Below are 57,671 nucleotides of genomic sequence, written 5' to 3'. Positions count from 1 at the left end.
GCCATGATTCAAAGTGATGTTTGGGGTATTCCAGTCTGAAAACTCGACCAATTTGACATTCAAACCTTGTTGTTTGGCTTCATCTGCTGCAACTTGCAGTGGATGAGCAAAAGAAGGACTGATCCCAATCACCAGTTCACTGCTATGGTTCTGTCTTTGTTTATTCCAAATCAATAAGGCAATAATCGCAACGACGACGACAAGGCCAATACCGAGCCATTTTTTAGAGGCTGTTTGAGCCATATATTTCTCCAATTCTTTTCTTTAATGTTAAGCACTAATTTCTTCAATTATTTTTAGGGTATCTGTGTTGTTATGCGGTCTACATCGGAACTGATCGGCAGGATGGCTGGCAGCTAAATGATCGCCTTGGGCAAAAAGCTTATTGCGTAATGAACCTGTGGCATATTCAGTTTTATAACGTCCACGTTGTTGTAACTCTGGAATGACCAGTCGAATGAAATCTTGATGCGATTCAGGTGCAACCGTACGCGTCAGGTTAAAACCATCAATACCAGTCTGATCAAGCAGATCAATCAGGTATTCCGCAACCTCAGCACCACTCCCTACAATTAGGGGATAACGTCCACCCAGCACATGTTGGGCTTTTAGATCATTTTTGCTGATGCGCTGTTCTTTAAATTTCTCATTGACTGAAGCAATACTGTTGCTCTTTTGATAAGGAATCGTTTCATCATCTGCAAACTGTGAAAGATCAATCCCGACTGAACTGGCATAATGCGCTAAACCTGCTTCAGGGCTGGCATATTGGCGATATTCAGCCAGTTTTTGCTGTGCAAGTTCATGTGTTTCAGCCACAATCACGGTAATGCCGACAAAGATTTTAATCGCATCTTGATCTCGACCTTGCTGTGTTGTTTGTAGACGTATTTTCTTGACTTGTTGACGAATCTTTTCTGGTTGATCACCACCAATAAAAATACATTCGGCATGACGCGTGGCAAACTGCAGTCCTTTCGGTGAAGCACCTGCTTGGAAGAGTGTTGGGGTACGTTGAATCGAAGGCGCAACTTGAAATACACCTTGGCTTTGATAATATTGACCTTGATGATTGATCGAGTGAACCTTGTTCGGGTCAGTAAAAACGCGCTGTTGTTTATCTTTCTTTAAGGCATTATTTTCCCAAGAACCTTCCCAATATTGATAGCAAAGTTGTAAAAACTCCTCGGCTTGATCATAGCGTGCATCATGATCTTTTAAACCTTTTTGCCCAATTAGCCGTTCGGCACTATCTAGATAGCCTGTGACAATATTCCAGCCCAAACGACCTTGGGTCAAATGATCAAGACTGGCAAAACGCCGTGCAAATTGATAAGGCTGTTCATAGCTAAGATTGACCGTGACGCCGAAACTCAAACTCTGCGTGACCAAAGCCATCGCCGAAATTAGAGTGGAAGGATCATGACTTGGTAACTGAATCGATTCTTTCAGGGTGAGATCAATGCCATTCTGATAGACATCATAAACACCTGTAATATCTGCAAGGAATAAGCCATCAAATAAACCTTGTTCTAAAGTTTGTGCCAATTCAGTCCAATAACTCAGTTCATTAAAGCGATGTGATTGATCACGCGGATGCGTCCATAAGCCATGATTGATATGACCGACACAGTTCATATCAAAGGCATTTAACAAGATTTTTTTAGCAGTCGTTTGGCTCATTACAAAGTCCCCCGACGTGGAGGCAGAATGCCATTCAACACATAATTACCGATAAAGTAATATTTCCAGCGTGCAGCATCATGCAAGGTGTGTACACGTGCATTTCGCCAATGACGATCCAACCCATCTACACGTTGACTGCCACGACTACCAGCTAATTCAATCAGTTTTGATGATGCCTTTAATGCAGTTTCCGTACTATGCGCACGTATTTTTGCCACATCAATTGAGGCTTTGGCTAAAGTTTCCGCATTGAGATCCTGTTTGGCGATATCTACAGATCGAGCTGCTTGTTTGAGGAGTAATTCGCTGGCTTTGACATCGGTTGCCACACGACCCAGCTCAGATAGGGTTAAGGGGTCTTGAGTGGCGGAATCAATATTGGCATCAATCCATGGGCGGGCAACACGTACACGTTCTAGGGTTTCTTCAAAAGCAGCACGAGCAATCCCGACTTCAATCGCGGCATGCATGATTTGAGCAAATGGTCCTACCAAAGATAGCTGCTTAAAGGCGGTATCAAAAGGAATCACATCCTCTTTGGCAACAAAGACCTGATGAAATTTGACTGTACCGCTGCCAGTAGTCCGTTGCCCAAAGCCAGACCAGTCATCAATCAGTTCTAATCCTTGACTGTCTCTTTGTACAAAAGCCAAAAATTCGCGTCCAGATTCATTCACCACTAAGGTTGGAATACGATGGGCGAATAGGCTACCAGTGCAATAGAATTTTTCCCCTTGGATCAGATAACCGTTTTCGCTTGGAATCAATGTGGTTTGCTTATGTGCAGAGGTACGTGTTTTAAATTCAGCCAGTGCATTACCAAAACGCGCACCTTGTAACACTTCTTGATAGAGGCGTTTCTTTTGCGCTTCCGTACCAGTATTGCGCAATACTTCCAATGCATAAAAATGGTTTTGTGGAATCTGACCGATTGAACCATCCGCACCGCTAAACAGGGCAATCACTTTAGCTACGGTTAAGCTTGAAACTTCTGCACCACCATACTGTTTAGGTACGGTAATCGCCCATAAACCTGACTGGCTATAGGCTTCAATTTCTCTAAATGGCAAGTTTCGATTGGTATCACGTTCCACAGCATTTTGTTTAAACTGTAGACTGAGTTGAGTTGCAATTTCTAGGGCTTCTGCATCGTTTTGAATAATACGCGCTGCTTTAATATGGGTTTTGGCAAAACCTTCTAATTCTTGATATGAGGTCATGATGATTTACTCCTTAAATCCAAGCATGGCGGGCAGGGTGAGTACCATTCAGGTAATAGTCACCAATCGCATGGAATTTCCAACGCACAGGATCATGTAAGGTATGCACACGGGCATTACGCCAATGCTGATCAAGATTGTGTTGGCTCAGGCTGGCACGACTGCCACCAAGTTCGAGTAATTTTTCTGAGATATGCAGGGCAGAATCATTGGCATATATCTTTGCTTCTGCCACTAAAATAGAGGCGCGCGCGGCTTGCTCGCTAGAAATCTGAGTGAGTTGATCCAGTTCATCTAGATATTCTGCTGCCTCATCTAGTAATAAAATAGCTGCATCGAGAAGGATATTGAGCTTACCAACTTCTTGTAAGGTGTAATGTTCTTCACTGGCTTTTTCTACACCAGCATCAATAATGGGACGTGCTTTACGAATGCTGGATAAAGTGTCATCAAAAGCTGCTTCGGCGATGCCAACATCAATGGCAACTTGTAGAAGCTGAGAATACGCACCGCGAACATTTGGAGTATCAGCAATAATGCGCTCATCAAAAAATAGTGCAGGATCAACGACAACATTGCGTAGTTTTACCGTTCCACTGGCTGTAGTGCGTTGACCAAAGCCATTCCAGTCATTAATCACTTCAACACCTGCGGCATGTCGATCAACGATCGCCAATACGGTATAACCATCTGGGTGTAAGGCACGAATCGCTATCCAGTCTGCAAAGCTGGTTCCAGTCGAGTAAAACTTTTCTCCATTTAAAAAGTATTGCCCATTTTCCAACGTTAACGTGGTTTGAATGGCTTTGGTATCTTTGGAATTTTTTTCAGGTCCACCATTTGCAATGCGTTTACCTGCAAGAATTTCAGTGTAGATAAACTGTTTTTGTGCATCTGAACCCGTGATATTAATAAAATTTAAAAGACCGAATTGGTTTTGTGGAATTTGCCCAACATTGGCATCGGCTTTACTCAAAATACGAAACACATGGGCTAAGGTTTTATTGGAGACAAAAGCACCACCATATTGTTTTGGAATACGGATACCGCCTAAACCCTTTTGACTAAACTGATTGATTTGTTCCGTTGGCAAAATACGATTTTGGTCTCGTTTATTTCGTTCTTCTAATGCAAAGTCAGCAACTTGATAGGCAGCATTAATGGCCTGCTGATCATTTAAAATCAGTTGTACTGGAGCTTGGATCACTGATTGATTACTGGACATGTAGACACCTCTAATAGATAAGAGGAACTTTACAAAAATTTTACTTTTCCACTAAACCATCAGTTTTGGCTTGTATATCACAATAATTGTTAAGCATTTTTTATGAGAAAAATGAAATAAAAAGTGATATTTAAATTTTAGTGAAAACAATTGTTTATCACTTTTGATGCAAAACGGAAGCTACAAAAACAGTTTTTTTATGACTAAATAGAATAACTTCATCTAAAAAATGTATAGCATGCTTTAGCCAAAATTAAAAAAGATAGAGCAAAAACGACATTGTAATCATTCACTTTTACTTCTAAAGTAGGGAAAACTTTATGTTTGATCGAATAGAAAAATAAATTTGGAGTGTCTATGCGGGTTTTATACCAATTTCCTTTATCTCACTATTGTGAAAAAGCTCGCTGGTTGTTAGATCATAAGGAATTGGACTATGTTGCACATAATTTAATTCCAGGTTTTCATCGCGCGTTTACCTATCTCAAATCTGGGCAATACTTTTTGCCAATGTTGAAAGATGATAAACGCTGGGTTGCAGACTCAACCAAGATCGCCCTGTATCTTGATGCGACTTATCCCGAACATGCATTACTTAGACGTGACGAAAGCTTACGCAAACAAGCTCTTGATATTGATGAGCTTGCGGGTGAATTAGGGATTCATGTTCGCCGTTGGACATTAGCACAGGCACTTTCTATTGGTGATCATCCACTTGAAATTATGATGGGTGAACAGGGTTACTTACGCCAATTTGAGAAAATCTCAAAACCTATTTTGAAGAGTTTAGTTTCAACGAATTACAAACTGAATCCAGAAAAAGTTGAAAAATCGAAAATACGAATGACAGAATTAATTGCAGATTTAAATCAGCGTTTGATCGATAATCAAGGACGTTATTTGGTTGGAGATCGTTTGGGATTAGCCGATATTGCGGTCTGTTCTATGCTGGCACCGCTGCTTGTGATCAAGGGTACTCCTTGGGAACTTGAAAATGATGATCTTGAGCAATTTTCAGGTGAATTGAAACAATATCATGACGATTTACTTGATCTACCATTAGGACAATATGTACAGCGTATTTATGCGACTGAACGTAACGCGCGAGTGGATTGGCGTGGAATGTGATCGCTAATCCACATCAATATTAGCCTTGATACAAAATATCAGGGCTTTTTTATGAGAAATTAAATGGGGTAACTATCAAAATCTAAGAAATTATTAATGAATAACATGATTTATTAAAAGAAAATTCGTTTTTAGATAAAAATATTAGAAATATTTTCCAAATTTACTTTAAAAAAAGTTAAAAGAGGGAAATAATTGTAAGAAGGCTTTGTTATCTTATGTTTCAGGGTGTGATGGGGATCGAAACGAGTTGTTTGACTATTGGGAGATGAGTCGAACATTTACTCAAAAGGTCTTGTTTCGGCTTTGAGACAAAGATAAACCAAAAGTTTATCGGAATAATGTTCGTGTTATCCATACAACATTGTCAAAAGTTAAACGTATGTTTTCCCTTGACCCTTAAAAATTTGTTTTAAGCAGTTCCGATAAAATAATTTAGAAATCATATGGACTGTACTATGGAATTAGATCGATTTGATAAGCAAATTCTTGAAATTTTGACTCATGAAGATGTAAATCTGAATGAATTGTCAGAGCGTATTAATCTTTCTGTCAGTTCAGTTCACCGTCGTATTAAAAATTTAATTGAATCCCAAGTAATGGGGCAACTTAAACGAGAAATTAACTTTAATAAGCTTGGTTTTAGTCTGCACATTCTTTTGCAAGTATCGCTTAGTAAGCATGACAGCGAAACTTTTGATAAGTTTTTAGAAGAAATTGAAGATATTCCAGAAGTGACCAATGCATTTCTAGTAACAGGGCAGAGTGCAGATTTTATTTTAGAACTGGTAGCGAGAAATATGGATGACTACAGTGAAATTTTATTACGCCGTATTGGTAAGATCGACAGTGTAGTCGCACTTCATTCGAGTTTTGTGATCAAAGAATATAATGTTTTCAACTGTTATAAGCTTTTAAATAAGCTATAAAAAATGCATCTAAAAAGATGCATTTTTTACTCACTTGAATAAGTTAAGCATCGAGTTGAGCTAAAACTTCTTCTGTAAATTCCACGTTTGTATAAACGTTTTGAACATCATCAAGATCTTCAAGCATATCAATCATTTTCATGATCTGTTTAGCTTGATCGATATCGTTGATTTCAGCTTTAGTCGATGGGCTCATGACCACTTCGGCATTGTCAGATTTTAATCCTGCTGCTGTAAGCGCATCTTGAACATCACCAAAACTTTCTGGACTAGTGATAACTAAGATACTGTCTTCATCGATCTCGATGTCATCAGCACCAGCTTCTAAGGCAACTTCCATCACTTTGTCTTCTAATGAAACATCATCAAAAGAAATTTCGCCGCGCTTAGTGAATAGGTACGCTACTGAACCGTTGGTACCCAAGTTGCCATTGGTTTTACTAAAGCAATGACGAACATCTGGAACAGTACGGTTTAAGTTATCAGTCATGGTTTCAACGATAACTGCAACACCACCAACACCATAACCTTCATAGGTTACTTCTTTTAAATCATCATTATCTTCGCCACCAGCACCACGTTGGATCGCACGGTTGATGGTGTCACGTGTCATATTCACAGAAAGTGCTTTTTCAACAACGGCACGTAAACGAGGGTTACTCGCTGCATCTGGCCCGCCTAAACGTGAAGCTGTTACGATTTCACGGATGTATTTAGTAAAAACTTTACCGCGACTTGCATCTTGTTTAGCTTTACGATGCTTAATATTGGCCCATTTAGAATGACCCGCCATGGAAGTAACTCCAAAAAATTAAAACTCAAAAAAGTGCGTGAATATTAGCATAGCGATAGTTTTGTTGAAAACCACCGCATTAAGCATTCAAAATTTAAATTCCTGATCATGTATTAAAGATTGATCAGAAAGAATGCAAAAATTAGTTAATCTTTACGTCAATATCGTATTCAGCATAAAGAGCTTTGATTTGTTCCAAATCTTTTTGTAAATCTGTAGGATAAATTTTTCCTAAAATACCACCTTGTTTTGTACGTGCATTGGCATACATCAAAATAATAGGTACGTTGGCTGCTTTAGCAATATGCCAAAATCCTGTACGAATTGGTTTGCGATCTTCACCATTTTTTGCGCGTGTTGCCTCTGGAGCTATGACTAAGTTAAACCGCTGATTACGCTTAAATAAGTCGACCATTTGCGTCACTATGTCTTTATTTGCTTTGCGATCAACAGGAATGCCACCTAATTTTTCTAAAATAGGTTTAAGAGGACCTCTGAATAGTTCCTTTTTAATCAATGTATGAACTTTAAGTTCTAAGATTTCAAACAAAGCGAGTGAAAGAATAGTGTCTAGATTTGATGTATGTTCAAATCCAATAATTACTTGTTTTTGTTCCAAAATTGCGGGATCAACTTGATATGTCCAGCCTGCTGCCTTAAAGATTGATTTTCCAATAATTTTTTTCATAGCAGTCATTCATCGTTCAAAAGAATCACAGCAGTTTAATATGACTTATTGTGAAAATATATATCCTTAACAACCACAACTTCTCGATTTCGGCAAATTGAATATTTTTCAATGAATAGCAAATAATTCTGATCTGTTGATTCAGTGATATGTAAGCTTGTTACCATAACAAACTCGTAATCACAGCATGAATATGCTGAACTCAACTTAATTCAAATTCGAGAATAACTCGGTGAAAAGATTTAAGAAGTGGCTAGAACAAATGATCAATCGGTACCAAGTGGGTTCTAGATCAGCGGCATCGAACTCTAATATTGCAACCGCATATGATGAAACTGAAGTTGAAGTCATTGTGCCCATGCAAATAAGTCATGCTGGAATTCGCTTCATCATGGACTTTGAGGATCTGAGATTAAAATCTTATGATGATGGAGCGGGCACTTGGACTATTGGATATGGAACAACGATTTATCCAAATGGAGTGAGAGTTAAAAGAGGTGAGACCTGCACTGAAAGTGAAGCAAAAGCTTATTTTCAACATGATTTATTAAGGTTTCAGCGTACAGTAAATCACCTTGTTAATGTTTCATTAAAGCAAAATCAGTTCGATGCCCTTGTATCATTGACTTATAACATTGGTGAAAATGCATTTAGAACATCAACATTATTAAAGTATCTAAATATGGGTAAATATTCAGCAGCAGCCGAACAATTTGAGGTTTGGAATAAGGCTGGAGGTAATGTGATGCGTGGATTGGTGAGACGTCGACATGCTGAAAAAGAACTATTTCTAAAATAATTATTGGAGTTCTATTCAATAAATGAAGATAGAAACAGTAAATACGTTAAGGGAGATTTTGTAATAATGAATAGATCTATCGTAACTCTAACTGATGATCATCTTGAGTTAGCTTAATTTTAATTTTTCTGTACTTACGCTTATTGGGTTCTATAGCAGAATTTTTTAATTCGTCTGAAAATTTCTTTTGATGCATAAGTTCAGTATAGGTTTTATAACCTAAAATAATTCGACTTGGATATTGCCCATTTCTATTTAAATAGTACTCAATAGATTGGTTTAATTCTTCTAATATACTAATATTGCACATATTTATAAGATAATCTTAGATTCGATCTTATCCTAACATAAAAAATAAGCTTTGTAATGTAAATGAAATATTTAAATTCTATGAAAATTTTATTCGAGAGATTTTAATTTTATATTCTATTTAATGATTTATCTAATAAGAAATAAGCCCACTTCTATAAATAGGCTTATTGAGCAAATTTAGTAATATTCTAAGACCGTAAGATGAAAAGTTTATGGTATTTTCAGCTATAAGTTTTGATATTTTTGACTGGAATTAACTAAATTAGCAAAGGGAGTTAAGAGTTCAATGCAAGAACAGAAATATTACTTGCTTGTAGACCTTTTTTACCTTGCATTACGTCAAATTTAACGCGTTGACCTTCAAAAAGTGTTTTAAATCCGTTGTTTGCAATTTCGCTGTAGTGAGCGAAAACATCTTGACCATTATCTGACTGAATAAAACCAAAACCTTTAGTTTCGTTAAACCATTTAACTGTACCATTCATACCATTTGACATAATAATATCCTTTCTCTTGATGAGAATAAATTTATAAAAGACTGATTTTAAAATAATAAACTTGAAACTAAAATATCAAATAAGCGGGAAGTATTCATGCAAAATGAGAATTTTAATGAGACAAAAATATATTTTCTTATCGTGTATATTCACTATACGCTTTATATGTGAATTAGCAATCTTTATTTTTAGATTAAAAAATGAACCAATATTAATATTATGAATTACATAAGATTAATACAGAATATTTTTCTAAAAAAACTTAAATAATTGGATGCGGGGGTTGGATTTGAACCAACGACCTTCGGGTTATGAGCCCGACGAGCTACCAGACTGCTCCACCCCGCACCAGTGAGTTGACGTTATACGCGGTATAATTGATAAGGTCAAATAAATCTTCAATAAATAATGCTATCTGAAGTATTTTTAACCTTTATTGAGGTTTTAACATGATTTTTTCTATAATTAATAGATCTTATCTTGACCTACTAATCGTGTTTTAAAGCGGCGATGGAACCACATATATTGTGTTGGTTGAGTACGAATTTGATTTTCTAATATTAAATTTACACGAGTCGCATCATTAATTTCATCATTTGTAGGAAAATTCTCAAGTTGCTTCTCTAATAAAATATGATACTGAGGATTTTTAATATCTCCAGTTCGATAGAAAAATAAAGGAATCGCTACAGCATTGGCAATTTTAATTAGACGTCTATGTGCGGTTAATGTTGCTGCCTGTACACCGAAAAATGGGGCCATCACACCTTGTTTGAGTCCAAAATCTTGATCGGGACTATACCAAATAGCTCGTCCAGCTTTTAGACTGCTAATTAACCCTTTCATATCATCTTTTGAGATTTGATGTTTATAGCTAGATGCCCTGCATCTTGTAATCATCATATCAAGTAGAGGATTGTTTTGAGGGCGATAAACTACATCTAGATCAAAGAAGCGACTACTGATAAATCCTCCAGCATCCAGTAGCGTGGTATGACTTCCTAATAGTAATATTCCATGTCCTTTTGCTGAGTTAATGTGTTCGATACCATGGATATGAATTCTATTTTCATACCATTTAGGGCAATACCATGCATTTAATGCTTCAAATACTCCAAGCATGGTATTGAAAAAGACCTCTTGACCATCTCTATATAATGATTCAGCATCTTTTTCGGGAAAACATATCATTAAGTTTTTAAGTGTAGTTTTTCTTCTTGAATGAAGATATTTCCATGCTAATTTTGCTAAACAATTTGCAACTCTGTGCTGAATAAACCAAGGTAAAATTGCACCAATCATAAGTAGGGATATTGCAATCCAAATACCCCAGTATTTGGGCAGTAAAAAAGCCCACTGAAACTTTCCTGCCTCATAATGTTTGTTGGTTTTCATAGCAGTCTGTTTCGTTTAAAAAACTCACCAGCCTAGCATATTTTAGATTTATTTGTTTTAGAGAAATCTTTACTTCTAGAAAAGCATATTCACTATATTCTTAAGTTATTATTTTACATTAGATTAATGTATCTAGAATTGAGGTGTTATTCACGGCTCAATTCTTTGGGTAACGTTCATCTGATGGCGAACAGTACTTATATTTTCGTAAATGATTTTACGCATACGATTGATAGCGCCTAAAGGTTTGTGTTCAGGCAAGGAATGCCAAGGTGTAAATGAAAGATTCTCACAGAACTGATTTTGTTCTGGGGTGTCAAACTCTTGTTTAGGAATGTTTATGATTGCAACAGTATAAAATGGGGCGATTGACTCATTCCACTCGGTCATTGAATCTTCGACAGACATGTTAGATGACGTTCTTGGTTGAACCATAAATTCCATACAAACATTTTTTTCCTGTAAGGTGCTTCTAAGCGCTGTTCTTAAATAATCAGGGTTTGTTTGTTTAGTTATAAACTCGGAAGTCTGTGTGCATGGTTTAACCGAGTATTTTACTGCTTTTCTATCAGCTCCTGATCCAAGTTGATAGGGAACCATCGACCAATAACGACTATTTATTGGATTAGTTATTTTTGAGTTCGCGGCACTAAAAGCATTTTTTGTACCTTTAAAACCAAGTGTAAAAGGGAGTTTTAGTTTTTTTAAGAAACTATCACTGCTGGTTGCATCCACAAATTTAAGATATCGACTTGCATTATCTGCAAAGAAAACAGGATGATTAATCATAATAAAATCTTGAGTCGTGGCATTTTTTTCATTTTCTAGAATTTTATTGCCTGTAACGCCTAAAATTTTAATCGCCATGCCACGAGCATCTTTTTCATAGTCTGCTTTTGAAGCATCACTAGATGCATTTGAAAAACGGATCCAAGCATCATAATTTTTATTGGGCATGAAAATGCCTTGTGCAAATTCTTCGGCTAAATTTGGTAAAACTTTGAATTTTGCTTTCACACAACCATGGGCTTTAGGATGAGCGTCTCGTAGTGCTAATTTTGTCGCGTATTGTTTGCGAATAGTTTCTTCAATATGTTGAGAAATTTCATAAGCTAGTTTCTCTTCGTTGTCTTGAAGCTTCTCACCTAAAAAATGATCGGGTGTTGGGTATGAGAAATTTGTTTTTTTTGGGGAGTTAGGCGCATCTACATCATTTAATTTGATAGGAGCTGAGCTACAACCTATGCTAAAAAGTGTTGAAGAAGTAACTAAAATGAATAAAGCATTTCGAGAAGTATTTTTGATTATGTTCATAGTTTTAACTCATTTAGCATTATCAAATTCTAGTGCTTATTCTGAATAAAGTATATTTAAACACGAGTGTTTTTATTATTCATATACAATTGCTTGTGCAAATATCATCGTAAAAGTCTAGGAAATTTCCCACTCTTAAATAGATGATTGTAGATTTTATAGAATAAAAAATTGCAATATTTGGTTGTTCAATCTTTAGATGGATTAGACTAAAAATTACATGAATGATTAATTTTTCCATGCTTAGAATAAAATCGTTAAACTGAATATTACGTCAATCCTTTTTCACAGGTAATGTTCACGAAAAACAAACAAGAGTTGCTTTAAACTCAGTTAGAAATGATAAATAATTTAACAAGAAATCTTTGTGCTATAAAAATACAAGTATAAGATTTTTATATTATTTTTATAATTTAGGAAGCGGTGTTATGAATTTGATTGCAAAAATTAACACAACGGGAATGCTTTTTCTCAGTTTAATTACAACTGCGTTTGCGCATTCGGATATTTCACAAACTTCGCAGGTAAGTACCAAAGAACCAGATGGAGTCCTATTTAAAAACGTACAAATTTTTGATGGTAAATCCAATAAACTAACTGCACCTATGAATGTCCTAGTTCGAGGGAATAAAATACAATCGATATCTAGAAGTCCAATCCAAACCACGAATGACACGATTGTTATAGAAGCTAATCAAAAAGTACTCATGCCAGGATTAATTGATGCACATTGGCATGCGATGATGGCAGCAATGCCAGTTTCAAAATTACTTACTTCAGAAGTAGCTGACTTTAATTTTAGTGCCGCAGCAGAAGCAAATAATACGCTGATGCGAGGCTTTACTAGTGTACGTGATATGAGTGGACCAACATTCTCTTTGAAGCGTGCAATTGACTCAAATATTATTAACGGTCCAAGAATTTGGCCATCAGGTGCAATGATCTCACAAACTGGTGGTCATGGTGACTTTCGTATGACCTATGAAATACCATCATCAAGCGCGTCACATAGCCGTGGTGAACAAATTGGTGGCGGAGTTATCGCAGATGGGCCCTCTGAAGTGACTAAACGAGTCCGAGAACAATTGATGCTCGGTGCAACTCAGATCAAACTCGCTGCTGGAGGTGGTGTTTCTTCTCAATATGATCCAATTGATGTAGCTCAATATTCAGAAGAAGAATTTAGAGCGGCGGTAAATGCAGCTGAAAATTGGGGAACATATGTTTCAGTTCATGCTTATACACCTCGAGCAATTCAAGCGGCACTTAAAGGTGGTGTTAAAGTAATTGAGCATGCACAACTAATAGATGAACCAACGATTAAAATGATGGCGCAAAAAAATGCTTGGTTAAGTAGTCAAGCATTTCTTGATAATGAATATTCTAATCCACAGCAAGGTGAGGCAAGGGTTAAGCAAATTGAAGTACAAAAAGGTACTGATAATGCATTTAAATTAGCTAAGAAATATAAACTCAAAGTGGCTTGGGGTACTGATATTTTATTTGATCCGAAGATGGCTAAAAATCAAGGGGCAATTCTTGCAACGATGACACATTGGTATACAGCTCCAGAGGTTTTAAAAATGGCTACTTCAACCAATGCTGAGTTACTTGCACTTTCTGGACCGCGTAATCCATATCCTGGGAAACTGGGAGTAGTGGAAGAGGGTGCTTTAGCAGATTTACTTTTAGTAAATGGGAATCCAATTGAGAATATAAACTTGGTTTCAAATCCTGAAACTAACTTTGTCGTAATTATGAAAGATGGTGTGATTTATAAGAATACAGTTGCTAAGTAATTTATAATTATTGGCTACTGATTTTTTAAAGCTAAAGTATTGAATAAATGCTTTAGTTTTTTATTTAACGATCTTTAAATTATAAATAAGATTGACATAATTTATTATAAAGGAAATTTTAAATTAATATATGAATTTATATAAAACTGGTTTTAAAGTTTTTAATAAATTGAATTTTTAAAATGATAAATTTAATCCAGTAAATAAAATATATTAATTTATAATTTTATGATGTACTAAAGTACCTATTTATTTTGTTTTTATGAAATGAGCTTGGTTGAATAATGAACAAATAATTTCTAAGACTTAGTCCTTAACTATTTCCCAGTATATGAACGCAACTAAGTAAATCGATGCATTAACGTACAATAGAGCTGAACATCTGCATAAAAATTATTGCATTGCAAAACTGAATTATGTAGAATCTGCCACAAGTTAAATTGTTGTATTCAATGATTTTAACAGTTTAGGGCCTATAGCTCAGTTGGTTAGAGCAGCGGACTCATAATCCGTTGGTCCCGTGTTCAAGTCACGGTGGGCCCACCATATAAAACAACCACTTAGGTGTACTAATCCTAGGTGGTTTTTTTGTTTTTAGATTCTGGTAAGCAAATGGTAAGCAGATGAAATCAACTTAAACAAACAGTTTTTTGTATAGTTCTACTAGGTTTGGATCTGTGCTTGGAATGAAGTCTTGAAGTTTCGGGTGAATGCGGAAATCTGCTTCGGCTTGTGTAGATATCTCTTTAACTTCATTAGACCAGTTTTTCCTTCTGTATTCTCGCCAATTTAATTTAATTTTGAGTGGTCGACTGTATCCTTTTAATTCCATAAGGAATATCTGATCACATAATTCATCAAATAAAAAGACATGTGAACGATGGAAGTGAGGATTTCTTTTTAGTAATAACTCTAATGAATTTATGAGAAGTGAACAGCAATCATTAGAAAGAGCGGTACTATTAATGGTTACTCCCCAGTGATGCAATAAATACAATGTACATAGGCTGTCGAGTGAGCCATAGCTTGCTATATGTTCTAAGCAACTCTTATCAAAGTCTTTAATACGTCCATTGGATGAAATGAACTCTAAGATATAGTGAGGTAAAGTAGCTAATTCTAATAATATAAGATCTTCATCAAATATTTGATATTTCAAAATTTTCCACAGGGGATGGTTGATAATTTGAGATGAACCAATACATTTAGATTCAACATTAATTATCTGGTATTTTTGTGGTGTGGATAATCCAAATTTATACTTTTTAAATAAGCTCTGTACCTTGTGATCTTTTTGGTATCCATAAAAAAATTTTTCCATATCATAATCATTTTTATATCTACCAAAGCTTACTAACTGATTATAAAAAAAGTCATACCAACTTATTGTTTTTGCAAAATCTATCCTAGTTCTTAGCGGGCGGCCCATGTATCACTCTGATTCACTCAAGTACAACTCATCTTAACTGAAAATTTGGCAAGAAAAACATATTTTTGCAAAGTATTATTCCAAATTGATTTGTGGTGTTATGACTCTAAATCAACAAGGACACAAAAAAATGTCATTTAAGCATAAACATAAGCCGATTACAGATGATCGGCTTTTATTGACCACTAGAGAGACAGCTAGGCTTTTAGGGTATGCAGAACAGACTTTACGTAAGTGGGCTTTATATGAAAATGGCCCAATTAATCCTATTAGACATGGACGTACTCTTCGTTGGAGTAAGGCGGAAGTCTACAAATTTGCTTGCTTAAAAGAAGACTGATTTTGAAGATGGTATGGACTAATTGCTCATACCTATTTACTAGGTTTCAACATGCAAAAAAAATCATTTGAAGTTCTGATCAAACTCAGAGCAGTTTTGATATTAGATTTACCAGACTTTATTCGAGGTTTTATCTTGAATCTTAAAAACAAGCTGGATGCTTACATCAAAAGAACTCTTAACACGGGGGCGAAATCGAATAAAGCCGTTGATGAATTTGAGGTCCTAAAATGGTTAATCCATAAAATTCCTCTAGATCTGCAACAGGTCGACAAGCACAAACAGAAACATGTGCATGCTGTGCTGTTTACCTGTTTTTTTACTCAATTATCCGAAGCCTTAGGTCTGCGGTTATCACAGCATATGCGATCGGATCCAAATCTGCAGCGTCATGTTCAATTGAGTGCCAGCACCTATAAAAAATACTTCAAGTTGCATAAAGACTTGAACCTCAAGTTAGAGCAAAACCTAATTTTCAATTTTTACCCTAAAAAATTATGGTGATTTTATGAGTCAAAATGATAAATCGTCAGAGTTAGACGAAGAAACCAAATTATTGGAAGCATGGATAAATCAGTCCCTGAGCGACAAAAAACAAATTTTGAATCAGCTCTTGGCGCAAGATAAGCAGGTACTGGAATTGTATGTTGCTGCTCACGATATCCATGTGGTGATTAAAGACAATCGGATGGTGACACAAAAGAAATTATTGGCAGGCTTAACTCAATGGGCTAAAAGTGCATCTATAGGAGAACTAAACGACCAACAAAAAGCAGCATTCATCTATTCCTATCTTTTGACTGCAGTCTTGTGCGAAATGCTGAAGGGAATCATCTTGTTAGAGCCTCAGGCTGAAGAGAAAGAAAGACGAGTTATTTTACATAAGTGTGAAAAGAACAATAAAATCAATACAGTATTTTATGATTTAAAACTGTTGTTGCAAAAGCAGTTTTCTCACGCTGAGGAAAATAAACAACTGTATGCAGACATCACGCAAAAACTCCAGGGGATGGATGAATTTAATGCCAATGAGTTAAAAACTCTTTTAGAGCGCAAAACAATAAAAAACGATTTTGAACAGCTTAATCTCGGCCGCCATATTCAACAATTCATTATTGTTTGTAATGAACTCATCAATAGTAAGTTAAATTCATCGTCAATCAATGTTCAGGCTTTAATCGACAACATTCAAAAGCGCATGACCCGCACATCTCATTCTGGCATATCTTCGTTTGATGTGGAGAATGATGATAAGGAACAGGATACAGAGGCCAATGTTGTCGATCCTGAACAGGATGAGATCGCCAAGCGGGTGAAGGGGAGTTTCTCTGACGACAAACAGAAACAGCTTGAAAAGCAAGCTAAGCGAATTCAGCGACGTGACTTAGCCTGTAAAACTAATCCGCTTTATCTGAAACCCAGTTTATTAACTGAGGTATATCAGCGATTGCACGAGTGTTATCAAGAAAATACGAGAAATGATGCATATCAATCGGCTCTAGCTGTGTGTGGTCTGATGTGTCTCTTGACCGGTCTGAGTCCAACGGTCTTTCAAAAGATCAAGTATTTGATTGGTATTGGTAGAATTAAAAAAAAATCAGTCAAAAAAGTCATCCATTATTATTGGGTGATCGATCCTAAGTTGAATGCCAATCATTCCGGTGCCATGCAAGATAAAGCACAGCGTTATAATCGGGCCTTAACCCTAGAATGGCGCATACCAGCACCCTGGATCACCAGTTTAGAGGCTTTAGAGGAACCTGAATTTTGTGTGATTGAGTACAATAATTTTTTGCGGGAAGTCTTTAAAGAGCATCAGATTGGTGAAATCACCTGCGGGATTTTAGAGCTGCAAATCTATTTCTATCTGGATATGGAGACTGGTGATAACCTAGTCGCACACTTGTTGGCTAATCGAGATACTCATCATATCGTGCAATGGAACTATGAAGGGCGTCAGATCGATCAAATCGACCAGCATTTTCAAGGCTATATTAATGTTCTATTAGACCGTAGAAAAGGTGATCCATGGATTGAGAATGAACACCCTGGCCATATTTTTCATCGTGAGGAACGTATTGGTAGTCAGCGATGCTGGACTGTAGAGGCCGCGAGTGAATTTTTTAATCAGCTTTATCATTTTGTCAAAAACACATTAGCCAATACTCAAGCGAATCTGATCGAGAAGCTGAATGCTTACAGCATTTGGATGTGGCATCTTTCCTTAATCTGCCTGACGGTACGTCCAATAGTCGGCATGCCGGGGTTACTCAAACATTACGATCCTAAGGCACAACTGCTTTATGTGCATGATAAAAAAACTGATTCACGAAAAGTAGGACGTCCTGTTCCTGTTACAGGCTACTGGCAGGATCATTTCAATGCATATCGAAAATATCTGACGCAAACCATCGAGACACTCGGGATAACTAGTTTTAAAGTGAAATTGGAAAACGATGGTTTTATGCTCTATGTCATCTCACATCCTCGGATCAAGTCCCAAAAAGGTCAGGTGAATCTTGCGGAAGTCGTGGAGCATTTGGAGTTACAGCCCATGTCTGCTGATTTTGTCACGAATTACCTTAAAGAGACCGTGCAGATTTATAAAAACTGGCCAAGGCATTTCACTAAAAATCATCTCGCCTTGAGTGGTGACATTCACAATACGCTATATACCCATGATAAGCAAAGCATGGGATTCAGTCACATTTCTGGATTAAGCCCTTATCTCTACAAACACGACATTCAGCAGCAAGTTAAAAGCTTGCTCAACAAACTAGAAATCGCAAAGCTTGAAGTGCTTTAAAGGACCATCTTGTGCTTGATACATCACTCGTTACGCAATTAGAAAATGCCATTAAAAGAGAAATCGCCGACATTTTTAAGGAAATTTCTCAGCTGATCACTGCTACATACACAGATGTAAATTCTGACCTTGCTCAAATTGATTTTAAGTGGCTTGATCAGCAAATTCTGGACAAGTTCAATATCCATAGAGCAGTTTTAGAGCAGCTCTGCCAAATATCCAAATTTAAGGACAATGCTGCAGATTACCTTCAATTCTGTTTTAAACAAGTGAAACGGATTTGTAACGAGAAAAACCAGCAGTGGCAAAAGGATTACCCTTCCTATGCCGAGAGCTATGAGATTAAGTTGCCCGATTGGATAGTCTACACATCTAAACGTCTAGACAACGTTTTTTCAGGACGAAAGTTACAGCAGGGTACTATGCTCGTCGAGGTAAAAGAAAAACTGTATGTGAATTGGGCGGATTATCTCAAACAACAAACTCAAGGTATCCTCTTATACTCTACGGCTAAAGAGCAACAAAAATTAGTGAATACCTTGTTTGAATGTCTGTGTATTTCATTAATTTTTGATCAGGGATGCATGCAACCTGAACGACTGATAGCCATTCATGATGCGATTTTTCATATGAACCTGGATAGTGGCTTGCTTCCGATCTATTCAGGTGACGAAAAGGTTCAAAAAGCTTATGTCTTTTCATACACGTTGCCCTCGACAAAGTATGGCAACATCTATCGTCAGGATGGCGAAGAAGAGGCGGAGTTATGGCAAACCCAAAACATTTATTTCAATGCCTTTGCGATGCTATGTTATCGACGGATTCAGGAGCTAATTAATAGATCGCAAGGGCATGAATTACAAAGCACTTCGCCATTGCTGTGCTGGGAAAAAGAACAGAGTGAAATTGAAACGGGGAATCAGCCTGAAGCCTTACTGCTAGAAAAACTTAAAATCCATTTAAACATTGTACTGAATATGGCGGAGGAGGGGGACTCTAGAAAAGGACGTGAGGATCAGCCATTTGCACAGCTTAATCACGTGAAGCTATTTTTAAAAGGCTTGGAAAAGACCGGTTTTGCCATTTTTAAGCATATGGATTATGTCTTGTGGCAAGAGATTCCTAATCTGGATGTGTTAAGTACCAGTGTACTGAACAATCAGATCATCACTTCGCCTTTAATCTATGAGCAGTATACACAGCTCTATGATCAACTCGATAACTGGAAAACCATTCAGACCAGAATTAGAAACCTTGGCAAAAATAACCAATTTTTAGAATTGGAGATGCCTACAGTTACAGTCAAAACATTTCATGATCGACGAACCGGTCAACGCCATGAGCTGAAATCCTGGCTTTTATCTTTTCATTGGGATATCAAACCCAAACAGCTTGCGGATCAACTCCAAGAAAAAATACATAAATCTGAGGACTATAAATCTGCGTATGAGGCTGGAAATGGCGAGTACCTGGATTATGTAGTGGCTATTGCACATTTACGTGTGTGTCAGTGGTTAAAAAACGAATTTGCTTATCAGGAGGGGAAAGGAGCGATTAAAGTCTCCACGATCAAGCGTTACTATAGTAGTTTCGTGCTTGACTTACTTTGTTATGTTCTAGAGAAACAGATCAATCTAGATACAGCCACTGAAGAGCAGTTTGAGGAAATGTATCGCACGATTGTTGAAGAAAAACTGCTGAATGATCAGAAAAATCATAAAACGACCGCCCAAACCAACAACAATAAAAAATACAATACCTCGGGTTATGCCTTTGATCGGCTGAAAGCCTTTCACCAATACTTAGTCAAGAATCATCGTGCACCGATTGTGCAATATTTATATGAACGTCAAAGTGACGGTTTATTTTTAAAAACCAGACTCATTAGTCCGCAGATGTTTCAATTGATGATACGGATTCTTAGAGAATACCCAGAAGCTTTGGGGCTGACTGAGCAGGATGCAACCTGTCTAGAATGGGTCTATACATTGGCATTTAGACTGGGCTTGCGTATTGATGAAGCTGCCGGGATCTGTATCGATGATTTTGTATCTCCGCAGTTACGAAAACATCCTGACAATCGACAGTTCTATTATGTGTTTGAATCCGCTTTAGATCAGCAGAAAGACGATCGATCTGACCATAAAATGAGAAAAACAATGGGTGATATTGATGATCTCACCCTTAGGATTCGTCTAAATTCTGAGCGTGATCTGAAAAGTGATAATGCCACGCGTCAGTTTGATTTAGTTCATTTTTTAGCACCGGACGAGTTCACAGGATTTTGTCGCTTTTATCAAAACCAGTTACCTGGCTCTAAAGCGACTGCAGCAGTCTGCAATAGAAAAATCAAACAGCTCTTTATGCTGGGTGAACAACCTTTATCCAGTACAAATTTATCAAAAATTACCCAGTTGCTGTTTAATACTGTATTAGGGACAAACGATCATCAATATACCTTTCATGCTTTCAGGCATAGTACCGCTTCACATTTGGCTATCCTTTTAAAAGGCAGCATAGCACTGGTACGTTGTTTTACTGACTATGATTCCGAGTTTGGGCGTAAGCTTAAAAAGCACATTTTACCCAATATGAAGGATGCTTCATCGCGTAGTGCACAAGCCTGGTCTCGACTTGCGCATCTGATGGGGCATGAAGACATTCGGATCACTGCAAGACATTATCTGCATCATCTGAGTATCCTGATTGCTGACATGTTTTATCAAGCAAACCGTGAATATTCACCTCAATTGATCAAGGCATTATTAGGCGATAGTCAGTTGATGCATCGCGATTTCAAAGTTGAATTTCAGTCGAATGAAAGAGATATTTTAAAATTGATGAAGAAGATTCATTCACACACAGAAAATAATTCTCAAACTTCTGCATTAAAGAGCAAGAAAAAGCAGAAGCAGCCTCAACAGCAGGAAGTGTTTTTATACCGTGAAACATTTTTAGATGAATACCAGAAGTGGTCGGAAAAAAAGAACAAGCAACGATCGATCCTGAAGTATTGAAGTTCATTCAATCGATCAGCCAGCCGTTTTCTCTCTATACAAATCACTTCAAAAATGATGCTAATCATGAGGATATTATCGGTTTTACTTGGAGTAAAATGGTGACATGGTCTACTCTCTATGAGATTGAGCAACCTTTTAACTTAAATGAAAATGTAAACCAGAAAGATCTTAAACATTTTTTTGATTGTTTAGAAAATAAAATTTCACTTGAAAAAGATCGTCCTATTTTGAACTTTAAGGCATCATCTAAAAATGACTTGATTGACTATCAAAGATTCTTAGATTTTATCAATAAAATTTATTCAAAAGATTCAGATAATTTTGAATCGGATAAATATGATCCGAGTGAATTTAATAATGTAAAAATCGGAGAGGAGAAAATAAAAAAATATAAAATATGGAATAAAAAAGATAATAATTTTATTCAAAAGATGCTGTTGCAAAGCGTCTTTTACAAGATGAAAGAGTGCTGAGAGTATCAAAAAAGAGTGCTGAGAGGTTCTATCAGAGGTTTAGCATATGAACGGAAATTTATCAAAAAAAATACATTGAAAACATATGGATATTGTTTTTAACTTTGCAACTTGGTTTTTCTTAGTATTTCTTTGCAGATAATCTGGTTTTTTGCGCTCAAAAATGGGGAAGTTTAGGGGGGGATTTCACCCCCATTTTTAGCTTTTTTGAGTGGTTTTAGACAGAAATGCAAATCTTTTTGAGAAATTTTTTAATATTTAATCTTTGTTAAAGTTAATAGAGGTATCTCGAAATTATTGTTCATTTAAATAAAGTATTTTATTGGTTTTAATGTGATCAATTGGATTAAGTGTTAATTTATAGTAAATGGAGTTTTTATGGTTGTGAAAATCTGTTTTAGGGGGTTGATTTTAATTGATTGAAAATTTTTGGTATTTTTAAAAGGATGATTCTAGCTTTTAATTTATTTAGTAGGATGCTGTTTAAAACCTAAGTGCTGTGGTTACATAAAGAATAGAAAGATGGAATTACTCTAAAAAATATAAATTAGAGATATAACTCTTTCAATAATTTGATGCAACCCAACTTGGTTTCCATCAGACTTTTGCGATGATCACCTGACTACTTTTTCCAGAATGTTCTTCCTAGAAGTTTGAATGTTTTTAAGAATTCATTTACTTATAAAGATCTCTATTTTTTATCTTTCCATGATTCTATGTTTTTTTAGCAGAGTACAAGTATGTGCCAGTCGATCTAAAATGACTTGTCTGTAGCATTTCGTATCATAGACTCCCCATCGGTATATAAGGATTCAATGTGCTCCTCAGATGAAATGTGATTTAGTAAATCACCAGGGGGAGTACCTGATATTATTTGTTGTGAGCAGTGCCTTTTAGGAAGGTTGTAGCAATATTCTAATGTGGAGCTTGCGCCATGGATATTGATATTCAGGTTGATGTTTATAACGTTTCCACTCAACTTACGTATTTTGAAATTTTGAATCAATCAATTTTTTGAATTTTTTAGGTAGTATACAAGAGTTGTCAAATGGTGTGATGCAATTGAAATAGTAATCTCAGCGTTAAATAATTTAACAGATTTAGAAATCCCATTAATTGAAAAATGGAGGCGAACTAAATGAAGGATACGTATATAGAGGCAGATCATTGTATTCAAGAAGCTTTGCAAGGGAGTATTGTTCACTTAAACGATAATTTATATTTAGTAAGTGCTGAAAAAGCCTTACAGCAAGTCCTTATACCTGAGCATGTTTGCTGTACAGCACCATACTGGATCATTGGATATGAGTTGCCTAAGCCGATTCAAAATAAACAGGAGTTAGAGTCATTATTTGCATGGCATAACTTTTTTATTGAATTTGCCAGCAATGCTGATGAATTTAAAGATTTCAATCCTAGAGATGAGTGATTAACCCTTATAGTGTCTTATCCATTCTAATTTTTAAATTTATTAGTGTGAGTACACGATAACTTCAGTCTGAACTGGATATAAAAGGATGATTTGTGACTAGAAGTGTAAAGAAGCAACTCAGTTTCTTTTTAATCGTACTTTTCGGAGTGATTAGCTATAATTATGTAGCTACTCGCCCAGTAGAAAATACAGCGGTGAATTCCAACGTTCGAGAGCGTGAGCGAGCATTTATACAAAAACGCGCTGAATACATAAAAAGTCACGGCGAGACAAGTATAGCTGAGCAAGAAATTAATAAAGAATTGGCACTCAGAAGAGGGTATTCTTTAATTTTAATGAGTAGTTCATCTTCGTTTCAGAGTGTTGAAGAGCCAGACATTGGGCAACCTGTAAAGTGAGGTGAATATTAGGTGAGATTGTATTGCTTCTAAAGAGAGAGCAAACATAACCGCTGAATCCTCAGTGAAAAAGCATCAAGATGAAGTAATAAAAGATAATTATCTCAGGTTGATACTAAATGCAATTCATTATCTTCCTATGAAAGTCATTAGAACTGATCGAAATATAATTTAGTTTCTAGAGGATTGATTTTAAATACAATGATCAAACTTTATTTCATCGCTGTGATTTTAAAGGGGGGATTATCGGATAGCTAGATCATACCTAATTTCAATTTATGTCGTAATTTGTTAGTCTTAATTTCAAATAAACAGCAAGGAGATAACTGTTGTCTAGAAAAATAATAATGACTACAAATGAAAGGCGTCTACATGCTCTAAATCAAATGCGTGCTAGCTACCGTGGCGAACAGCTTCTAAAACAAGATAGAATTAACCACATTCAACATGGTGTAGTCGTTCAGTCTCATGAAATTTCTCTCAATGATAGAGATCATACTCTGTGTGATGATTTATCAATAGAAATAGATGAATGTGACATCTTAAAACAAACGTCTGAGACTATGTATGCAACTACAGGCGATACAATTTGGTTAAGTTTTTAAATTTACATTAAAAGTTATGATGCGATCTTAATGAGAGAAGTTCAGAGTGTCTTTAGGAAGTGCTCAATGGATATTTCTTGTTCCACGCAAAAGACACCATAGTGTTTATCCATTTTTATATCTCCTAAGTTAACTTTATGTTAGCTTTAGAGCGAATCGTTGCCCATTGTTTTGGCTAGGATCAGATGACGTTACATTTGACCATGATTTTAAGCATAGCTTAGTGATTTCTATATAGACTTTATAACTGAGTAGGGATATAAAATGTCAGAAGATAATTCAGATTTGATTACTCTAGAAATAGATTTGACTACGATGCAACTCGCTAAAAATGCGGCTTCTGCTTTAGGTTATGAATCCGTAGAGAAGTATTTAATTATGTTGATCAAAGAGCATTCACCCCAAATATTAAATAAAGGCTCAAATTAAATTATTTAATTTTTTTATCACTGAAAGAGTTTTTGATAAAGTTATGTGATTGTATTTTTAAGCATATTGGTTTGAACAAATTAATTTCTGTACATAAGATGAAATTGTTGCAGCAAAACTTATGACCATGCGTAGGGAACCTGAATTCTCATAGGTAAGAAGTTATTGTTATAAAGTGCTGAAATTTCTTATAGGCTTTATTTTGCCCATTTTATGGTGGGTTACATAAGAGGTTTTTAAGCCGATCATCAATATGAATGCTTTTCCTAAACCTATTTAGCTCGTCACCATTTTGCCCTAGGAAAGCGAAATGAATAGCTAAAAATATTTGGTGAAAAATGAGTCAGCCTATTATAAATACTTCTTCCAGTTTTCCTTTACGAGGTGTGCAACTTTTAAGGCAAGATAAAATTTAACTGATTCAACATGCTGTAGTCATTCAGTCGCATGAAATTTCTATTAAAGATAGTGATCATACTCTGTGTGATGATTTATCAATAGAAATTGATGAGTGTGACATCTTAAAACAAACGTCTGAGACTATGTATGCAACTACAGGTGATACAATTTGGTTAAGTTTTTAAATTAACATTAAAAGTTATGATGTGATCTTAGTGAGAGAAGCTCAGAGTGTCTTTAGGAACTGCTCAATAGATATTTCTTGTTCCACGTAAAAGACACCATTTTGATCTGCTTTCATTTTTTTAATTGAATTACCTTGAAGTTTATTGATCTCGAGTAGATCTTTAAGCATTTGTTCTGAAAGTTTATTCCTTCTATCATTTTCTGAATCTAAATGAATTGACATGAGTTTCTCCTAATTCATGGCGAAGAATCTAAATCATCAGTTCTACAGGAATTTTGATATTAGAGTTGATTTAGATTGGTTCAACTCAAGTATGACAACTTAAACTTCGATGATCAAATTTTCTCTAAATCCATTTTTTCCCTGCTCCTGTGGATAACCTAAAGGATTGATTACTAATCTACATCCGTCGACTATAGTATCCACTGATGTGTGGGTATGTCCAGAAATCCAAAGTTTGAAGCCTTTTACATCTAGGTCATTAATAAAATAGGGATTGAGGGCTGATGCAACAGGATGCGTACCCCAATATGGATCAAGACAAGCTAAATGAGGCGGGAAGTGCGTAATGACAATCACATTATCTTTATCCTTAAATTGCATAATATTTTGATGATATTTTTTAAATAGTTCAATGTAGTCATTAGCAGTTATCGTTCGATGCTCACTGCCAATCATGATTTGATCAAAATCATAAATCGATTGTTCAGCATCTTTTTGAGACTGTAAAAGTACGCTAGGAGATGTAAGTGGGGAATTGGAGCGGAAGTTCGTAAATAATGTGCCGCCAACAAATATTTTATCTCGTATTTTGATATGGTTATCATCAAGTAGTGAATTTTTAGGGTAATTTTCTTTCAAGAAATCTACGATTGAATTGTAGTTAGAGCTGTAGTAATCATGATTACCTAAAACAAAGATAAATTTTTTATTCAGAGATTTACATTTTTCGGCAAACTCAATTGCACCACTTAAGCGATTAGAAAAATCGCCAGCATGAATAATGACATCAGCTTGCTCTGATATTGAATATTTAGAATTGTGAGTATCCGATAAAATTTGCAGTTTCAATCTACTTCCCTTATTAAAATACGCCGTTCAAATATATACATCTTCATTCGAATAAGTTTACATCAACTAAATATTAGAAATTATAAGATACTCATCTGTATTCTTAAGCCTCTAAAAATATAGGTAATTATTTTTGAATCAATTGATCAAATATTAATCATAAAATTTGACCAATTGAATTTATGCACATAAGATAAAGATGTTACAGCAAAATCTGTGACCAGGCGTGGAAACCTGAATTTACTACAGAAGCAGTAAACCGCTTTGGCGGTTTTTTGCGTTAACTATGTTTAGTCTATCGTAATGGTAGGCCAAGCAGGGCAGTCTATGACTGGCCGTCTTCTGTAGTACGGTATTTCCACCCCTGTTTGGCTTGCCTCCATCTCGTGGAAAAGTTGGAAGCTTGTTTGTAATTAATTACTACAGGAACTAGACATGAACACTTTCTATAATATCCTTTATTTTCTCCAAGCTATTTCTTCTGTTCTTAAAGAATAAAATTTTCGAAATAAATTTTCGTCATGTTTAATTAATTTTACTTTTATAAATTTCGTAATCTTACGAGATATAGAGAAGTATTGCCTAGAGAAAATAAAATGGCCCGTACTAAGCTTTTAACCAATATTATTCAAAGAAAAATGATGGTGCTTGACGAAATGTCGCACTCAAATCTGCACCATAACTTTGAAATATCACTTTATGACTTCGCCAACCATGAGATCCTAGAAAAACTATATAAGGCAGACAATCAACGCTCCACAGAGTGTTGGAGCCCTGCTGAAATTCAGGAGTTTATTCTAAACTGTTTGAATGATCGTAATGTCAATTTATGCGTTCGCTATTGGAAAGATGCCACTAGCAATATTTATATCATCGATGGTGGGCATAGGATATCAATCATTTATGCTTGGATCAAAAGATACTTTATTGATGAGCAGGTAGTAGGAGCCCCAAAATTTACGACACCACAAAAACGAGATATTCGTCAGATTCGTAATCGATTAGGTGGATTAGCTGATTTTCAAGAGTTATGTAGCGATTCTGAGTTTCAGCAAAAATTGAAATCAACCAAAATTAATTTTATTGAAGTCATTGGGACACCTGAGGAAGCTCGAAAAGCCTTTTCTTCAATCAATTCGGATACGAAACGATTAGATCCAGATGAAGAATATCATTTACAAAATAGGGGAAGTGATGCTTTTTATGTGATTTATGCGTGTTGTTATATAAACGATAATAAATCCAACTTGGCTGAACTGAATTACGAGCGGATAAATGAAGTGATCTCTTTGGGTGAGCAAATTCATGATCATCTTTTTAAGATAATACTTTTAGAGCCGGATTTAACACACGGTAAAAAAATCGGCTTGGTCAATGAACTCCTGAATATCATGTTTGGTGATACTTGTCAGAATAATGTGAGTATAGACCAAGGTCAGCGTGTAGAAAATTTAATGCTAAAACTTAGAGTTGTGCTGTGTCGTATCGCTACACCAGCAATTAGTATTCGGATTCCAAGTCTGGGCTTACACCCAAAACTATATTTTTATAAAGATAATCGTTTTCAAGTGACATCCTTTTTGGCCTGGTTCTCTATCGTCTGTGAAATTGAAGAAGACTGTTTTGAAATACAGAATAAGAAGTTAGATTTTATTGGTTTTACCCGAGCACGCCGTGGTGTTGAAAGTTTAATTGAAAAAATTCCTGTGGCCATCAAAGAAACTGTCGGTAAGTTTGGTAGCGGGATCAGATCACATGAGCGATTGAAGAACGTGTATCAAGCCTTTATCTGTATTGGACTTAATATGGATTTAGATTTTGAAGATGAAGTTTGTTTGAACACCGTCATTCTTTCGATGAGTCAATCATTTGATTATATTAATTTTAATGATTTTTACCTTGAACGTTTTGGTGGTGATTATGATGAGAGGATTGTTGATGATGTTGTGAACTTTGTGAAATCAGTAAGACCATCAAAGAAGAAAAAACCTCTAAATTTTTCAATCGCTACTAAAAGAAATCTGTATCAACGTGAGGAAAAGAAAACATGGAGCTATTGCGAAGTATGTGATAGCGCTCTATACCTTGAATCGACTGAAGTAGATCATCGAGAATCGAAAGCAGAAGGTGGTTACGGTATTCTAGAAAATGGAGCAATTATTCATCCTATATGTAATCGTTTCAAGTCGGATCGTGATTTGGATGAAGTAAGGGCTGATTTATTTGAATAGTTTGATGTATACAAAATGATAGAGAGCTTTTGCTTTCTATCAGTATATTTAAATATTATTAAAAACGATTGTGTTTTCTGTATATCATTTAAATTTAACAATAATTTAAAATATTTAGTGTTAATTTTTTCAATCAATTGAATATCATCTACAATAATAGTACTCTCCCTGGAGAAATTTCTCCAGTGAATCTTTGTTGCAATGAAATCTGATATTTTTAATTTACATTTTTCGGGTCATGAAACCTTTGCACTACGCTATGGTTGGCTAAATAAAGCATATAATAATTTTAGTTTAAATGAAAAAGATATTGAAAAACAAGTTGTTGAGCTTGGTGTTGGTAAAAACATGGTTAACAGTATTAAATACTGGGCTGAAGTTTCAGGGTTGGTGCCGCTCAAAGATTCTGAGAATAGTAAACAAAACTATAAAACTGCAATAAGTGAAATTTTTGCAAAATATGATACTTACTTAGAGTTGAATGAATCTACTTGGTTACTACACTATTTTATTCAAAAAAACTTTACTGATCTAACACTTGCTCGCTGGTATTTTAATTATTGTAATAAACAAGTCTTTGAGAAATCTGAATTACTTAGTGATCTTATATTTTGGCTTGAAACAAACGGTTTGAAGCTACCTTCGGAAGCGACTTTGCAGAAAGATTTAGATTGTTTCATTCTTTGTTACTCAAAAAAACTAAGTAAGAAACAGCTTAATGAAGATGCTTTTATTTCGCCATTAAATGAACTAAATCTAATTTATCAGGTGGATTCTCATAAGTTTAAAGCTGATCTACTTGAGCAAAAAAATCTTTCAGTGGATATATTTTTATATTGCTTAACAGATTTTTGGCAAACGCATTTCTCGGAAGCTCCTTCACTAAGTGTAGATATGATTTCGACTTATCCTGGAAGCCCTGGTCGTTTATTTCGTTTAAATAATGCATCGGTTGATTATTTCTTAAATCAATGTGCAGTTATTGACGATCGTTTTAACTGGACTGATACATTAGGAATGCGAAGCTTATCTTGCTTGGATATCAAAAATGTAAATTTAAACGAACTACTGGCTAATATTTATCGTGAGTATCAGAAATGAATCAAAACTATAAATTAAATCATTACTATGAAATTCACGTAAACCATCTACTTTCGACACGACTTGATAGTGACATATCGAAGGAATTTTTTGAGCGAGTAATTTTTCATGGAACAGCGTACAACTCATTGAAAACAATAGTTGATTCTTTTTATGAAAACACTCAATCCGCTTTTACTTTGACAGGTGGATATGGCACGGGTAAATCTACTTTAGCAGCGATTTTATCAGGGCTTTTACATCCAAATGATGAAATTAGAGTGGCTGCTAGAGCCCTAGTACAAGATTCTGATTTACTTAAGCAAATTGATAAAAATTTCAAGTTATCTAGTGATAAACCTTGGTTGATTATTAAAGCAGTCGGAGGGGTAACTTCACCTGTTGAGCTGTTTTATAAATCCATCCTAAAAGCACTTCAAGATGCTAATCTTATGGATGTGTTTGAAGGTGACTTATTTTTTCTGCCAGATCAGATAGATAGCGATCATCAATTAATTGAATGGATTGATGAAGTATTTAGAGCATTAGATGGAAGAATTTCGGGTAGTTTACTTATCTTAGATGAGATGGGTAAGCTTTTAGACCATATTGCTAGAAATAATGGTGATCTACATTTATTCCAGGATTTATCTGAGAGAATCAATAGACTTTCTACTAAGCAGTGTCCTTTTATCTTTTTAGGGATTTTGCATCAGGCGTTTGCTGACTATGCAAGAGGGATGAGTCATCATATCGCTTTAGAATGGACTAAAATTCAAGGTCGTTATGTTGATATCTCATATCGAATTTCATTAGATGAATCGGTCGCACTTGTTTCTAAAACAATAAAAGCAAGAGAAACTCAAATTCCAGAAGCTATTACAGCTGTAAATAATGCCTTAGTAACTAAAGTTGTAGGTTCTATTAAATCTCGATTGACAGAGAATAGTCCAAAACTGAATGTATATCTGCAAGAGGCATTGCCACTACATCCATTAACTACGGTACTTCTGGGGATTATTTCTAAAAGTAGCTTTAGTCAAAATGAACGTAGTATTTTTAGTTTTCTCTTGTCAGTCGAACCTTTTAGTTTTAGAAAGTTTCTAGAGTCAGAAGTTAATCTAAACTCAACTTACACGATTGTTGATTTATGGGATTACTTAAGTCAAAACTTGCAACACCAAATCCTAAGTTCTAAAGAAGGGCATTTATGGGCAATCGTTGAAGAAACTCTAACTTTACTTAGTAAAAATCTAAGTAAAAAAGAGGGTTTAACTCCGGAAAGTGAAGAGTTATATCCTAACGTGATTAAAGCAATTGCAATGCTTAATATGTTTGGTAAGTCTTTAGGTATTTATCCGTCAGTAGATTTAATTGCTCACGCATTACCATCTTCATCAAAAAACCTAGAAATTCTCCCTGTATGTTTAAAGAATCTAGAAGATTGGGGAGTGATTACTTATTGGAATCGTACAAAGTCTTATGAAGTTGTTGAGACATCTGAACTCAATATTCAGCAATTGTTACAAGAGAAGTTAGAGGCATTAAGTAACCAACAAAATTATTTTGAGCACATCAACTATAAGGGCAATTCAGTACTTGCAAAACGCCACTACCATGAAAGGGGGGTAATGCGTTGGATGGATCAGCATCTAGTAAATGATCTTCCTGGACTAGAACGTCTCATAAGTAAATCTGAATTTATTAAGTCAAAAGCTTTTGCGCACTTTGTTTTAATAACAGATCAAGCTCTCAATTCAACGAAACTAATTGAATTATCAAAGGAACATTCTCGTATTGTTATTGCTAAGTTAGATAAAATTAGTGAATTATTAAGCTGGTCCAAAGAAATTTATGCACTAAATGAAATTTTTAGAGAATTGCCAAAACTGATGCTGGACACTGTTGCGAAAAAAGAATATGAGCAACGGTTAAATTATGCATATCAACAGGTCGATGATCTATTTAGTCAGTCATTTGAATCAGTGGAATGGTACTGTAAGGGAAACCTTTTAAAGGGTAAGTCTTTATCCATTATTGTCTCTGATTTGGCTGATGAGCTATATCAATCATGTCCGAAAATCCTAAACGAATTGGTTGTTCGACATGATGTTTCTAGCTCTGCAGCTGCTGGTCGTAAAAAACTATTAGAAAATATGTTGGAGAATTCGAATCAAGAAAATTTAGGTATCGAAAAGTTCCCACCAGAAAAAGCAATTTATTTGTCTTGTATTAAACAATTAGGCTTACATCAGTTTAATGTGGAGAAGATGGAATGGGTATTTGATTTTCCTGTCTTAGATGAATCTAATAGAGATCAAAGTGAAAATTTAGAGCGTGTTTCGAAATTATTTCAACATGGATATAAAATTTTCACAGATACAAAGTCTTTAGTTCCTTTAACAGAGCTTTATAAAGTATGGTCAGATACGCCATTCGGTATTCCTCAAGGTGTATTACCAATATTTGCTTTAACCCTTTTGTTGGCTAAAGAAAAGAGCCTTGCTTTTTATGATAAAGATGTAACTCAAGAATTTAAGTTTATTAGTGAAATTGATGATGAGTACATCAATAAGCTGGTTAAGCGACCTCATGAGATTGCGGTTAAATATATTAAAGAGCCTGCTGAAAAAAATAGGTTTATCAATCTTCTAGCAAATAGCATTAAAGATATTTTTGACAAAAATATAGAGGCTACCCCTTTAGCTGTAGCACGCTTTCTAGTTTCATACACTGTGAAGCAGTCTAGTTGGGCTAAGTTTTCTAAGGATAAAGAATATTTTGACGAGAAGGTGCAGTTATTAAGATCATTCCTTGTTAAGGCAGATGATCCTTACAAATTGCTTTTTGAAGACTTGTATGATGTGCTTGAGGTTTCTACAAGATCTGATGATCTAGTTCTTGCAGATCTATCAAATTTACTTGGTAGTTTTATGGGTGCAAAGCCAAATCTACTTAAAAATTTTGAAGGTAGATTACGTAAAGAACTCGGTAATATCACCCCTGAAATCATTCAAGAAGCAGATGCAGTGAGCAAGTTTGCAGCTGATTGGAAAATGAAAAAATTTGCGGAACATCTATCTAGAAGCTCAAAAGAGTCAACTCAATGGTTGTCAAATTTAATTACATTGCTGGGTCAGATACCAGAAAAAGATTGGACAGATGATAGTCTGAAAAAAGCTTTTGAAGCTTTGCCTGGTTATGTCCAAAGATTTAAGCAACTAAGCTTTTTTGCTAGAAATGCTGAGAAATCAGAACAAATTTCATCTAATAAGCGATCCTTAGCAGTAATTATTAACACGGATCAAGGTCTTGAAGAATATAACCGAGACGTCATTGTAGATTCGACTATTGAGGATGATTTAAAAAAATTGCAAAAAGAGCTACTTAAAAAGGTGAATACTTTTGACCTAAGTGATGATGCTAAAGCAATGGTATTATATGGGTTGCTTAAAGATTATTTACATCCGATTGGTGAGGACAAAGCATGACCCTTGAAAAACCAGTAAAACATGTCCTAGGGCTTTCTGGTGGTAAGGATAGTGCTGCGCTTGCTGTCTATATGCGAGACCACTATCCTGAGTTAGATATTGAGTATTTTTTCACAGATACTGGTAAAGAATTGCCTGAAGTCATGGATTATCTAAACCAATTAGAATCTTACCTAGGTAAACCAATTTTGCGCTTAGGTTCAGATAAAGATTTCGATTACTGGTTGAAGGAATATAATCATTTTCTTCCGTCTGGCCATCAACGCTGGTGTACTGTTCAGATGAAATTAGTACCATTCGAGAAGTGGGTAAAACCATTTCTTGATGAAGGGTACGAAATTATTAGTTATGTTGGGATTCGTGCAGATGAGCCTTGGCGTGAAGGTTATGTGCCAACTCAAAAATTCTTAACGACCAAAATGCCATTTGCTGAAGATGGTCTAGTTAAAGAGGATATTATTAATATTCTAGAAGGAACTGGATTAGGTCTTCCTAAATATTATGAATGGCGTTCACGTAGTGGTTGCACATTCTGCTTTTATCAAAGAAAGATTGAATGGGTGCGTTTGAAGGAAAGACATCCTGATAAATTTGAGGAAGCAAAGTCCTACGAAAAAAAGTTGAATGATGATAAATCTACAAATGGTGAAACTTATTATTGGATGGGTAAAAATACACCGTTAACTACACTTGAAGATCCAGATCGTGTGGCGCAAATTAAAGCTGACCATGAGAAAAAGCTTGAGAGATTTAAGAAGAAGCGTCGTCGTAATGCGCTATATGATGATCAATTGATTGAAATGATTGATTTAGATGCACTGTATGACGATATCGAGGGTGGTGGTGCTTGTGTGACATGTTATAAATAAAAAATAACTCGCCTTTCGGCGAGTTATTTTTTATTTAGTGTATGTTAAACATATTGAATATATTATAATTTTTTAAAGGGTATTCATTTATTATAGGTTTGAGATGGCTGACGTAACGTCTGCATTTGATGCGCATTCACTGAGTGTTTTTGATCTATTTAGTAAGCCGGGACAATTTTTGTATGTTCCATCTTATCAACGAAAGTATTCTTGGGGGAAAGATAAAACTACTAAATTTCTAAATGATATCTTAAATGGATTTGGTAAATTATTAAATGATCAGGAATCTTATACATTTTTAGGATCTATCATTACTGTTGCTGGAATTGAGAGTGAAAGTATATACCCTAGGATTGATGCACATATACCTTCCAATGTTATTAGTGTAATTGATGGACAGCAACGTACTACTACCTTACTCATTATAGCCACTGTTTTACATAATATGCTTGTAATAAAAGGTGAGAGCTTTATGACTGAGGATTTTCAGGAGAATAATCCTGAAGTAAATCATTGGTTGGAAGATATCACAGATGTTATAGGTCAGCTTTCCCATTTATATGAGGAAGATCAAAAATTCAATGCAGATAAGGTTTTTACTTATTATCCTAGAATGATAAGATCTTTTGAAGATTGTTGGTCAAAAAGACAGCGGGATGCTGAATATAAATCAGCAATAGCCTATTTATTACACTCTTATGGTATCCATTCAAGAAGTGAAAATAAAACTAAAAAACTAACTTTTGATAATTTAGCTAATGAAAATATTAAATCTACATTAGATGCTTTTAAAAATATTTTTGATCAGATTCAAAAAATATAAAAAAATCGATTCAAGGGGATGAAGATTCATTTGATATTCCATCCTTTGATGAGTTGCGTAGAGATAGAAGCCTGCAAGTGCAATTATTAAGATCCTCTTTCACTCAAGAAGTTGAAACATATCTAGATGTTAATGATACTAGTGGAGATCTGAAGGAATATATCTTACTTCTAATGATTTCTAATTATTTCATTAACTATGTTGCATTGACTGTAGTAACTGCAAAGGATGAAAAATATGCTTTTGATATATTTGAATCTTTAAATACTACAGGTGAACCTTTAACAGCTTTTGAAACATTTAAACCAAAAGTCATTCAAGATATTGGTATTACTAGATATTATAATGAAGAGTCTGAATTAAAAGGTTATTTGGATAATATTGAATTAGTCCTTGAACAAAATAACAATGAAAAAATCAAAAAATCAAAAACAAGTAATTTGGTGATTTCTTATGCTTCTTTATGGAATCATATGAAAATGTCCACAAAATTATCTGACCAACGTCAATTTTTTAAAGATAACTATGATGCTTTAGAATCAGGAATAACAGTAACAGACTCAAGATTTAAGTTTGTAAAATATCTAAGTCTTTTGAATGAGTTTATTTCAAAGATATGGTCAGGTGAGGTAGATAATTATCAAACTACTTATTTAGGTATTAATAGAAAAATTAGCGATCGTGCAAATCTTGGACTTGCATTTTTAAGAGAGCTTGATCATACCATCGTAATACCAATTCTAGCGAGATTTTATATAGAATATGCTGTCCGACTAGATTTTCAAAATTCAATAGGGGAGGGTAATAATGTTAAAAATGTGCTAATAGATAACTTTGAAAATGCTGTTCAAGCAATTGTAGCTTTCTCTACTCTTTGGAGATCGTCAAGAAAAGGTACAGCTGGAATTGACAATGTCTATAGACACTTAATGTCAACTAATATTGATGCTCTAAACTATAAAGCCTTATCTCTGAAGCAAACTGTAATTGGAAAAAGTTCTGAGGAATATTTTGAAAATGATGCGGTGAATCTTAATAAGCTGAAATTAGCCTTAAGATCATATATGAAAAATGATAGAAAATATCCAATAGTTAATAAGGATAATTGGGTTGAACGTTCAGCAAGATTACCTATATATGATGAGCCAAATTGTCTAACAAGATTGTTACTCTTAGCTGCAACTCACGATACTGTAGTAGATAGTACTTCGGGGGAATTAATAAAATCAGCTAGAAGTGGAGTTAATGATTTCTTAAATTATACAAATTGGATCAATAAAGATTTAAAAACAATTGAGCATATTTTACCTCAAAATTTAAATTCAGTTGATCTTCAGGTAATTAGGCTTGATGATGATCGAGATTTACATTTACTAGGTAATTTAACATTATTACCTCAGAGTGCTAACTCGATTGTGGGTAATAAATCCTGGTCTGATAAGCATATGATTTTTAAGCTTTTAACTTCAGTTAATCAAGAGGATATTGAAAATACTTCAAATCAATTGAAAACTAATAATATTGTTACCGAAAACCAAATTGATATTTTAAGAGGTTGGAATTACTTACCTATTCTTAAATATATTGTGGATCAACAATTTACAATAATTGATTCTAAGGCTATTCATGACAGGTCTAAAAGTATTGCAGGCCTAGCTTATGATGAACTAATAAAGTGGCTTGAATAACCGAATTAAAGAGGGCTTAACGGAGCCCTCTTTTTAATGCAGTAATAAGTTCCTCTAAATGTTTTAAGTTTAAAAAATTAGATAAAGAAAGTCTTAGACTTTGATTGCCTTCTTCTAGTGTAAGTCCTATAGCTCTCAGAACGTAAGACATCTCAATATTTAATGATGAGCAAGCAGAACCTTGAGAGCATAAAAAAGCTGAGTTCGAGACAAAATGCGATGCATCAAAGTTCGGTAAGCGAATATTTAAAATATGAGGAATGTACTGTGTATCTGGAGAGTTGATTACTCCCCCAATCTCAATAACTTTGGCTCGTAGCATAGAATTTATTTTATTTACTTCCTCAAAACTATCTTCAATAGTTTGGTCTTCTACGGCGGCACCGAATCCTAAAATCAATGGGGTAGCAAGAGTACCGCCTCTTAACCCATATTCTTGACCTGCTCCATGAATAACTGGTTGGATTCTAGTTTCCCTTAAGTCTCTAATGTACAGTGCTCCAATACCTTTAGGACCATAAATTTTATGAGCAGATAAAGAGAGCATATCTATATTTAACTCATCAACATCGATGGGGATTTTTTTATAGGATTGAGCTGCGTCTACATGAAATTTGATATCTCTTTCAAAGCAAGCCTGGCCTATAGCTGCAACAGGTTGGATTGATCCAAGCTCGTTGTTTACATGCATAATACTAACTAAAACAGTATCTTCTCTCATTGCTGAGATTACTTCTTCAGCATCAATAATTCCATTGTTCTGAGGAGCAATATATGTAATCTCATATCCATGGTTTTTTTCTAAGAAATTACAAATAGATAGAATGCATTTATGTTCTATAGATGAGGTGATAATATGCTTTCCCTTTTTTTGATTTGCTAAAACATACCCTTTAATTGCTAAATTATTTGACTCAGATGCTCCACTAGTAAAGATAATTTCACTTTTATAGGCTCCGATAGAATTAGCAATGATTTCTCTCGCTCTTTCAATTCTTTCTGCGGAAATACGGCCTAACTTATGAGCAGAGGATGGGTTTGAGTATTCTTCTTCAAATGCTCGAAATAATTCTTTTTTAACAGATGGTAGAAGTGGCGTAGATGCTGCGAAATCTAAATAAATCATCTTTGATCTAATAAAAAACAGATACTTTAAGCATCTCTTTTTTTTTAGATTTAAGCAAATATTCTTACTCATAAATTCGAAAATTCTTATCAATATAATGTTTGTTCAAAAAAAACAATTAGTTTAGTACAATTAGTTAATTGTTATAATAAATTTATATACTTATCAGATATAACTGAGGGGCAATTTATGTCAGAATTACAATATAAGCCATCTGCGAGATGGATACGTTATTTGCGTAGTTACGGTCCGACTCCAAATAATGCAGTTATGTTTGATGAACATGTTACGAAAGCAGCGCGTCTAGCTAAAATTGATCCAATAGAATTACCTATCCCATTGCTACCTAATATTTTAGAAGCAGTACATGCAGAGGGCGGCGGATCTATTATCATTGCAGGAACAGCTGGAGATGGGAAAACTTATCATTGTCGTGCATTATGGGAAGCAATAGGAGGAGATCCTTCTGAGTGGAATGATTCACACGCAGCAATTAAAAGTTTAAATATTAATAATGATAAAAAAATATATTTTGTAAAAGATTTAAGTGAATTAAATGAACAAGATGGAAAATTTGTTCTTGAACTATTAGAGAGATCCGTTTTAGAAAACGACAATAAACATATTCTAGTAATTGCTACCAATCATGGGCAAATTTTAGAACGTTTACGAAAACGATCATACAAAGAATTTTCTACCCACCCAATACGAGAAACTTTAGAGCAAGTTTTTCTGCAAACTGGTGAAGGGCTTTCAAGGTTACATGTATTTGACTTAAGCCGTAGCACTCATCGTAAATCATTAACTGATGTGCTAGATATATTAATCACCCATCCTGAATGGGAAAAATGTTCAAATTGTTATTTTCAAAGTAGTGGTAAAGGCTGCCCGATCAGTGAAAATCGTCAACGACTACTTGGTGCAACATTCGAGTCTGAACAATTACGTTCACGTTTATCCGATTTAATTGATATTGCAAGGTTAAATGGCTCACATTTACCTGTTCGTGATCTACTTGCTTTATGTGCAAATATTTTGCTTGGTCATGCTGAGGTTAAAGATGGACTGATGCGTTGTGATGATATTGAGAAAATAGTAAATGAAGGCACATTTTCGAAAGGGAATTTGTATGACAATATTATGGCAAAAAATTTACCTAATCAGAGAGTAGGAGAACGCCCTGTTTTTAAAGCTTTATCTTCTTTTCAAATAGGTGAAGAAACAACAAATGAAATTGATGGGTTATTAATTTATGGTCGCTACGATAGTGAATTATCTCTAATCTATGAGGATCTTATCGAAAGTGATAAACAGTATGGAGGTTCAGCTTATTTTAAGAAAGCCCAAGAAGCTTATTTAGAAGGTGATGAATACCAAAAAGAAAACATTAATCAAAAACTTATTCAGTTATTAGAAAGCCAACGCCGTCGATTGTTCTTTACCTTACCTGATAGCAGTTTAGGTAAAAATTATTTTTGGAATCTAAGTGCATACAAATATGCTGCTTCTTATTTAGATCTTATTAAAAAACTCAAAAATAATCACCCAATTCCTGAGGATATACGTCAATTAATTACATTGGGCATTAATCGTATTATGACGGGAATTTTAGTGGAAGAAGTAGAAATTATTATAGTTGCAACATCTGGAGGCTTTACAGAATCAAAAGTAAGCGTATTAACTAAAGAAGAAATACCAGCGCGTCCTACAAGAAGAAACACAGAGGGAATGTTGATTAAACTGAATCATAATAATAGGCCATTAATTAATTTCCATATGGAAGATGATAAGGATGGGGTTTCTTTTGAGTTAACACCAATTAGATTCGAATTTTTGGCGAGAGTTGCCAATGGAATCTTACCCAATAGTTTTTCTAGTGAGTGTTTAGAAGATCTATTAGCTTTAAAGTCAAAATTATTACGAAGAGCTGAGCAAATACAACTCGAATTTGGTGATAGCTACATAGCTAATGACATTAATACTTTGCCTTTAAAATTTGTAAATGATGGATTTAGTCATGGTTCTAAACATATATCAGTGAGACTAGATAAATGAAATTCCTAGAAGATGTTGATTTTGTGGTTGATGAAAAAATTTGGGGACATCGTTTATATGATGAGCAGTTACCTCATTTAATCTTATTGGAATTTCTAGGAATATTAGCTTCACATCGAGAAGATCCATTAAATGAAGTAGATGATAAAGTAATTTATAAGCCCCAGCGTCAGCTTCGATTGCGTGGTGTATTATTTAATAATCCATATATAAATATAATCGCATCTTCTAATAGGTCTGACGAAAAAAAATGGCAAGAATGGTTTGAGGAATATCAAAAAGGTGCATATGCAGAAGAAGATATGACTTATTTGAAAGAGGTCTTTAGTTCATTTGATGATTTTGCACGTGTTGTTGAATTGTTGCGATCTTCGTCTTTTGAGATAAATAGTAATAAAAGATGGAGTTCAAAATTTGTCTTCCCATTCGGGCCTGATGCCTTATATGAAGATTTGCGCATTGATAAATCTGAAACGAATGATAGACGATTTTTTGCACGAACAGGTGAGATTTTGTATTTAATGCTTTGTCGTGCTGAGAATAAAAATGAATTGGGAGAGCTGTTAGTCAAACGTCTTTTAGAATCTGATCTATCTCTAAATCGATTAGTGAAAGCTATTCAAGGTGACAGACAAGAGGCAAAATTAGCTAAAGAGATTAGTAGTTTGCAATTACCAATCCTTAAACATGATCGTTTCGATCAGCTCTGCAGTGATTGGATTCATATCCTAAAGCAAGATATTCCCTCCTATGATGCAATTTCATACTTAATGTTTTCAGCTGGTTTGAACATGTTATTGTATTTTCTTGAGCGCTCGAAAGAAGTTTTATCTGAAGAAAAGCCTATAAGATTAGTCTGTGAAATCATTTCTAAAAATCGAACTAAAATAAGAGCAATTTCTGCGGATGATTATCAATATAATCAGAATTTGTCTATACGCTCCATTGCTGCAGAAATTGAAAATATTCAGCAAAATGAAGAGTGGATGTCCGCATCTTCACAACTTTATCCTGAGTCAGAATATATACGTTTAATGCAGAAGCAATTTAAATGGCCAAGTGAAGATGAAGAAAGTTCAGACTGGTCAGCTGATTCACTTATTGAAAAGTTAGTTGATAAAGCTCAACTCAGACATAAGCAACATTTAGCAAAAGTCCACTCAGCTTGGTCTAAGGCTATTGGTTTAAGTTCTCGTCGCTTATCTAGAAGAATGCGTTATGCGCCTAATGATCATTTTTTGAAATCGCTTGTTATTACAGTAGTTGATAAACGCATGCCTTTTGATGATTTCTTAGAAGTAATTAAAAATAGGTATGGTTTAGTGGTTGGTGAGGCACAAGCTCAAGAGCTTATTACTAGTAATCAAGTGGATCAGGAAGCTTTCAGTAAAAATAGTGAATATCTAGCTGAACGTTTAATGAGTTTAGGTTTAGTTAGGCAATTGTCTGATGGATGTGCTTTTGTAGAGAACCCATTTAATATTTAAGGAAATGAACATGAAAGAAAATAAAATTATTGGATGGGTTGGTGCTGTATATTTTGAAAATTACCTGCAGCAAATAAATGATTCTCAGCTAACAAACGAACCATTAAATATTGAAACTGCGTTATTTAGACTAGACCAATTAACGGCAGGCCAAATTGCTACAATTGTAAAGGAAATATTGTCGAGGCCATCTTTAGAACAGTATATTTCACTTAAAATTCCAAGAGCTTTAATTGGAGATGAAGTATTACCAAATGAAGTATTGATTGATGATAATGCTGCTAGTGTTCGAAATCAGAGTATTGAAAAACAGATATTAATAACAGCAAGCTCTAGAAATGACATTGGAGATACTCTTGCGCATATTACTATCGTCAGTGCGAAAGAGTTAAAGGCAAATAGTGATCCGTGGGTTCAAGCATGTTGTCAATTAGGGAATTTAGTCCTTACTCCAGATGATGAAAAAACTTTTGCAAAAGCACTAGAAGCACTGATTGATTCTATTGAGCTTTCATTGGTACAAATTGCTAATTTTTGTCTTAGTATTATTGAGGCAAATAATATTCATGGATTAGCGATAAGACAGGCAATAGGATGGGCTCTACCAAGTATAGGGTTGCCTCGAGATACTTACTTTTTTAGTAATGCTAAAGCATTTTCACATGCTAATCGTCCTTGGAAAAATGCCTTTGATAAATTAGCTACGCATCGATATCCCTTATTAAAGTATCAAAAAGCAAATGGTCAACCGTTAGATCCTGCAGAAATGGAAAATCGTCTGAATGATAATTTGGAAGATATAGATGAAGACATTATTCCTGTTTTGCAACGATTTATAAAGGGGTCTATTAATGATGTTGAAGCTATTCAAGCACTCGCAGAATTAGAATGGGAACAAGATAAAGTTTATCTTATTTTTGACCGGCCGAAAGAAAAACAAAGTGGTTTAGCTGAATCTACTTTGCAATTTTTCTCAGATATTTGTGACCCAGATGATGCTTTAACTGAAGAGTGGTGCAATCACTTAACTGAGTTAAAAACACGAGAAAAAAGAGGCGAATGGATTGATGAAGATAAAATTTTCTTTGATCTACATCGTTATTTCTTAGAGCAAGATACAAAATTATTAGCACGTTGGGAAAAAGTCATCTTTGGGCAGGCTATAGAGTGTCAGGACTTTTTAGAGGGATTAGTTTTCGCAACTTATCAATTACTTGCTGGATCAGAAGATTTTAATGGTGAGCGTTACTTAAAAATCTCAGTCAACAAGGGGAGAAAAGCTTGGCTTGATCAGTTTAATCATGATGCAGTGACATTCTTTTGTGTAATGTATCGTGGTTTATATAAGGCGATGGGATCCAGAATTATTTGGGAAATTCCAAATCAAAAAACTCAATTACCAGATATCTTATTTGATTATGAAGCTTTCTTAAATAAACAAAAAGAACGTCTAGGAAAGAAATTTAAATCAATAAAATCTCTATCACGAGCTGCATTGCAAATTAAATTTGAAGTTGCACTAGTTGAACGTCAATCAAGTAATCAAGAAGTTATTTTGAAGAAAAATCAACTGATATGGAATTACTCAGCTAATTCTATTGGGCTTGCTCTTGCTGATGACTTAGGGCGAATACTTGAGAAAGGGGGGATTGCTTGTACACAAGTCAGTCGGAAAATTGTGAGCAAAAAAGGGGGAGTGCAAAGTGTTTCTCTTGAAAATGTTGGTAGTTTAGAAGCTACATTTTCAAATGATCCAGGCTCTCTTATCCCATCAGCTAGTAAATTAAAAAGTCAACGTCATCAAATTAAACAATCTCTTGAAGAGTTATTTAAAGATGGATTTATAAATGACGTAGCATATAGGGAGATAAAAGAAAGCTGGGAAAAATTTGAAAAAGTTTATCCTTTTGCACTTCAAAATTTTAAACAACATGGATTAAATCAACCAAGTATATTTGATCAAGCCGATGCATATGCTGAATTATTAGATACGCTATTAACTTATGCATGTAACGATGTTAGCCGGGAAAAACTTGTATCCAAGGTAATGTCTATTGGAACCGTTATAGTCTCAGGAGAGCAATCTACTTTAATAATTCCACCTTGGCACCCTGAACGTTTAAAGGCATTAGCTGTTAAAACTAAACGAACAACTGCGTTACTAACCCATTTATTGACAGCTGATAGTATTAAATTTGGTGATAGAAATATTTTCTTTAAAGAGTTTTTTGATGAACTTAAACATCCTTTCTATCCAGAAGTAGCGATACTTCAAAAGAAAAATGTTGCGGAGCCAGAGCTAGTTACAGTTACTAGCACAGTGAATGGCTATAGCCTTCTAGAAACTCCTATGAATTCGGGGCAGACACTTAGTGATACTTCCCCGCAAATAGCAGCTAAACAAATTAATGAACTTATAGAACGCTATATAGGGTTACAACCTCATAAAATTCGCAATTTAAATATTTTATTGTATAACTCTGATGCAGCAGACTTACCATTAGCTGTGGTTAAAGAACTCTCTAATCTGTATGAAACGGAACAAGCTGAGATGAAATGTAATGTCATGGTTCGACATACAGAACCAAGACATTTAGCTTCTATTTATGCAGAATTAGTGAATAGAGCTGCAGAAGATGAAGATTTGCCACTCGTAAGTGAAATATCTGATAATTTTATTTCTAAATTAAGGATAGGTGTCTCTAAATCTGCAGGAGTGGACTGTAATTCTCTGTTAGGATCCAAGCCATTTGATATCGCTTTTTTACATGATGTTGTAGCAAGGACTGCTACAATAGAATGGATTCCTGCTCCTTGGAGTGAGAATCGTCAGAATTTAGAACATGCTCCTTCACGCTGGTCTTATAGGCGTGTAGCAAAAGATGGTGAGCTTAAATCAACCAGTTTTCTAACTTGCCCATGGCAGACTGAAACTGGTTGGAGCTATTTGGCTGCAGTAGCTGCTCTCGCGAAAAAAGATGCAATTAATAAACATGACCGCTTGCTTCCGGCTCGTCAGATTTCATTACAGCATCAACGTTTAGCTGAAATAATGGATGATGCCCATCAGCAAGCAGAATGGGTTGCCACATATGATGAACTTTTAGATAAAAAACAATTGCAAAATCAAAATATTACAGTTGTTCGATATCGTAGAAATTCAACGAATGGTCGTAATATGATTGTTAGCTCTACTGCTGATTTAAGATTATTAAATGGACTTACGTATCGTCGTTTAGAAGCTCTATCATTATCTTTCAATCAATCGGAATTGAACGATCTTACTAAACTAATTAAAAAAGATGCTTTATCTATTTCTGGACAGATTGTATTGCGTGCTGCACGCCGTGGTATATCTGCTGGTGAAATGTTAGGGTTAGTACTGAGTCGTTATTTAATCTCTAATGAATTTGAACATTTAAATAATAATCGTGACGCAATTAGTGTCTATTTCTTACTAGATGACTATGCATCTTGGTTATCTCAAAAAGAAAGTCGAATCGCTGATTTACTTGCTCTGTCTATAATTGATTGTGATGATGAAATTCATTTGCATATTGCAATTGTTGAATCTAAATATGTCTCATATGAAGGCGTCGCAGATGCAAGACGCTCATCAAAAGCACAGTTGATGGCGACATTAACATCTTTTAGAGATGCTTTATTTGGAGACCCGAGTCGATTAGATAGAGACGTCTGGTTATCACGTATTTCTGATCTACTTGTAGATGCTGATGTAGGAATTGGCCAAACTGATTTACTTGAAAGAGCACGAATAGCGATTCGTGAAGGAATAGTTAATATCTCTTTACGAGGGTACTCTCATGTGTTCGTTCACAGTAATGATGTATCAGCTACTAATTCTCTGTCAGAACAGTTAGAGATCGATAGCTCAAATATTTTCCAAGCATGGCAGGAAGTATTTGATCGGAAGGAGCTTCGTGCTCTAGTCGAAGCATATGCTAAACAAGAAGATTCTTTATATGTTAGATCCGTATTAGGTACAACAGAGCCATGGAAAAATATCATTCTTAATAAGCCTGCTCCTCAAGTGAATTGGACATCACAGGTTGATGAATTACATGGTTTTGGACCTAAAGATGTATTACCAAATACTTTAGAAGAAACACAAGTTCCAGAAAAAAGTGATCAGATACAGATAGAGTTTAATGATGTAAGTTCTGAAGAGGTTATTCATTTATCTGACCAAATATTAGGTGAAACATCTAAGATCAGTGAATCTACGATTGATTTAGTTCGAACAGATATAGCTAAATCTAATTTAGCTGAGTTAATTCATTCGAATAATTCTTCACAAAATCAGAAAGATGCATCTAAAGAAGAATGGGCAGAAAAAACTACTAAAGATTTAAGAAAAGCTTTAAATGGATGGGGTTTCCAAGTAAATCTACTAGGAACAAGAATCACTCCAAACGGATGTCTAGTTCGTTTAGCTGGCTCAGATCGTTTACGAGTTGAGGATATTGAAGCTAAGCGAACTCAATTGTTAACCACACACGCTATAAATATTATAACTGTACAACCTAAACCTGGTGAAATTGTTGTAACAATTTCAAGCGATATACGACAAGCTGTTTCAATATGGGATTTATGGCAACGTCGTTTAATAAATCGTAATAAAGCTGGGATTAACGTTTCTTTTATAATAGGAATACAAGAGCTTAATGGCGAGTTACTATATTTGAATTTAGGTGGAGATTTTTCAGGATTACCTGGACATGAGCCACACACTCTAGTAGCTGGTGCTACAGGAAGTGGTAAATCAGTATTACTACAAGTATTACTTCTTGATATAGCAGCAACAAATTCTAAAGATTTAGCTCAGATTATTCTTATCGATCCTAAAATGGGGGTCGATTATGCAGCTTTAGAAGATTTACCACATATGCGTGAACCAATTATTACAACTAAAGAGAGAGCAACTGAAGTTCTTGTAAATTTAGTTGATGAAATGGAAAATCGCTATCAGTTATTTGCTCAAGCTAGAGCAAGAGATTTAGCAACTTATAATTCAAAAGTTGCTGAAAGTGATAGGCTACCTATGGTGTTTCTAGTACATGATGAATTTGCTGATTGGATGTTTGATGATACTTACAAAGCGGACGTAGGTTCGGCTGTTCAGAGATTAGGTGTGAAAGCTCGAGCAGCAGGTATCCACTTAATATTTGCTGCACAAAGACCAGATAAGGATGTTATGCCAATGCAACTACGAGAAAATTTGGGTAATCGCCTAATCTTAAAAGTTGCTAGTGAGGCGACTTCCAAGATTGCCCTTGATCGTCCAGGGGCTGAGAGATTATTAGGTAAAGGACATCTAGCCGCTAAATTAAATGGGGATTTGATATATGCTCAGGTACCCTTTGTTTCTGATGATGAGATAAATCAAATCGTAGAAACGATAGTCAGAGATAATGGTACTCCCCAACACTTATCTAGTCTTGAAAACAAAGAAATTACTTGTTAGTAAAAGAAGAGGGCAGTAAGTCCTCTTCTTTATGGGAGGATTACCAGGCCAGTGTCTATTTTGATTATCAAGAAATTGTAGACTGGCATAAAAAGCAACTTGAATTGAGATAATTGTTTTAAACAGCTAGTAGAGCTAAAGATTACAGTAGTAATCTTTAGTTAGATTCCAAATTATATTTACCTATAACGCTTAGGTGAAATAGAGGTCAATTAGACTCTTTATCTTAACTAGGTACTTTTTAGGGAAACTAGATTTAAATTGAGAAATCAACACTGCATATGAGGTTCTTGAATTGAATAGTTCTTTGGGAATTCAAGGCTGTCTTGAATAAGTTATGTAAGAAGTAAAACTTGATAAAAATATCCAAATTTAAGATATGAGAAACATTGTTTCGTAAGACAAGCAAAATTTGTTTAAGAGAGGGGAAGTTATTCAATTTTTCAAATTTATGAAGGAGATCTACTGAAAGATATGGGGACGAATAAAATTAGTCTCCTAAATAATTGTTTTTAAAAATATTTAATTTAATTGTAAAAATATAAAAAAAGTAGAATTTATAAGGAAATAGTAAAAAAAAAATAGTATAATTTTTTCGTTAATTATCTAATTAAAATAAATACTTACTTTGTTTTTTAAGAGGGATATAGTGAGAAATCAAAAAGTAAATGTCGTGTATATGGCAACAATGAGTGCTGGAAAGACTACATGCATTAATGCATTGCTGGGTACTGAGCTTTTACATTCAGCTAATGAAGCAACAACGGCAACAATTACAGAGATAAGATCAAGTAACAAAGAATTAATTAGATGTTACGGTGAGAGTAAAAAATTAGTTGAAGAAGTATTCGATATTGCCCCGGAAAAAATAAGAGAATTAAATAGTAATGAAAAAATTAATGAGATTTTTATAGAAGGTAATTTTAATATTGATGAAAATTTAGTAATTGTAGATACTCCCGGGCCAAACAATAGTAGGGATAATAATCATAAGAATCTATCTTATAATTATATTTTAAATTCTAAATTTGATTTTTTAATTTATGTTATTAATTCTACACAACCTTTTATTAATGATGATGTTCAATATTTAAAATTTATTTATAAGAATGTAAAAAGTAATAAAATAATATTTTTGGTAAATAAATTAGATGATTTTGATTTGGAAAATGAATCTATAGAAAATTTTAAAATAAATTTGGAAAAATACTTAAATGAACTTGGATTTAATAATCCTGTGATTTTTGGCGTAAGTGCTTATAGAGCCTTACTTATAAAGAAGTTAATTTATCAAGAGAAAATGTCCCGTAAAGAACGAAGGGATCTATTGAATTTAATTGATGAGAGTGAAGATATTCTAGGTTCTGAATTGATATCTTTGTCACCCAATATGATTAATAACGTAAAAGTAGAAAATAGATTCGGATTTTTAGGTGAAGATTTTCAAGATTTGAAATATTTAAATGAAATTTATTGTAAAACTGGTTTTCCATATTTTGAATTTTATTTGAAAAATAGAATTCACGAATTAAATAAGTAGGGGTAATTTAAATTGAACAGTATTTTAATTGAATATAATCCATTTTCGATAGAAACAAATTTTTTTATAGATGGTAAGGAATTGACAGGTAATAATATATTATCTGATTTTAAATATAGAAGACTACAATTATGGGTGGATCAATTACCTAAGATTTTGTATGAGTTTTTTAATTATGATTTTAATATAAATATAGATTTTATTGGTCTTGAATCTGATTATATTGATATAAAAGAAGAGATTGATAAAGCCAATTCAGAGTATGGTGCTAATATTCTATTAGCACCCTATCAATCTGTGGAAGGCGTAGATATTCGTTTGGAAAAAATCCAAGGAATGATTGATAAGGCAAAAAAAAATCCAAAATTTTTGAGTTATTTAGAAAATAATTCAAAAATTTCTGTTGCTTTAAAAGAAGCATTTAATAATGATTTTGATGCATATGTTGTAGCAACAATGTCTTCCGGTAAATCTACTTTTATTAATGCAATGTTAGGTACTGATCTATTACCAGCAAGAAATGAGGCGACAACAGCAACTATTGCAAAGATATTTGATACTAAAGTTGAAAAATATTGGGGTGCCAGATGTAATAAGAATGGAGAAATTTTAGATGAAAATCATGAATTAAATAGTGATGTTTTAAATAATTGGAATGACCAAATAGATACACATACTATTGATATAGAGGGCCCTATTTATGGAATGCAAAAACGAGATAATGTTCGTTTAGTATTAACCGATACTCCTGGACCAAATAATAGTCGTGATGATTCTCATGCTCAATTAACAATGTCATTTATCCAGGATTCTCAGCGAAGCCCACTGATTTTGTATATTTTGAATGCAACACAATTAGGTATTAATGATGATAAAAACTTATTAAGACTAGTAGCTAAAGAAATTAAAAGGGGAGGAAAGCAAGCAAAAGATAGATTTATATTTATTGTTAATAAGTGCGATGAATTTGATTTGGAGAAAGAATCTCTAGAGAAAGCCTTGAAAAATGTTAGAGATTACTTAGAAGAAAATGGTATTCAAGACCCTCTAGTTTATCCTATATCAGCTTATGCTGCTCGATTAATGAGAAATAACGAGCAAAGTCTTACTAGTCGTGAACGTCGTAAAAAAAATGACTATATTGATCAATTTTTAGAGGAAGATTATAACTTTATTAAATACATGCCTTTAACTGCAAAAGTCTCATCTAAAGTTCAAAATTTAAAACTTACAGAAAATTCTGAATTAAATCTAGCTTTAAAAAATAGTGGTATTCCTGCTGTAGAAATGATGATTGATGAATATATTGAAAAATATAATTTTCCTCATCGTTTGAATCGCGCAAAAGAAGCACTTGATGAAGCAATTAAGCTGGCATTGAATGAAGAAGAGATAATTTTATCTTTAGCAGATAATGAAGCTGAATTACAAACAACTTTAAATGCTATCAATGTTTTAGAGGAAAAGAGAAATCATGGGTTTAAAACGGAAGCATACAAGAAAAAGTTAAAAGACAACAAAAATAAAATACCTAACGATATTCATAAAAGAATAAAAGATTTAAGAATTGATGTTTCAGCAACACTTTTGAGTGCTGGTAACACCATGCGAGGTGAAGTTAATGTTGATCAAGCAAATATGAAGTTAGATAAAATTGAAAATAATTTAAGTTTTAAATTTAAAGAAGTAATCAATGAATTAGATAAAGCATATATAGTAATGCAAGAAAATATTCGAGTTAATTTAAATTCGGAATATCAAAAATATGTGGCATCAATCTTTGAAGATGTTAAAGCTTTAAAGCTTCCTGTATTAGCTGGATTAGAAGATAAGTTTAAAAATCTTGATATTAGTATTGTAAAGACGACAAATAGTGAAATTAAAACAAGACGCGTAGTTGTTGGGCAAAGAGAGGTAAAAGATTCTAATTGGTGGAATCCTTTCTCTTGGGGCAGAAAAAAATTAGTTGATATTACAGAAGAAAGAGAATCTGTAGTTTTAGATGAATTGTGGAAGGCAAGAAGTTTAGAACTACGAAAGCCTTTTGATCAATTGCTTGAGGATGGAATGCAACATATACAACATGGAGCAAATGACATTGTTGATCTTTATGTGAAATTTATGTCGGCTGAATTTGATAAGCAATTCGATTCTGTAATTCTAGAGTTAACAGAAAAAATAAAGGATAAAGATAAGCGATTACATGCAATTAATTTGGCAAAACAAGAATTGAAATGGATTGAAGATTTTCGTTCAGAATTAAATAGCACATTGATGATTAAAGGTAGTCACTAAGATGGTAAATAATATTAAAGATGAAATTTTAAATACTTTAGCGAACTCAAATGATCCTAAAGAGTTAAAAAACCTAGAAACACGTGAAGTTGAATTTGAGGACTATAATGAAGTTTGGGGAGAGTTGATTGATAAAAGTCATAGTTATGATAAGGAAGATTTTGAAAAAAGCTTAATTCAACTGGAAAAAAACTTTTGTCATGTTCGGTTGGAGCGAACTATTGAGATAAAAATATTTTTAATAGAAATAGGAGCTGAAGGTTTTGTAAGTACTTCAGATTCTATATCTAAAATAAATATGCAATCTAATAGTCTTGTTGCTGACTCAGTTGGAAATTCAAGTGATGAGAGTATGCAAAGAAAACCTTATGATGAAAGTTCTGTGAAACAATTGTTCGAAGAGTTTTCAGCAAAAGATTTGAGAACATTAAAAGTTAGTTTGTTAAATCTGCTATTAGATAATAGTAAGCCAATAGATAAGTTAACAAGTTTATTGTCTTTAGTTCACTCGAAGTATCCTGAATTATTTAATGAATATCTCGAAGATGAAAACAATGATCCGATTGATTTAGATCAAGAGAATTGGACAGTTCTTTATTTTCATTCGCAGAATACAGCATTAGAGACGAATTTTTCAATCGATCGCTATAAACATTTATTAGATGTTCGTGACTTTTTAAGAAAAAAAGGCGAGAGTGATTTTCAATTCATTTCAGAAACCAAAAAATCAGGACAATCAGGACAATCAGGACAATCAGGACAATCAGGACAATCAGGACAATCAGGACAATCAGGACAATCAGGACAATCAGGACAATCAGGACAATCAGGACAATCAGGACAATCGGGACAATCGGGACAATCAAAAAGCCTTTTAGATGAATTGATTGATATGCTGGTTGAAAGTTTAAGTAAGATGAAAGAAGTTAGTTGCAATCTTATTGAAAAAGTGAAATCAAAATTTAAATAAACAATTAGAGTGGGGGAATAGAAAATGAGTAATATGGTAATGAAATCACCGGAACTTCTTTTAATAGGAGAAAATAATCTTGAAAAATCATTATATTCTGCAGAGTATATGATTAATAAGAGTTATTTACCTGATTTACCTAACATGTCTATTCTTCCTACTTTTAATATTGAAAATATTAATTTAAGTGCGGAGGTGCGCTTATTTAAATTAGAAAGATTGGTTCAGAATAATAAACAATCTGTATTAGAAAGTCTTACTGCGATTTATACAGCATTAGGTAAATCCGAACATAGTTTATTTTTTATATTAGAAAGTGATGGGAATACTACTCAGATATATCTGGGGGTAAAAAGTAAAAGTGGTAGTTTTGAAGGACATAGTGCTGGAGAGTTGTTAAAAGCAACTTTTGAAGGGCAATTCTCAGGTAGTGATCTTAAAACTGTAACAAATATAGCTCTTTTAGACATTTTTCAAAATACAGCTAATTATGAAAATAATGCAGGTACAGGGGTAACAGCTGTTACAACAATACCTTCTCTTTCTGTTGATAATCGTGAAAACTTTATGCAAGGTATGGAGCGTTTTATTGATGCAGCGGAAGGTAAAGTTTATCAGGCGATTATTTTAGCTGAATCTGTTGCGGAAGAGGTGTTGCAGACCATTAGTAGAGGTTATGAGCAGATATATACTCAAATATCACCATATGCCAAAAAAACTTTTAGTTATTCTCAACAAGAATCTGACAATGTAGCTGAAACATTAAGTACAGGTATAACTAAAACCTTAGCACAAAGTGTTGGTTTGACTGAAACAAAAGGGCAGAGTACTACACAAGGCACTAATGAAAGTAATCAAACTGGTTCTTCAAGTAGTAAAGGTGGATCTATTGCACCACTTGGGATGGGGATTAATATAGGGGGAGGTTATTCATCTTCTGAGACAAAAGGAAAAAGTTACACTGAGTCTGAAAACACTTCAGAAAGTAATAATCAGACAAAAACATCTTCAAATGCACAAATGCAGAATACAAGTACTACTAATGGTAAAACACATGGTACAAGTCAGCAAAATACAATTGAATTTCAAAATAAATCTGTTCAACAAATACTTAATAAAGTTGATCAAAATTTAAAAAGACTAGATGAAATACAATCTTTTGGTGGTTGGAATTTTGCAGCTTATTTTATAGGCCAGACTCCGACAGTTTCACATGCATTAGGGAGTATTTATTATGGGCTTATGAAAGGTGATGAATCAAGTTGTGAGGCTTCAATGATCACTACTTGGGGACATAAAGAGAAGACACTAGTTTTAAAATATTTAAGAAATTTACAACATCCACAATTAAAACCAATTGCAGAACTAGATGTACAGGTTCCCTTTGTTACACCGACAACTTTGCTATCAACAAAAGAGATAGCGCTGACATTGAATCTACCTCAACACTCTACCTCTAGTGTTAGTGTGGTTGAAACAGTTCCTTTTGGACGATCGATCCAATATTTAAATGATGTTCAATATGAGGGTAAAACAGGTGTTGAATTAGGTGTATTACGTCATTTATGGAAGGATTTTAACCGAAAAGTAGTTTTAGATAACAAGCAATTAACACAGCATACTTTAGTTTGTGGATCTACGGGATCAGGTAAAAGTAATACTTTATATACAATTTTAAATAATTTACGACAGCAAAAAATTCCATTCTTGGTTATTGAACCAGTGAAAGGTGAATATAAACACGTTTTTGGTAATTATGATGATGTTTCTGTTTATGGAACTAATCCTAGACAAGCAACTTTATTAAAGTTAAATCCTTTTAGTTTTCCTAACGAGATCCATGTTCTAGAACATGTTGATCGCTTAATTGAAATATTTAATGTGTGTTGGCCGATGTATGCGGCTATGCCTGTCATATTGAAAAAGTCTATTTTACAAGCTTATCAAAGAGTAGGTTGGGATTTAGATGAGTCTGTAAATATTCGATCAATAAATTTATTTCCAACTTTTACCGATGTTGCTTGTGCTTTAAAAGAGATTATTCAAAATTCAGAATATTCTGAAGAAGTTAAAGGAAATTATATTGGGTCATTAGAGACACGTATAATGTCTTTAACAGATGGTCTTAATGCGCAATTATTTAGTCAAAATGAATTAGATAGTTCGATATTATTTGACCAAAATGTGGTTGTAGATTTAAGTAGAGTAGCTTCATCAGAAACCAAGTCACTCATTATGGGAATATTGGTAATGAAGTTAAATGAATATCGAACAAGTCAACAACTGGACATGAATTCTAATTTAAGACATGTTGCTGTATTAGAAGAAGCTCATCATTTGTTAAAAAGAACGAATATAAGCCAATCCATGGAATCGAGTAATTTGGTTGGTAAATCGGTTGAAATGTTAAGTGAATCTATTGCTGAAATGCGTACATATGGGCAAGGTTTTATTATCGTTGATCAATCACCAAATGCATTGGATATTTCTGCAGTTAGGAATACAAATACGAAAATTATTTTAAGATTACCAGAGGAACAAGATCGTCAAGTTGTTGGTCGTTCAGTTGCTTTGAAAGAAGAGCAATTAGAAGAAATTTCAAAGCTACCACAAGGCGTGGCGATTGTGCATCAAAGTAACTGGTTAGAGCCAATATTATGTAAAATTAATTATTTTTCTCAAGATCACTATAAGTATAATTTTGAAAAAAATATTGAAAATATTCCAAAAATAAAGGAAATACAAAAAGCAGTCGTTTATTTCTTGCTGTATGTAGGTAAACGTTTACCTGAAGACTATATTCAACCTGATATTGAGTTTCTGAAAAAAACTTTATGTTTTATCCCAGATACCGCCCTACGTATGGAAATTGAGCATTTGGTGAAAATATATCAGCTTGGCAAACTTCAATTTGATGCTATTAAAGATTTTGGAAGGATTAGTCAATATATTGTTAAAATTTTAAATTTGGAAACTGTGTTAGAGCCTTTACTTAAAAAATCATTTGATATTAATGATTTTGATCAAGAGTTAAATAAATATATTTTTAGTCAAGATATTATCTTAAAAACTGAATTAAAACATGCCTGTTTAAAGTATTTAACGAATGTAGACAGTGGATATTTAAAAGCATATCAAATGTGGACAGATCATACGCAAAATCAGTTGATGCTGTAAGGCAGAAATAGGAGAGAGTTTTGGGATTAATTTCAGTATTAGCTAATACTTTTGAAAGAACAAATGACGTGGAAGGATTTAAGGACGTTTGGTACAAAGATTCTTCCTCTACATCAAAAGAATATGACTTAGTTAAATTAGATCAACCAATTTATAAAACTGGTGATTCGTATCACTCTGGTACAATTGAAAATAATAGTCAAATTGTTGAAAAAGGTTTTTTACCTAGAGAAAAAGATGAAAATGGTAATTTAAATGGTTCATGGGCAGGCGAACCTGGTAATTCGACGTGGGAGCCTAATCGCGAAAAAATCCCTGACCCTATGAATAAAAAAAGTGGTAATCCCGATGGATTAACTTGGGGGGAGATTTTAGATAAATATGAAATAGAAGGGGTTACATTTAAAGATGGAGAACCTGACTTTAGTAACGTAATGAAAGATGAAGTTAAAATTGATGATTTTACAATAGATCGACGTGTGAATTTTAACAAAGCCGATACTGCTTTAGCTGAGAAATGGGATGTTTCACCAAGAGAAGTAGCAGATTGGCGCAGAGAAAACAATTATACTTGGCATGAGTGTAAGGATTGTAAAACAATGCAATTAGTTCCAGGTGAGGTCCATCATAATATTCCTCATGAAGGGGGTATTGCTGCGAAAAAACGTGAATTAAATAAATAAGGGAGATGTAATGAAAACTTTAGAAACAGAAGTAGGAGTTTTTGAGTTTAATTATGGTTGGGTTAAGCTAATTAACTTAAATATCAATGAAATTACTTATGAAATTCCCTTAGTTTTTGAGGCTTTTGAAGGAGAAAATATTTCTGAAGCACAACTGAAAAGCTATAAGTTATTTATGCATGAACAGTCTAGATATGAACAAAACATTCTAGATTTAATGTCTGAATATGTATTAAATGAGAGTATTCAAAATCCAGAGTTTACTCCAACTAGTTTATTGTTTAAAAGAGATGGAAGTATTGGATTGATTTGTGATTGTAATTGGGATATCGATCAGGGCATTGTTATTATTCTATATCCAAATAAAGTCATAAAAAATCAAGATCTTTTTCTTTAATACTTTAATGTTTGATTGATTTGACTTGAATGCTTTATTTATTTTTAAGCTTCTATTAAGTTTTAAATTAAATATTATATTTTAGAAAAACTTGAAGATTGATTTTAAATCAAAGTACTTTCAATTTTATATAAAATTGAAAGTACTAAAATCCAAAATATTGTACAAAGCTTTTTGATAAAGTACTGTTTGGCTTGATTAAGCAGTTGTTATTGGGGTGGTTTTATATATGATTTTAATATACTTCTAAGCTTAAATATTAGAAAATAATCTAATTGTTAAGTTAAATGATTAATTATGCTTCAGCTAAATTTTTATTAATTAGTTTCTCTGTACACGACAAATTTCATAGGACCCTTGTCCTATCAGGCTTTTTCTTTCTTAAAATTGCTAGCACTTTCTTAAATTCTTCTTTTTTTCCAAAACCAATCAAACGTAGAATAGCCATTTGAACATAGTCCAAACCGTAGCGAAATAAACTTACTGAAAGTCGTCCATGCTTCTTTATTTTTATCGCTTTTTTCTGATCATGTTGCCATTCACCTGTTAAATAGCACCAACAGAAACCGATAGCTAGCACTGCTATCAATTTCTTGACTCGTCTAGGGTCTGTTAAACGAGTATTTTCAAGATTGAATCCACGTCCTTTGAGACAACTAAATAACGTTTCGATTTCCCAGCGTAATGCATAATCACGAATAGCAGAAGCATTAAACATAGGAGAAACAACAAGTAAAAGTTCTCCATCTTCTAATCGTAGCGCACTAATATACAGTTTCACTCGACCAACCCAAATACGTCGTTTACGACATTCAGTTTGACCAACTTGAAGATGACGAAATAAATCACTAATTTTATGATTCTTGGCTAAGTGATTGGTCACAATAAAGTTTTTTTAACACGTATACAGAAGTTAATGTCATTTTCAATTAACCATGTAAACCATTTCTCACCGATAAATTCTCTGTCTGCAAACACATTCACAATACGAACTTTACCAAAAATGGAGATAAAGCGTTGAATCAAAGCAATACGCTCTTTTGTATCTGAATTTCCACGTTTATTGAGCAATGTCCAAACAATAGGCATCGCTATTCCACGATAGACGATGGCTAACATCAAGATATTGATATCTCGTTTTCCCCATTTCCAGTTGGTTCTATCCAAAGTTAATTGGACTTTATCGAATGAAAATATATTGAAAATTAACTGAGAAATTTGACGATAATCGAAATACTGATCTGCAAAGAAGCGTTGTATACGTCGATAAAATGATTGTGGTAAGCACTTGATGGGTAAGGCTTTAGATGCAGAAGAAAGATTACATGTCTGTTTTACAATTAATGCAAGCATAATCAGTGTAAAACATTTTACATGTGACTTGTTCCACTTTAGATATTTGTTTAAGATGAGATATAACTCATTGAAATGTGTCATCATATTCGTCGTCAGAAAACAATTATTATGCCATTATTTCAATGAGTTATCTTTTTTTGTCGTGTACAAAGAATTAGTTTAATAAAAAAATATTCCAATATTATTCTGGTTGTATTAACTGATGATCTAATGTTATGAAGAGAAGCCACGAATATACGTGACTTTTTTATATGCTTTCATTTTTTTTAAAACCCACTAAAAATTTAAAATGTTAGAGTTAGTTAGAGATATATTATTAAAAGGTAGAATTCTCCTTGTATCATAGACATAGGTAATCTCATCGTGAAGCAGTATTGAATCTATAAAAGCAATGTTTTTGGTCATTTAAGCATTGAATATTAATATGTGGAAACTGAAGTTTTTAAAATCCAATCTTCATATTCTTGCAATGCTTCTCGAAGCATATCCATTGGTCTTACAGTGTAGTGTTTATCAACCAAGGCGCTAGGTTTATGACCCGCGA

44 protein-coding genes, 2 tRNA genes and 1 pseudogene (2 of these 47 only partly in view) are annotated in these 57,671 nt (G+C 34.1%); 29 read left to right on the top strand and 18 right to left on the bottom strand.

Annotation, left to right across the window (positions count from 1 at the left end; translation table 11 throughout):
* The 4 genes in view from H2677_RS09205 to H2677_RS09190 are tightly spaced (at most 27 nt apart) and all read right to left on the bottom strand, a layout consistent with a single transcriptional unit that may run on beyond the window.
* Positions 1-243 carry the beginning of a MetQ/NlpA family ABC transporter substrate-binding protein gene (locus tag H2677_RS09205; RefSeq protein WP_169111052.1) on the bottom strand. Its footprint begins 588 nt before the window's first position, so only the first 243 of its 831 coding nucleotides appear in the window; the start codon lies at positions 241-243; the stop codon falls past the left edge of the window.
* A gap of 27 nt (positions 244-270) precedes the next feature.
* Positions 271-1,683, bottom strand: coding sequence for an LLM class flavin-dependent oxidoreductase (locus H2677_RS09200; protein WP_212638368.1), 1,413 nt, complete (start codon positions 1,681-1,683; stop codon positions 271-273).
* Positions 1,683-2,906 carry an SfnB family sulfur acquisition oxidoreductase gene (locus H2677_RS09195; RefSeq protein WP_212638367.1) on the bottom strand — a complete coding sequence of 408 codons (1,224 nt, stop codon included), beginning with the start codon at positions 2,904-2,906 and terminating at the stop codon, positions 1,683-1,685. The genes H2677_RS09200 and H2677_RS09195 overlap by 1 nt, the downstream gene beginning before the upstream one ends.
* 13 nt (positions 2,907-2,919) lie before the next feature.
* A complete protein-coding gene (locus H2677_RS09190) occupies positions 2,920-4,131 on the bottom strand; it encodes an SfnB family sulfur acquisition oxidoreductase (protein ID WP_099948794.1) in 1,212 nt (403 codons plus the stop codon).
* Positions 4,132-4,488: 357 nt separating this feature from the next.
* Between H2677_RS09190 and H2677_RS09185 the strand changes: the two genes are divergently transcribed.
* Both H2677_RS09185 and H2677_RS09180 read left to right on the top strand, forming a co-directional pair.
* On the top strand, positions 4,489-5,259 hold the full coding sequence (locus H2677_RS09185; RefSeq protein ID WP_005402450.1) for a glutathione S-transferase family protein: 771 nt from the start codon (positions 4,489-4,491) through the stop codon (positions 5,257-5,259).
* 458 nt (positions 5,260-5,717) lie between these two features.
* On the top strand, positions 5,718-6,188 hold the full coding sequence (locus H2677_RS09180) for an Lrp/AsnC family transcriptional regulator (protein WP_004911804.1): 471 nt from the start codon (positions 5,718-5,720) through the stop codon (positions 6,186-6,188).
* Positions 6,189-6,231: 43 nt separating this feature from the next.
* Here the strand turns inward: H2677_RS09180 and H2677_RS09175 are convergent, their stop codons facing one another.
* Entirely contained in the window at positions 6,232-6,981 is a 750-nt protein-coding gene (locus tag H2677_RS09175) for a YebC/PmpR family DNA-binding transcriptional regulator (protein WP_004954784.1), read from the bottom strand.
* A 142-nt stretch (positions 6,982-7,123) separates the two neighbouring features.
* Positions 7,124-7,678, bottom strand: a complete 555-nt coding sequence (locus tag H2677_RS09170) for a 1-acyl-sn-glycerol-3-phosphate acyltransferase (protein ID WP_125299547.1) — start codon at positions 7,676-7,678, stop codon at positions 7,124-7,126.
* A gap of 223 nt (positions 7,679-7,901) precedes the next feature.
* On the opposite strand from H2677_RS09170, the gene H2677_RS09165 reads away from it, so the two are divergent.
* Positions 7,902-8,468, top strand: a complete 567-nt coding sequence (locus tag H2677_RS09165; protein WP_125299546.1) for a lysozyme — start codon at positions 7,902-7,904, stop codon at positions 8,466-8,468.
* A gap of 76 nt (positions 8,469-8,544) precedes the next feature.
* On the opposite strand, the gene H2677_RS16070 is transcribed toward H2677_RS09165, so the two are convergent.
* The 5 genes from H2677_RS16070 to H2677_RS09145 form a co-directional block, all read right to left on the bottom strand.
* Complete coding sequence (locus H2677_RS16070; protein WP_099948791.1) at positions 8,545-8,778, bottom strand: hypothetical protein; 234 nt, start codon at positions 8,776-8,778, stop codon at positions 8,545-8,547.
* 277 nt (positions 8,779-9,055) lie between these two features.
* A complete protein-coding gene (locus tag H2677_RS09160) occupies positions 9,056-9,277 on the bottom strand; it encodes a cold-shock protein (RefSeq protein WP_004911781.1) in 222 nt (73 codons plus the stop codon).
* Between the two features lie 271 nt (positions 9,278-9,548).
* A tRNA-Met gene (locus H2677_RS09155) sits at positions 9,549-9,625 on the bottom strand.
* A gap of 117 nt (positions 9,626-9,742) precedes the next feature.
* Complete coding sequence (locus H2677_RS09150; protein WP_125299545.1) at positions 9,743-10,672, bottom strand: LpxL/LpxP family acyltransferase; 930 nt, start codon at positions 10,670-10,672, stop codon at positions 9,743-9,745.
* A 150-nt stretch (positions 10,673-10,822) separates the two neighbouring features.
* The gene (locus tag H2677_RS09145; RefSeq protein ID WP_212638366.1) at positions 10,823-11,986 is read right to left on the bottom strand and encodes a catalase family protein; all 1,164 of its coding nucleotides are present in this window, start codon (positions 11,984-11,986) and stop codon (positions 10,823-10,825) included.
* Positions 11,987-12,414: 428 nt separating this feature from the next.
* Here H2677_RS09145 and H2677_RS09140 point away from each other — a divergent pair, with 428 nt between their 5' ends.
* Positions 12,415-13,785: a metal-dependent hydrolase family protein gene (locus H2677_RS09140; protein WP_212638365.1), complete on the top strand. Its 1,371-nt coding sequence runs from the start codon at positions 12,415-12,417 to the stop codon at positions 13,783-13,785.
* A 469-nt stretch (positions 13,786-14,254) separates the two neighbouring features.
* Positions 14,255-14,331, top strand: a tRNA-Ile gene (locus tag H2677_RS09135).
* A gap of 88 nt (positions 14,332-14,419) precedes the next feature.
* Here the strand turns inward: H2677_RS09135 and H2677_RS09130 are convergent.
* Positions 14,420-15,214 carry a hypothetical protein gene (locus H2677_RS09130; protein ID WP_019384227.1) on the bottom strand — a complete coding sequence of 265 codons (795 nt, stop codon included), beginning with the start codon at positions 15,212-15,214 and terminating at the stop codon, positions 14,420-14,422.
* 100 nt (positions 15,215-15,314) lie between these two features.
* Between H2677_RS09130 and H2677_RS09125 the strand changes: the two genes are divergently transcribed.
* Genes H2677_RS09125 through H2677_RS16065 form a run of 5 tightly spaced genes read left to right on the top strand, consistent with a single transcriptional unit; the run spans position 15,315 to position 21,853 of the window.
* Entirely contained in the window at positions 15,315-15,554 is a 240-nt protein-coding gene (locus tag H2677_RS09125; RefSeq protein WP_019384228.1) for a helix-turn-helix domain-containing protein, read from the top strand.
* A gap of 51 nt (positions 15,555-15,605) precedes the next feature.
* Positions 15,606-16,058: a hypothetical protein gene (locus H2677_RS09120; RefSeq protein ID WP_019384229.1), complete on the top strand. Its 453-nt coding sequence runs from the start codon at positions 15,606-15,608 to the stop codon at positions 16,056-16,058.
* Positions 16,059-16,062: 4 nt separating this feature from the next.
* Entirely contained in the window at positions 16,063-18,360 is a 2,298-nt protein-coding gene (locus tag H2677_RS09115; RefSeq protein WP_019384230.1) for a hypothetical protein, read from the top strand.
* An 11-nt stretch (positions 18,361-18,371) separates the two neighbouring features.
* The gene (locus tag H2677_RS09110; RefSeq protein WP_228301647.1) at positions 18,372-21,377 is read left to right on the top strand and encodes a hypothetical protein; all 3,006 of its coding nucleotides are present in this window, start codon (positions 18,372-18,374) and stop codon (positions 21,375-21,377) included.
* A complete protein-coding gene (locus H2677_RS16065) occupies positions 21,332-21,853 on the top strand; it encodes a hypothetical protein (RefSeq protein WP_228301646.1) in 522 nt (173 codons plus the stop codon). The genes H2677_RS09110 and H2677_RS16065 overlap by 46 nt, the downstream gene beginning before the upstream one ends.
* Positions 21,854-22,400: 547 nt before the next feature.
* Here H2677_RS16065 and H2677_RS16060 read toward each other — a convergent pair.
* A pseudogene (locus H2677_RS16060) lies at positions 22,401-22,709 on the bottom strand (IS5/IS1182 family transposase); the annotation flags it as partial.
* Between the two features lie 282 nt (positions 22,710-22,991).
* Here H2677_RS16060 and H2677_RS09105 point away from each other — a divergent pair.
* From H2677_RS09105 to H2677_RS09090, 4 genes are all read left to right on the top strand, one after another.
* On the top strand, positions 22,992-23,282 hold the full coding sequence (locus tag H2677_RS09105) for a hypothetical protein (RefSeq protein ID WP_019384232.1): 291 nt from the start codon (positions 22,992-22,994) through the stop codon (positions 23,280-23,282).
* Between the two features lie 95 nt (positions 23,283-23,377).
* Positions 23,378-23,683, top strand: coding sequence for a hypothetical protein (locus tag H2677_RS09100; protein WP_019384233.1), 306 nt, complete (start codon positions 23,378-23,380; stop codon positions 23,681-23,683).
* Between the two features lie 386 nt (positions 23,684-24,069).
* Entirely contained in the window at positions 24,070-24,288 is a 219-nt protein-coding gene (locus H2677_RS09095; protein ID WP_228301645.1) for a hypothetical protein, read from the top strand.
* A 264-nt stretch (positions 24,289-24,552) separates the two neighbouring features.
* On the top strand, positions 24,553-24,717 hold the full coding sequence (locus H2677_RS09090) for a hypothetical protein (protein WP_019384235.1): 165 nt from the start codon (positions 24,553-24,555) through the stop codon (positions 24,715-24,717).
* A gap of 625 nt (positions 24,718-25,342) precedes the next feature.
* On the opposite strand, the gene H2677_RS09085 is transcribed toward H2677_RS09090, so the two are convergent.
* Together H2677_RS09085 and H2677_RS09080 are read right to left on the bottom strand one after the other, a co-directional pair.
* Positions 25,343-25,525, bottom strand: a complete 183-nt coding sequence (locus H2677_RS09085) for a hypothetical protein (RefSeq protein WP_019384236.1) — start codon at positions 25,523-25,525, stop codon at positions 25,343-25,345.
* Between the two features lie 99 nt (positions 25,526-25,624).
* Positions 25,625-26,374 (bottom strand): metallophosphoesterase family protein, encoded by a 750-nt coding sequence (locus H2677_RS09080; RefSeq protein WP_019384237.1) that lies wholly within the window; start codon positions 26,372-26,374, stop codon positions 25,625-25,627.
* Positions 26,375-26,970: 596 nt separating this feature from the next.
* On the opposite strand from H2677_RS09080, the gene H2677_RS09075 reads away from it, so the two are divergent.
* The 6 genes from H2677_RS09075 to H2677_RS09050 all read left to right on the top strand — a co-directional run bounded on the left by H2677_RS09075 (position 26,971) and on the right by H2677_RS09050 (position 36,556).
* Complete coding sequence (locus H2677_RS09075; RefSeq protein WP_212638364.1) at positions 26,971-28,605, top strand: HNH endonuclease; 1,635 nt, start codon at positions 26,971-26,973, stop codon at positions 28,603-28,605.
* Positions 28,606-28,806: 201 nt separating this feature from the next.
* Complete coding sequence (locus tag H2677_RS09070; RefSeq protein ID WP_166323688.1) at positions 28,807-29,706, top strand: DUF4007 family protein; 900 nt, start codon at positions 28,807-28,809, stop codon at positions 29,704-29,706.
* On the top strand, positions 29,703-33,176 hold the full coding sequence (locus tag H2677_RS09065; RefSeq protein ID WP_212638363.1) for a P-loop NTPase family protein: 3,474 nt from the start codon (positions 29,703-29,705) through the stop codon (positions 33,174-33,176). The genes H2677_RS09070 and H2677_RS09065 overlap by 4 nt, the downstream gene beginning before the upstream one ends.
* Positions 33,173-34,045: a phosphoadenosine phosphosulfate reductase family protein gene (locus tag H2677_RS09060; protein ID WP_168417015.1), complete on the top strand. Its 873-nt coding sequence runs from the start codon at positions 33,173-33,175 to the stop codon at positions 34,043-34,045. The genes H2677_RS09065 and H2677_RS09060 overlap by 4 nt, the downstream gene beginning before the upstream one ends.
* A gap of 103 nt (positions 34,046-34,148) precedes the next feature.
* Positions 34,149-34,868: a DUF262 domain-containing protein gene (locus H2677_RS09055; protein WP_212638362.1), complete on the top strand. Its 720-nt coding sequence runs from the start codon at positions 34,149-34,151 to the stop codon at positions 34,866-34,868.
* Between the two features lie 77 nt (positions 34,869-34,945).
* A complete protein-coding gene (locus tag H2677_RS09050) occupies positions 34,946-36,556 on the top strand; it encodes a GmrSD restriction endonuclease domain-containing protein (RefSeq protein ID WP_212638361.1) in 1,611 nt (536 codons plus the stop codon).
* A 16-nt stretch (positions 36,557-36,572) separates the two neighbouring features.
* Here the strand turns inward: H2677_RS09050 and H2677_RS09045 are convergent, their stop codons facing one another.
* Entirely contained in the window at positions 36,573-37,754 is a 1,182-nt protein-coding gene (locus H2677_RS09045; RefSeq protein ID WP_228301644.1) for a cysteine desulfurase family protein, read from the bottom strand.
* A gap of 117 nt (positions 37,755-37,871) precedes the next feature.
* Between H2677_RS09045 and H2677_RS09040 the strand changes: the two genes are divergently transcribed.
* The 9 genes from H2677_RS09040 to H2677_RS09000 all read left to right on the top strand — a co-directional run bounded on the left by H2677_RS09040 (position 37,872) and on the right by H2677_RS09000 (position 55,771).
* Entirely contained in the window at positions 37,872-39,737 is a 1,866-nt protein-coding gene (locus H2677_RS09040) for a hypothetical protein (RefSeq protein WP_212638360.1), read from the top strand.
* Positions 39,738-39,760: 23 nt separating this feature from the next.
* Entirely contained in the window at positions 39,761-41,224 is a 1,464-nt protein-coding gene (locus tag H2677_RS09035) for a hypothetical protein (protein WP_228301643.1), read from the top strand.
* A gap of 10 nt (positions 41,225-41,234) precedes the next feature.
* Positions 41,235-46,709, top strand: coding sequence for an FtsK/SpoIIIE domain-containing protein (locus tag H2677_RS09030; RefSeq protein ID WP_212638358.1), 5,475 nt, complete (start codon positions 41,235-41,237; stop codon positions 46,707-46,709).
* Positions 46,710-47,388: 679 nt separating this feature from the next.
* Entirely contained in the window at positions 47,389-48,249 is an 861-nt protein-coding gene (locus tag H2677_RS09025; RefSeq protein WP_212638357.1) for a dynamin family protein, read from the top strand.
* Between the two features lie 12 nt (positions 48,250-48,261).
* On the top strand, positions 48,262-50,544 hold the full coding sequence (locus H2677_RS09020; RefSeq protein WP_212638356.1) for a dynamin family protein: 2,283 nt from the start codon (positions 48,262-48,264) through the stop codon (positions 50,542-50,544).
* A gap of 1 nt (position 50,545) precedes the next feature.
* Entirely contained in the window at positions 50,546-51,514 is a 969-nt protein-coding gene (locus tag H2677_RS09015) for a hypothetical protein (protein WP_212638355.1), read from the top strand.
* Between the two features lie 24 nt (positions 51,515-51,538).
* On the top strand, positions 51,539-54,691 hold the full coding sequence (locus tag H2677_RS09010) for an ATP-binding protein (protein ID WP_212638354.1): 3,153 nt from the start codon (positions 51,539-51,541) through the stop codon (positions 54,689-54,691).
* A 20-nt stretch (positions 54,692-54,711) separates the two neighbouring features.
* Positions 54,712-55,374, top strand: a complete 663-nt coding sequence (locus H2677_RS09005) for an HNH endonuclease (RefSeq protein WP_212638353.1) — start codon at positions 54,712-54,714, stop codon at positions 55,372-55,374.
* 10 nt (positions 55,375-55,384) lie between these two features.
* Positions 55,385-55,771, top strand: a complete 387-nt coding sequence (locus H2677_RS09000; protein ID WP_212638352.1) for a hypothetical protein — start codon at positions 55,385-55,387, stop codon at positions 55,769-55,771.
* 346 nt (positions 55,772-56,117) lie between these two features.
* On the opposite strand, the gene H2677_RS08995 is transcribed toward H2677_RS09000, so the two are convergent.
* Together H2677_RS08995 and H2677_RS08990 are read right to left on the bottom strand one after the other, a co-directional pair.
* Positions 56,118-57,208, bottom strand: a protein-coding gene (locus H2677_RS08995) for an IS4-like element ISAba33 family transposase (protein WP_212639600.1) whose coding sequence is annotated in 2 segments (ribosomal slippage) — positions 56,118-56,668 and positions 56,668-57,208 — 1,092 coding nt in all. Because the reading frame shifts where the segments join, the coding sequence is not laid out codon by codon here.
* Positions 57,209-57,546: 338 nt separating this feature from the next.
* Positions 57,547-57,671, bottom strand: partial view of a tyrosine-type recombinase/integrase gene (locus tag H2677_RS08990; RefSeq protein ID WP_228301642.1) — the 3' end only. The gene runs 412 nt beyond the window's last position; the window shows 125 of its 537 coding nt (coding positions 413-537); the start codon falls outside the window, past its right edge; the stop codon is at positions 57,547-57,549.

This window comes from Acinetobacter junii (genome assembly GCF_018336855.1).
Taxonomy (GTDB): Bacteria; Pseudomonadota; Gammaproteobacteria; order Pseudomonadales; family Moraxellaceae; genus Acinetobacter; species Acinetobacter junii.
Note: the sequence above shows the minus strand (reverse complement) of the source record. Positions and strands in the feature narration are given on the sequence as shown.

Coding starts and splice junctions, on each gene's coding strand:
- H2677_RS09200 (WP_212638368.1), bottom strand. CDS start 1,683: ATGAGCCAAACGACTGCTAAAAAAATCTTGTTAAATGCCTTTGATATG.
- H2677_RS09025 (WP_212638357.1), top strand. CDS start 47,389: ATGGCAACAATGAGTGCTGGAAAGACTACATGCATTAATGCATTGCTG.
- H2677_RS09140 (WP_212638365.1), top strand. CDS start 12,415: ATGAATTTGATTGCAAAAATTAACACAACGGGAATGCTTTTTCTCAGT.
- H2677_RS09105 (WP_019384232.1), top strand. CDS start 22,992: ATGAAGGATACGTATATAGAGGCAGATCATTGTATTCAAGAAGCTTTG.
- H2677_RS09030 (WP_212638358.1), top strand. CDS start 41,235: ATGAAAGAAAATAAAATTATTGGATGGGTTGGTGCTGTATATTTTGAA.
- H2677_RS09060 (WP_168417015.1), top strand. CDS start 33,173: ATGACCCTTGAAAAACCAGTAAAACATGTCCTAGGGCTTTCTGGTGGT.
- H2677_RS09190 (WP_099948794.1), bottom strand. CDS start 4,131: ATGTCCAGTAATCAATCAGTGATCCAAGCTCCAGTACAACTGATTTTA.
- H2677_RS09180 (WP_004911804.1), top strand. CDS start 5,718: ATGGAATTAGATCGATTTGATAAGCAAATTCTTGAAATTTTGACTCAT.
- H2677_RS09145 (WP_212638366.1), bottom strand. CDS start 11,986: ATGAACATAATCAAAAATACTTCTCGAAATGCTTTATTCATTTTAGTT.
- H2677_RS09085 (WP_019384236.1), bottom strand. CDS start 25,525: ATGTCAATTCATTTAGATTCAGAAAATGATAGAAGGAATAAACTTTCA.
- H2677_RS09000 (WP_212638352.1), top strand. CDS start 55,385: ATGAAAACTTTAGAAACAGAAGTAGGAGTTTTTGAGTTTAATTATGGT.
- H2677_RS09090 (WP_019384235.1), top strand. CDS start 24,553: ATGTCAGAAGATAATTCAGATTTGATTACTCTAGAAATAGATTTGACT.
- H2677_RS09010 (WP_212638354.1), top strand. CDS start 51,539: ATGAGTAATATGGTAATGAAATCACCGGAACTTCTTTTAATAGGAGAA.
- H2677_RS09170 (WP_125299547.1), bottom strand. CDS start 7,678: ATGACTGCTATGAAAAAAATTATTGGAAAATCAATCTTTAAGGCAGCA.
- H2677_RS09185 (WP_005402450.1), top strand. CDS start 4,489: ATGCGGGTTTTATACCAATTTCCTTTATCTCACTATTGTGAAAAAGCT.
- H2677_RS09065 (WP_212638363.1), top strand. CDS start 29,703: ATGAATCAAAACTATAAATTAAATCATTACTATGAAATTCACGTAAAC.
- H2677_RS09015 (WP_212638355.1), top strand. CDS start 50,546: ATGGTAAATAATATTAAAGATGAAATTTTAAATACTTTAGCGAACTCA.
- H2677_RS09075 (WP_212638364.1), top strand. CDS start 26,971: ATGGCCCGTACTAAGCTTTTAACCAATATTATTCAAAGAAAAATGATG.
- H2677_RS09160 (WP_004911781.1), bottom strand. CDS start 9,277: ATGTCAAATGGTATGAATGGTACAGTTAAATGGTTTAACGAAACTAAA.
- H2677_RS09130 (WP_019384227.1), bottom strand. CDS start 15,214: ATGGGCCGCCCGCTAAGAACTAGGATAGATTTTGCAAAAACAATAAGT.
- H2677_RS09045 (WP_228301644.1), bottom strand. CDS start 37,754: ATGAGTAAGAATATTTGCTTAAATCTAAAAAAAAAGAGATGCTTAAAG.
- H2677_RS09150 (WP_125299545.1), bottom strand. CDS start 10,672: ATGAAAACCAACAAACATTATGAGGCAGGAAAGTTTCAGTGGGCTTTT.
- H2677_RS09115 (WP_019384230.1), top strand. CDS start 16,063: ATGAGTCAAAATGATAAATCGTCAGAGTTAGACGAAGAAACCAAATTA.
- H2677_RS09070 (WP_166323688.1), top strand. CDS start 28,807: ATGAAATCTGATATTTTTAATTTACATTTTTCGGGTCATGAAACCTTT.
- H2677_RS09095 (WP_228301645.1), top strand. CDS start 24,070: ATGCGTGCTAGCTACCGTGGCGAACAGCTTCTAAAACAAGATAGAATT.
- H2677_RS09120 (WP_019384229.1), top strand. CDS start 15,606: ATGCAAAAAAAATCATTTGAAGTTCTGATCAAACTCAGAGCAGTTTTG.
- H2677_RS09040 (WP_212638360.1), top strand. CDS start 37,872: ATGTCAGAATTACAATATAAGCCATCTGCGAGATGGATACGTTATTTG.
- H2677_RS09125 (WP_019384228.1), top strand. CDS start 15,315: ATGACTCTAAATCAACAAGGACACAAAAAAATGTCATTTAAGCATAAA.
- H2677_RS09055 (WP_212638362.1), top strand. CDS start 34,149: ATGGCTGACGTAACGTCTGCATTTGATGCGCATTCACTGAGTGTTTTT.
- H2677_RS09195 (WP_212638367.1), bottom strand. CDS start 2,906: ATGACCTCATATCAAGAATTAGAAGGTTTTGCCAAAACCCATATTAAA.
- H2677_RS16070 (WP_099948791.1), bottom strand. CDS start 8,778: ATGTGCAATATTAGTATATTAGAAGAATTAAACCAATCTATTGAGTAC.
- H2677_RS09175 (WP_004954784.1), bottom strand. CDS start 6,981: ATGGCGGGTCATTCTAAATGGGCCAATATTAAGCATCGTAAAGCTAAA.